Origin of the sequence: Mesorhizobium sp. J428, assembly GCF_024699925.1 — a bacterium.
GTDB lineage: Bacteria > Pseudomonadota > Alphaproteobacteria > Rhizobiales > Rhizobiaceae > Mesorhizobium_A.
On record NZ_JAJOMX010000001.1, the window covers coordinates 4,705,094 to 4,758,668 of the forward strand.

59 protein-coding genes, 2 tRNA genes and 2 pseudogenes (2 of these 63 cut by a window edge) are annotated in these 53,575 nt (G+C 65.1%); 36 read left to right on the top strand and 27 right to left on the bottom strand.

Going from position 1 to position 53,575, the window contains the following annotated elements; translation table 11 throughout:
• Window positions 1–751, top strand: partial view of a chaperonin GroEL gene (groL, locus tag LRS09_RS23630; protein WP_257809449.1) — the 3' end only. The gene continues 875 nt to the left of window position 1, outside the view; 751 of the gene's 1,626 nt are visible here — the last part of the coding sequence; the start codon falls outside the window, past its left edge; the stop codon is at window positions 749–751.
• An 87-nt stretch (window positions 752–838) separates the two neighbouring features.
• On the opposite strand, the gene LRS09_RS23635 is transcribed toward groL, so the two are convergent.
• Entirely contained in the window at window positions 839–1,318 is a 480-nt protein-coding gene (locus LRS09_RS23635) for a phasin family protein (RefSeq protein WP_257809451.1), read from the bottom strand.
• Window positions 1,319–1,529: 211 nt separating this feature from the next.
• On the opposite strand from LRS09_RS23635, the gene LRS09_RS23640 reads away from it, so the two are divergent.
• The 4 genes from LRS09_RS23640 to LRS09_RS23655 all read left to right on the top strand — a co-directional run bounded on the left by LRS09_RS23640 (window position 1,530) and on the right by LRS09_RS23655 (window position 5,172).
• Window positions 1,530–2,816, top strand: a complete 1,287-nt coding sequence (locus tag LRS09_RS23640) for a DUF445 domain-containing protein (protein ID WP_257809452.1) — start codon at window positions 1,530–1,532, stop codon at window positions 2,814–2,816.
• Between the two features lie 70 nt (window positions 2,817–2,886).
• Window positions 2,887–3,318, top strand: coding sequence for a phasin family protein (locus tag LRS09_RS23645; RefSeq protein WP_257809453.1), 432 nt, complete (start codon window positions 2,887–2,889; stop codon window positions 3,316–3,318).
• Between the two features lie 24 nt (window positions 3,319–3,342).
• Window positions 3,343–4,590 carry an alpha-hydroxy-acid oxidizing protein gene (locus tag LRS09_RS23650; RefSeq protein ID WP_257809454.1) on the top strand — a complete coding sequence of 416 codons (1,248 nt, stop codon included), beginning with the start codon at window positions 3,343–3,345 and terminating at the stop codon, window positions 4,588–4,590.
• A 102-nt stretch (window positions 4,591–4,692) separates the two neighbouring features.
• The gene (locus LRS09_RS23655) at window positions 4,693–5,172 is read left to right on the top strand and encodes a MaoC family dehydratase (RefSeq protein ID WP_257809455.1); all 480 of its coding nucleotides are present in this window, start codon (window positions 4,693–4,695) and stop codon (window positions 5,170–5,172) included.
• A 117-nt stretch (window positions 5,173–5,289) separates the two neighbouring features.
• Here LRS09_RS23655 and recQ read toward each other — a convergent pair whose 3' ends face one another.
• Window positions 5,290–7,149 (bottom strand): DNA helicase RecQ, encoded by a 1,860-nt coding sequence (gene recQ / locus LRS09_RS23660; RefSeq protein WP_257809456.1) that lies wholly within the window; start codon window positions 7,147–7,149, stop codon window positions 5,290–5,292.
• A 183-nt stretch (window positions 7,150–7,332) separates the two neighbouring features.
• On the opposite strand from recQ, the gene dusA reads away from it, so the two are divergent.
• Entirely contained in the window at window positions 7,333–8,316 is a 984-nt protein-coding gene (gene dusA / locus LRS09_RS23665; protein WP_257809457.1) for a tRNA dihydrouridine(20/20a) synthase DusA, read from the top strand.
• An 8-nt stretch (window positions 8,317–8,324) separates the two neighbouring features.
• On the opposite strand, the gene LRS09_RS23670 is transcribed toward dusA, so the two are convergent.
• Window positions 8,325–9,026 (bottom strand): TIGR02281 family clan AA aspartic protease, encoded by a 702-nt coding sequence (locus tag LRS09_RS23670; RefSeq protein WP_257809458.1) that lies wholly within the window; start codon window positions 9,024–9,026, stop codon window positions 8,325–8,327.
• Between the two features lies 1 nt (window position 9,027).
• Complete coding sequence (locus tag LRS09_RS23675; protein WP_257809460.1) at window positions 9,028–9,261, bottom strand: DUF1289 domain-containing protein; 234 nt, start codon at window positions 9,259–9,261, stop codon at window positions 9,028–9,030.
• A 141-nt stretch (window positions 9,262–9,402) separates the two neighbouring features.
• Here LRS09_RS23675 and LRS09_RS23680 point away from each other — a divergent pair, with 141 nt between their 5' ends.
• Window positions 9,403–10,392: a nicotinate-nucleotide--dimethylbenzimidazole phosphoribosyltransferase gene (locus tag LRS09_RS23680; RefSeq protein ID WP_257809465.1), complete on the top strand. Its 990-nt coding sequence runs from the start codon at window positions 9,403–9,405 to the stop codon at window positions 10,390–10,392.
• Window positions 10,393–10,399: 7 nt separating this feature from the next.
• Here LRS09_RS23680 and LRS09_RS23685 read toward each other — a convergent pair whose 3' ends face one another.
• Window positions 10,400–11,929, bottom strand: a complete 1,530-nt coding sequence (locus tag LRS09_RS23685; RefSeq protein WP_257809466.1) for a HAMP domain-containing sensor histidine kinase — start codon at window positions 11,927–11,929, stop codon at window positions 10,400–10,402.
• A 73-nt stretch (window positions 11,930–12,002) separates the two neighbouring features.
• Between LRS09_RS23685 and LRS09_RS23690 the strand changes: the two genes are divergently transcribed.
• From LRS09_RS23690 to LRS09_RS23705, 4 genes are all read left to right on the top strand, one after another.
• Entirely contained in the window at window positions 12,003–12,620 is a 618-nt protein-coding gene (locus LRS09_RS23690) for a thermonuclease family protein (RefSeq protein WP_257809468.1), read from the top strand.
• Between the two features lie 33 nt (window positions 12,621–12,653).
• The gene (locus LRS09_RS23695; RefSeq protein WP_257809470.1) at window positions 12,654–13,265 is read left to right on the top strand and encodes a glutathione S-transferase; all 612 of its coding nucleotides are present in this window, start codon (window positions 12,654–12,656) and stop codon (window positions 13,263–13,265) included.
• 1 nt (window position 13,266) lies between these two features.
• Complete coding sequence (locus LRS09_RS23700) at window positions 13,267–13,881, top strand: uracil-DNA glycosylase family protein (protein ID WP_257809471.1); 615 nt, start codon at window positions 13,267–13,269, stop codon at window positions 13,879–13,881.
• A gap of 107 nt (window positions 13,882–13,988) precedes the next feature.
• Window positions 13,989–14,474: an Lrp/AsnC family transcriptional regulator gene (locus LRS09_RS23705; RefSeq protein ID WP_257809473.1), complete on the top strand. Its 486-nt coding sequence runs from the start codon at window positions 13,989–13,991 to the stop codon at window positions 14,472–14,474.
• Window positions 14,475–14,486: 12 nt separating this feature from the next.
• On the opposite strand, the gene LRS09_RS23710 is transcribed toward LRS09_RS23705, so the two are convergent.
• The 11 genes from LRS09_RS23710 to moaA form a co-directional block, all read right to left on the bottom strand.
• Window positions 14,487–15,212, bottom strand: a complete 726-nt coding sequence (locus tag LRS09_RS23710; RefSeq protein ID WP_257809475.1) for a DNA alkylation repair protein — start codon at window positions 15,210–15,212, stop codon at window positions 14,487–14,489.
• Window positions 15,212–16,210, bottom strand: a complete 999-nt coding sequence (locus tag LRS09_RS23715) for an NAD(P)-dependent oxidoreductase (protein ID WP_257810304.1) — start codon at window positions 16,208–16,210, stop codon at window positions 15,212–15,214. The genes LRS09_RS23710 and LRS09_RS23715 overlap by 1 nt, the downstream gene beginning before the upstream one ends.
• A complete protein-coding gene (locus LRS09_RS23720; protein WP_257809477.1) occupies window positions 16,117–16,944 on the bottom strand; it encodes an ABC transporter permease in 828 nt (275 codons plus the stop codon). Before LRS09_RS23720 ends, LRS09_RS23715 begins: the two co-directional genes overlap by 94 nt.
• Window positions 16,941–17,654 carry an ABC transporter permease gene (locus LRS09_RS23725; protein WP_257809478.1) on the bottom strand — a complete coding sequence of 238 codons (714 nt, stop codon included), beginning with the start codon at window positions 17,652–17,654 and terminating at the stop codon, window positions 16,941–16,943. The genes LRS09_RS23720 and LRS09_RS23725 overlap by 4 nt, the downstream gene beginning before the upstream one ends.
• 87 nt (window positions 17,655–17,741) lie before the next feature.
• Window positions 17,742–18,521 (bottom strand): ABC transporter substrate-binding protein, encoded by a 780-nt coding sequence (locus LRS09_RS23730; RefSeq protein ID WP_257809479.1) that lies wholly within the window; start codon window positions 18,519–18,521, stop codon window positions 17,742–17,744.
• Between the two features lie 147 nt (window positions 18,522–18,668).
• A complete protein-coding gene (mobB, locus tag LRS09_RS23735; RefSeq protein WP_257809481.1) occupies window positions 18,669–19,190 on the bottom strand; it encodes a molybdopterin-guanine dinucleotide biosynthesis protein B in 522 nt (173 codons plus the stop codon).
• Window positions 19,187–19,777 carry a molybdenum cofactor guanylyltransferase MobA gene (mobA, locus tag LRS09_RS23740; protein ID WP_257809482.1) on the bottom strand — a complete coding sequence of 197 codons (591 nt, stop codon included), beginning with the start codon at window positions 19,775–19,777 and terminating at the stop codon, window positions 19,187–19,189. Before mobA ends, mobB begins: the two co-directional genes overlap by 4 nt.
• Entirely contained in the window at window positions 19,774–20,985 is a 1,212-nt protein-coding gene (locus LRS09_RS23745; RefSeq protein ID WP_257809484.1) for a multidrug effflux MFS transporter, read from the bottom strand. Before LRS09_RS23745 ends, mobA begins: the two co-directional genes overlap by 4 nt.
• Window positions 20,985–21,902 carry a DMT family transporter gene (locus tag LRS09_RS23750; protein ID WP_257809486.1) on the bottom strand — a complete coding sequence of 306 codons (918 nt, stop codon included), beginning with the start codon at window positions 21,900–21,902 and terminating at the stop codon, window positions 20,985–20,987. The genes LRS09_RS23745 and LRS09_RS23750 overlap by 1 nt, the downstream gene beginning before the upstream one ends.
• 144 nt (window positions 21,903–22,046) lie before the next feature.
• Complete coding sequence (locus LRS09_RS23755; protein ID WP_257809487.1) at window positions 22,047–22,406, bottom strand: hypothetical protein; 360 nt, start codon at window positions 22,404–22,406, stop codon at window positions 22,047–22,049.
• A gap of 106 nt (window positions 22,407–22,512) precedes the next feature.
• Window positions 22,513–23,529, bottom strand: a complete 1,017-nt coding sequence (gene moaA / locus LRS09_RS23760; RefSeq protein WP_257809488.1) for a GTP 3',8-cyclase MoaA — start codon at window positions 23,527–23,529, stop codon at window positions 22,513–22,515.
• A 159-nt stretch (window positions 23,530–23,688) separates the two neighbouring features.
• Between moaA and LRS09_RS23765 the strand changes: the two genes are divergently transcribed.
• The 3 genes from LRS09_RS23765 to LRS09_RS23775 all read left to right on the top strand — a co-directional run bounded on the left by LRS09_RS23765 (window position 23,689) and on the right by LRS09_RS23775 (window position 25,087).
• Entirely contained in the window at window positions 23,689–24,039 is a 351-nt protein-coding gene (locus LRS09_RS23765) for a DUF971 domain-containing protein (protein WP_257809489.1), read from the top strand.
• A gap of 75 nt (window positions 24,040–24,114) precedes the next feature.
• Window positions 24,115–24,726, top strand: a complete 612-nt coding sequence (locus LRS09_RS23770) for a pyridoxamine 5'-phosphate oxidase family protein (protein WP_257809490.1) — start codon at window positions 24,115–24,117, stop codon at window positions 24,724–24,726.
• Window positions 24,727–24,766: 40 nt separating this feature from the next.
• The gene (locus LRS09_RS23775) at window positions 24,767–25,087 is read left to right on the top strand and encodes a YnfA family protein (protein WP_257809491.1); all 321 of its coding nucleotides are present in this window, start codon (window positions 24,767–24,769) and stop codon (window positions 25,085–25,087) included.
• Here the strand turns inward: LRS09_RS23775 and LRS09_RS23780 are convergent, their stop codons facing one another.
• A complete protein-coding gene (locus LRS09_RS23780; protein ID WP_257809492.1) occupies window positions 25,088–25,540 on the bottom strand; it encodes a MarR family winged helix-turn-helix transcriptional regulator in 453 nt (150 codons plus the stop codon).
• A gap of 345 nt (window positions 25,541–25,885) precedes the next feature.
• Between LRS09_RS23780 and LRS09_RS30115 the strand changes: the two are divergent.
• From LRS09_RS30115 to LRS09_RS23795, 4 genes and pseudogenes are all read left to right on the top strand, one after another.
• Window positions 25,886–26,155 (top strand): annotated as a pseudogene (locus tag LRS09_RS30115) (alpha/beta fold hydrolase); the annotation flags it as partial.
• Between the two features lie 109 nt (window positions 26,156–26,264).
• Window positions 26,265–26,525 (top strand): hypothetical protein, encoded by a 261-nt coding sequence (locus tag LRS09_RS30120; protein WP_308240376.1) that lies wholly within the window; start codon window positions 26,265–26,267, stop codon window positions 26,523–26,525.
• Window positions 26,526–26,780: 255 nt separating this feature from the next.
• Window positions 26,781–26,975 carry a hypothetical protein gene (locus LRS09_RS23790; RefSeq protein ID WP_257809493.1) on the top strand — a complete coding sequence of 65 codons (195 nt, stop codon included), beginning with the start codon at window positions 26,781–26,783 and terminating at the stop codon, window positions 26,973–26,975.
• Window positions 26,976–27,187: 212 nt separating this feature from the next.
• Complete coding sequence (locus tag LRS09_RS23795) at window positions 27,188–29,026, top strand: murein L,D-transpeptidase (RefSeq protein ID WP_257809494.1); 1,839 nt, start codon at window positions 27,188–27,190, stop codon at window positions 29,024–29,026.
• Window positions 29,027–29,029: 3 nt separating this feature from the next.
• Here the strand turns inward: LRS09_RS23795 and LRS09_RS23800 are convergent, their stop codons facing one another.
• From LRS09_RS23800 to LRS09_RS23825, 6 genes are all read right to left on the bottom strand, one after another.
• A complete protein-coding gene (locus LRS09_RS23800; protein WP_257809495.1) occupies window positions 29,030–29,959 on the bottom strand; it encodes a glycosyltransferase family 2 protein in 930 nt (309 codons plus the stop codon).
• Window positions 29,956–30,660 (bottom strand): hypothetical protein, encoded by a 705-nt coding sequence (locus tag LRS09_RS23805; RefSeq protein WP_257809496.1) that lies wholly within the window; start codon window positions 30,658–30,660, stop codon window positions 29,956–29,958. Before LRS09_RS23805 ends, LRS09_RS23800 begins: the two co-directional genes overlap by 4 nt.
• A complete protein-coding gene (locus LRS09_RS23810; protein ID WP_257809497.1) occupies window positions 30,657–31,637 on the bottom strand; it encodes a hypothetical protein in 981 nt (326 codons plus the stop codon). The genes LRS09_RS23805 and LRS09_RS23810 overlap by 4 nt, the downstream gene beginning before the upstream one ends.
• A gap of 13 nt (window positions 31,638–31,650) precedes the next feature.
• Window positions 31,651–32,583 carry a hypothetical protein gene (locus LRS09_RS23815; RefSeq protein WP_257809498.1) on the bottom strand — a complete coding sequence of 311 codons (933 nt, stop codon included), beginning with the start codon at window positions 32,581–32,583 and terminating at the stop codon, window positions 31,651–31,653.
• Between the two features lie 44 nt (window positions 32,584–32,627).
• Entirely contained in the window at window positions 32,628–33,635 is a 1,008-nt protein-coding gene (locus LRS09_RS23820) for a hypothetical protein (protein ID WP_257809499.1), read from the bottom strand.
• 103 nt (window positions 33,636–33,738) lie between these two features.
• Window positions 33,739–34,194 (bottom strand): hypothetical protein, encoded by a 456-nt coding sequence (locus LRS09_RS23825; RefSeq protein WP_257809500.1) that lies wholly within the window; start codon window positions 34,192–34,194, stop codon window positions 33,739–33,741.
• Window positions 34,195–34,438: 244 nt separating this feature from the next.
• Between LRS09_RS23825 and LRS09_RS23830 the strand changes: the two genes are divergently transcribed.
• The 4 genes from LRS09_RS23830 to LRS09_RS23845 all read left to right on the top strand — a co-directional run bounded on the left by LRS09_RS23830 (window position 34,439) and on the right by LRS09_RS23845 (window position 40,404).
• Window positions 34,439–37,519 carry an FG-GAP-like repeat-containing protein gene (locus LRS09_RS23830; RefSeq protein ID WP_257809501.1) on the top strand — a complete coding sequence of 1,027 codons (3,081 nt, stop codon included), beginning with the start codon at window positions 34,439–34,441 and terminating at the stop codon, window positions 37,517–37,519.
• A 103-nt stretch (window positions 37,520–37,622) separates the two neighbouring features.
• Complete coding sequence (locus tag LRS09_RS23835) at window positions 37,623–38,711, top strand: tetratricopeptide repeat protein (RefSeq protein ID WP_257809502.1); 1,089 nt, start codon at window positions 37,623–37,625, stop codon at window positions 38,709–38,711.
• Window positions 38,651–39,157, top strand: a complete 507-nt coding sequence (locus tag LRS09_RS23840) for a hypothetical protein (RefSeq protein ID WP_257809503.1) — start codon at window positions 38,651–38,653, stop codon at window positions 39,155–39,157. The genes LRS09_RS23835 and LRS09_RS23840 overlap by 61 nt, the downstream gene beginning before the upstream one ends.
• Entirely contained in the window at window positions 39,127–40,404 is a 1,278-nt protein-coding gene (locus LRS09_RS23845; RefSeq protein ID WP_257809504.1) for a tetratricopeptide repeat protein, read from the top strand. The genes LRS09_RS23840 and LRS09_RS23845 overlap by 31 nt, the downstream gene beginning before the upstream one ends.
• A gap of 12 nt (window positions 40,405–40,416) precedes the next feature.
• On the opposite strand, the gene LRS09_RS23850 is transcribed toward LRS09_RS23845, so the two are convergent.
• From LRS09_RS23850 to LRS09_RS23865, 4 genes are all read right to left on the bottom strand, one after another.
• On the bottom strand, window positions 40,417–40,683 hold the full coding sequence (locus LRS09_RS23850) for a YARHG domain-containing protein (protein WP_257809505.1): 267 nt from the start codon (window positions 40,681–40,683) through the stop codon (window positions 40,417–40,419).
• Window positions 40,684–40,785: 102 nt separating this feature from the next.
• On the bottom strand, window positions 40,786–40,983 hold the full coding sequence (locus LRS09_RS23855; RefSeq protein ID WP_257809506.1) for a hypothetical protein: 198 nt from the start codon (window positions 40,981–40,983) through the stop codon (window positions 40,786–40,788).
• 26 nt (window positions 40,984–41,009) lie between these two features.
• Entirely contained in the window at window positions 41,010–42,314 is a 1,305-nt protein-coding gene (locus tag LRS09_RS23860) for a TadE/TadG family type IV pilus assembly protein (RefSeq protein WP_257809507.1), read from the bottom strand.
• A gap of 135 nt (window positions 42,315–42,449) precedes the next feature.
• Window positions 42,450–42,525, bottom strand: a tRNA-Val gene (locus LRS09_RS23865).
• A 200-nt stretch (window positions 42,526–42,725) separates the two neighbouring features.
• Here LRS09_RS23865 and LRS09_RS23870 point away from each other — a divergent pair.
• From LRS09_RS23870 to LRS09_RS23935, 14 genes and pseudogenes are all read left to right on the top strand, one after another.
• A tRNA-Asp gene (locus LRS09_RS23870) sits at window positions 42,726–42,802 on the top strand.
• A 347-nt stretch (window positions 42,803–43,149) separates the two neighbouring features.
• Window positions 43,150–43,515: an NADH-quinone oxidoreductase subunit A gene (locus tag LRS09_RS23875; protein WP_085465347.1), complete on the top strand. Its 366-nt coding sequence runs from the start codon at window positions 43,150–43,152 to the stop codon at window positions 43,513–43,515.
• A complete protein-coding gene (locus tag LRS09_RS23880) occupies window positions 43,506–44,087 on the top strand; it encodes an NADH-quinone oxidoreductase subunit B family protein (RefSeq protein ID WP_257809508.1) in 582 nt (193 codons plus the stop codon). The genes LRS09_RS23875 and LRS09_RS23880 overlap by 10 nt, the downstream gene beginning before the upstream one ends.
• A 79-nt stretch (window positions 44,088–44,166) precedes the next feature.
• A pseudogene (locus tag LRS09_RS23885) lies at window positions 44,167–44,773 on the top strand (NADH-quinone oxidoreductase subunit C).
• Window positions 44,774–44,783: 10 nt separating this feature from the next.
• On the top strand, window positions 44,784–45,974 hold the full coding sequence (locus LRS09_RS23890; protein WP_257809509.1) for an NADH-quinone oxidoreductase subunit D: 1,191 nt from the start codon (window positions 44,784–44,786) through the stop codon (window positions 45,972–45,974).
• A 1-nt stretch (window position 45,975) separates the two neighbouring features.
• Entirely contained in the window at window positions 45,976–47,205 is a 1,230-nt protein-coding gene (locus tag LRS09_RS23895) for an NADH-quinone oxidoreductase subunit E (RefSeq protein WP_257809510.1), read from the top strand.
• A 10-nt stretch (window positions 47,206–47,215) separates the two neighbouring features.
• Window positions 47,216–48,517, top strand: a complete 1,302-nt coding sequence (gene nuoF / locus LRS09_RS23900; RefSeq protein ID WP_257809511.1) for an NADH-quinone oxidoreductase subunit NuoF — start codon at window positions 47,216–47,218, stop codon at window positions 48,515–48,517.
• Window positions 48,518–48,584: 67 nt separating this feature from the next.
• Window positions 48,585–49,295, top strand: a complete 711-nt coding sequence (locus LRS09_RS23905) for an NADH-ubiquinone dehydrogenase (protein ID WP_257809512.1) — start codon at window positions 48,585–48,587, stop codon at window positions 49,293–49,295.
• Window positions 49,292–49,513: a pentapeptide repeat-containing protein gene (locus tag LRS09_RS23910; protein ID WP_257809513.1), complete on the top strand. Its 222-nt coding sequence runs from the start codon at window positions 49,292–49,294 to the stop codon at window positions 49,511–49,513. The genes LRS09_RS23905 and LRS09_RS23910 overlap by 4 nt, the downstream gene beginning before the upstream one ends.
• Window positions 49,513–51,594 (top strand): NADH-quinone oxidoreductase subunit NuoG, encoded by a 2,082-nt coding sequence (nuoG, locus tag LRS09_RS23915; protein WP_257809514.1) that lies wholly within the window; start codon window positions 49,513–49,515, stop codon window positions 51,592–51,594. The genes LRS09_RS23910 and nuoG overlap by 1 nt, the downstream gene beginning before the upstream one ends.
• A 10-nt stretch (window positions 51,595–51,604) precedes the next feature.
• Window positions 51,605–52,648, top strand: a complete 1,044-nt coding sequence (gene nuoH, locus LRS09_RS23920) for an NADH-quinone oxidoreductase subunit NuoH (RefSeq protein ID WP_257809515.1) — start codon at window positions 51,605–51,607, stop codon at window positions 52,646–52,648.
• Window positions 52,648–52,839, top strand: a complete 192-nt coding sequence (locus tag LRS09_RS23925; RefSeq protein WP_257809516.1) for a hypothetical protein — start codon at window positions 52,648–52,650, stop codon at window positions 52,837–52,839. Before nuoH ends, LRS09_RS23925 begins: the two co-directional genes overlap by 1 nt.
• A 2-nt stretch (window positions 52,840–52,841) precedes the next feature.
• Entirely contained in the window at window positions 52,842–53,333 is a 492-nt protein-coding gene (gene nuoI / locus LRS09_RS23930; protein ID WP_257809517.1) for an NADH-quinone oxidoreductase subunit NuoI, read from the top strand.
• 127 nt (window positions 53,334–53,460) lie between these two features.
• On the top strand, window positions 53,461–53,575 hold the beginning of the coding sequence (locus tag LRS09_RS23935; RefSeq protein ID WP_257809518.1) for an NADH-quinone oxidoreductase subunit J. 506 nt of this gene lie beyond the right edge of the window; 115 of the gene's 621 nt are visible here — the first part of the coding sequence; the start codon lies at window positions 53,461–53,463; its stop codon lies off the right edge, out of view.

Here is a 53,575-nt window from a genome sequence, read left to right on the forward strand (position 1 = left end):
CGCGATCCTGACCGGCGGCACCGCCATCAGCGAGGATCTCGGCATCAAGCTCGAGAACGTCACGCTGCAGATGCTCGGCCGCGCCAAGAAGGTCGTGATCGAGAAGGAGAACACCACCATCGTCGACGGCGTCGGACGCAGGGAAGAAATCCAGGGCCGCATCGCCCAGATCAAGGCCCAGATCGAGGAGACGACGTCGGACTATGACCGAGAGAAGCTGCAGGAGCGCCTTGCCAAGCTCGCGGGCGGCGTCGCGGTGATCCGTGTCGGCGGCTCGACCGAGGTCGAGGTCAAGGAGAAGAAGGACCGCGTGGACGACGCGCTGCATGCGACCCGTGCGGCCGTCGAGGAAGGCATCCTGCCCGGCGGCGGTGTTGCTCTGCTGCGTGCCGCAACTGTGCTGGACGCCGTCGACGTCGACAACACCGACCAGAAATACGGTGTCGAGATCGTGCGGCGCGCCATCGAGGCGCCGGTGCGCCAGATCGCCGAGAACGCCGGGGCCGAAGGGTCTATCGTGGTCGGCAAACTGCGGGAGAAGGCAGAGTTCGGCTGGGGCTGGAATGCGCAGACCAACGAATTCGGCGATCTCTACAGCCAAGGTGTGATCGACCCGGCCAAGGTGGTGCGCACTGCGCTTCAGGACGCCGCCTCGGTCGCCGGCCTGCTGGTTACCACCGAAGCGATGGTCGCTGAGAAGCCCAAGAAGGAAGCTGCGCCGGCCATGCCCGCCGGCGGCATGGACTTCTGATCAGCCGACACTGACATGGAAAAACCCCGCCGGATCGCTCCGGCGGGGCTTTTGTTATGCGGACGCTACTTACGCGGGACGCTACGCTTACGCAGCCTTCTTGGTGTAGAGGGCCGAAATCTCGGACTGGATGGTCTTGGCGCCGTCAACGGCAGCCACGCGGGCGGCCTCGGCGGCTTCGCGGGCGCGCTCGAAGTTCGAGCGGGCGCTGTCGCGGACATATTCGACCTGGATCTGCGCCGCTTCGTTGAGCGACTTGGCGGAGGCGACCTTCTCGACCGTGGCGAGCGCATGGCGGACATTGGCGAGCGAGGCTTCGACCAGGCCGCGCGTGAAATCGGCATAGCCGCTGACGAGCGAGGTCGCGAAGGTCTCGGCGCGATGCGTGGCGCTCTTGACGTCTTCGTGCAGGTTTTCCGCGCGCTCCTGCGCGTCGGTTGCCATGCGCTTGACGAAGTCGCGCGCGGCGGCGGGAACTTCCATTTTCGACTGAACGGTTTCGACGGCTTCGGAAAGCGCGGACATGGCGTCCTGGGCGACGGAAGCGGTGTTGGTGGCCTTGGCCATGATTTTCTCCATCCTCATAACGGGAGCAACGGTTCGCCTCGTTCACCATGACCCGAGGCTTAGCCGGCATATAGGTCGGCCATTGTGCATTGCAACATAAGATTTGTGTGCACTGCAAAAAATACCGTGATTGCAGCGCATGCCGCAGGGCAGGGGTGGCGCGCATGGCCGCGGACGCCTAGATCACGGCGGACGAGCCGGATCGCATTCCATGCAGGACATCGCCAGCACCCCTCCGCTCTCCGCGCCCGACGCGGCGAAACTGGCCGCGCTGCGGCGGATGAAGGCGCTCGCGACGGGCATGCTCGTGCTGTGCCTGATCGTGTTCCTCTTGGCGCGCAGCTTCGAGGCGTCGGTTCCGGCACTCGCCTTCGTGGCGGCCTTCACGGAGGCGGCGATGATCGGCGGGCTGGCCGACTGGTATGCGGTCGTGGCGTTGTTCCGGCGGCCGCTCGGCCTGCCGATCCCGCACACGGCCATCATCCCGTCGAACCAAGAGCGCATCGCCGACAATCTCGGCCATTTCATCGAGCAGAACTTCCTCGCGCCCGAACCGGTGAGCCGCAAGCTGCGCGAGGTGGACTTCGCCGCCCTGGTGGCGGACTGGCTGGCGGAGCCGGAGCGCGCGGCAAGCCTGTCGCGCTTCGTGGCGCGGCTCGTGCCGCAGGCGGTGACGGCAATCGAGGGCTCTGGCCTGAGGGAGTTCGTGGCGCAGCGCGTCACCGAGCAGATCGAGAAGGTGCAGGTGGCGCCGCTGGCGGCGGAGCTGTTGACCGCCTTCACCGACGAGCGGCGGCACCAGCGGCTGCTCGACGAGATCGTCAAGGTGCTGGCGCGCTTCCTCAACGACCAGGAGGCGCTCGACGCGCTGCGCGACAGGATCCGAGACGAGCTTCCCTCGCTGGCGAAGCTGTTCCGGGCGGACGCCTATCTCCTGAAGAAGATCGTGGCTTCGGCCGGCGCGCTGCTGGACGAGGTGAAGACCGATCCGGACCATCCGATGCGGGCCGAATTCGACCGCTTCGTCGAAGGGTTCGTCGAGAAGCTCAGGACGTCGAAGGCCTATGCGAAGCGGGCCGAGACGCTGAAGCGCGACTTCCTCGCCCGGCCGGAACTCCGCGACCTTGCGGGGGACATGTGGCAGGGATTTCTGCCGTTCATCGAACAGGATGCCCGCTCCGAAACCTCGATGATCCGCCGCCACATGGCGTCGCTCTTCGTCGATGTCGGCCGCCAGCTTGCGGCCGACCCCGCGATCCGCGCCGACATGAACGCCGGCTTCGTCGTGGCGCTGTCCTCCTTCGTGGAGAGCCAGAAGAGCGGCGTGTCGCGCTTCATCGCCGACCAGGTGAAAGGCTGGGACCTCGGCCAGCTCACCCGGCTGATCGAGATCAATGTCGGGCGCGACCTGCAGTTCATCCGCTTCAACGGCATGCTGGTGGGCGGACTGGCGGGGTTGGCGCTGCATGTCGGCGAGCTGCTGATCTTCGGCAATTGACCTTCCCCGGCCATGGCCTAATCTGGCCCGGCGCGGCACGGCATGCGAGGCCGCGAGACGGGAGGACGAGATGGCGAAAAAGACCGAGAACGGGTCGTTCATCGACATGTTCAAGAGCTTCGGCGAGGAGCTGAAGATGCCGAGCGTCGATGTCGACAAGATCATAGAGCACCACCGCAAGAACCTGGAGACGCTGGAGAAGACCGCCAGGGCCGCGACCGCGGGTGCGTCGAGCCTGATGGAGAAGCAGCGCCGCATCCTCGAGGAGACGCTGCGCGAGGTGAGCGACATGGCGCAGGATTTCCGCGCCTCCGGCGGCCCGCAGGAGCTGATGAGCAAGCAGGCGGATTTCGCCAGGCGCTCGTTCGAGACCGCGGTCAAGAACGCCAGCGAGATGGCCGATGTGGTGCGTAAATCTTCCACCGAGACGATCGAGATCCTGCGCGACCGCATCAAGGAGGCGATGGAGGAGATCCGCGAGGGGATGGAGCGGAAGAAGTAGGCCGGTCCTGATCAGAGGGAAGCCATGACTTCGCCGTCGCCCGGCCGCTTGCGGCAGATGCAGATTTACGTGCCCGGCGTGGGCGGGGCGAGGCCGTTGGTGCCGGTGGCGCCCGATGCTCTGGAGGCGAAGGCCGCGGCGGCCATGAGCCCGGACGCGGCCGCCTACATCATTGGCGGCGCGGGTATGGAATCCACGATGCGCGCCAACCGCGCCGCCTTCGAGCGCCACCGCTTCGTGCCGCGGGTGCTGAACGACGTCTCGACGCGCGATCTGTCGGTCGAGCTGTTCGGGCGCAGGCATGCCGCGCCCGTTCTGCTCGCGCCGATCGGCGTTCTCGAAATGGTGCATCCGCAGGCCGATCTTGCGGTGGCGCGAGCGGCGGCAGCCGAAGGGATCGGCTACGTCTTTTCCAATCAGGCCTCGGTTGCGATGGAGAAGACGGCGGCCGCGATGGGGGCGGCACCTCGCTGGTTCCAGCTCTACTGGTCGAGCGACGACGCCTTCGTGCAGTCGCTCGTCGGCCGCGCCGAAGCCTGCGGCTGCGAGGCGATCGTGGTGACGCTCGACACGACGCTGCTCGGCTGGAGCCCGCGCGACCTCGACAAGGCCTCGCTGCCGTTCCTGAAGGGGCAGGGCCTGGCGCAGTATCTCTCCGACCCGGTGTTCCGCGCCGCGATCCCCGCGAAGCCGCCCGAGACCGGTGTAAAGCCCAAGGGACTGGGGGTGATCGAGGCGCTGCTGAGCCTGCGCCGCAAGGGCAAGGCGTTCGACCTGTCGATCGGCCAGGTGCGCGCGGCGGTCGGGCATTTCGTGGCGACCTATTCGCGGCCCGACCTGACCTGGGCTGACCTCGCGCGGCTCAGACAGATGACGAAGCTGCCGATCCTGCTCAAGGGTGTGCGCCATGCCGACGACGCCAAGCTGGCGAAGGAGCATGGCTTAGACGGCCTTGTAGTCTCGAACCATGGCGGGCGGCAGGTGGACGGCGAGATCGCGACGCTCGACGCCCTGCCTGGCATAGTGGCCGCGGCGGGCGGAATGCCGGTGCTGTTGGATTCGGGCATCCGCTCGGGCGGGGACGTCGCTAAGGCATTGGCGCTGGGCGCCCGCGCAGTCCTGCTCGGCCGGCCCTATGTCTACGGCCTCGCGCTGGCCGGGGAGGCGGGCGTGGGCGAGGTGATTCGCAACGTCGTCGCCGAGCTCGACTTGACGCTCGCGCTGATCGGCAGGACGCACGCGGCGGAGCTCGGCCCGGACTGCCTCGAATAGGCCGCGTCTCATTCACTGACATGAAAGAACGCCGGCCGCTTTGCAGAACGGCCTGAGGGGTCTAGATGCCTGCGGGCTGATGAAGCTTACAGGAGAGTCTGCATGGCGAAGGTGACATTCGACGGCCTCAAGGGCATGGTCGGGCAGGAACTCGGCGTGTCGTCCTGGGTGACGGTCGACCAGAAGATGATCGACGCCTTCGCCGATACGACCAACGACCACCAGTGGATCCATGTCGATGTCGAGCGGGCCCGGCGCGAGGCGCCGACGAAGTCGACCATCGCGCATGGCTACCTGACGCTGTCGCTGATTGCCGCGCTGTCCTACGAGATCGACGCCACCCCCGAAGGAACGACGGCCGCCTTCAACTACGGTCTCGACAAGGTGCGCTTCATCAATCCGGTCAAGGCAGGGTCCCGCGTGCGCCTGCGCTCGACGCTCGTCTCCTTCGAGGAGAAATCGCCGGGCCAGTTCCTGATGAAGACGAACAGCACGGTGGAGATCGAGAGCGAACAGAAACCGGCCCTGATCGCCGAGACGCTGGTTTTGTTCGTGAGGGAAAGCGTGGCCGCGCAGGGCTGACAGCGCGTCCGCGGACGAGGGCGACGGAAGCAATAGCTGATCGTGCACGCCGGCCGTGGTCGATGCGACCGGCATGGCTTGCTCACGAGTCAGGAAAGTCCCGTGCATGCGGCGCGCCTATCCATCGTGCTGCCGGATCACCTTCAGGAACGCGTCGCCATAGCGCTCGAGCTTGGACTGGCCGACGCCGGAAATGCCGAGCAGTGCGTCGCGGCTCGTCGGACGCTCGGTGGCGAAGGCGACCAGCGTCGTGTCCGGAAAGACGACATAGGGCGGCACCGCTAGCTCCTTCGCGATCGCAAGGCGCGCGGCGCGGAGCGCCTCGAAGAGCTCCATGTCTGCCCCTTCCAGCGTCGATCTGGCGTTGGTCGAGCGCGGCGAGGCGCCTCTCGACGCCTTTGCCGTGGTCGGGCGATCCTTGCGGAAGCGCACCTCGCGTTCGCGCCGGAACACGGGCCGTGCTTCCGGCTCCAGCTTCAGCGCGCCGAAGGCGCCATGATCGACGCTGACGAGGCCGGCGGCGAGGAGCTGGCGGTAGACCGACTGCCAGGTCTTGGCGGGAATCTCCTTGCCGGCGCCGAAGACCGGCATGTCGGCATGGCCGAAGCGGACGGTCTTCTCGTTGCGGTTGCCCATGAGCACGTCGATCAGGTGTCCGGCGCCGAAGCGCTCGCCGGTGCGGTAGATCGCAGCCATTGCCTTGATGGCGGCCTCCGTCCCGTCCCAGGTCTCGACCGGCCTGAGGCACGTGTCGCAATTGCCGCAGCCGCCCCTGTGCGCTTCGCCGAAATGGGCGAGGATCGCCTGCCGGCGGCAGCCGGGCGTCTCGCAGATGGCGAGCAGGGCATCGAGCTTGGCGCGCTCGACGCGCTTGATGTCGTCTCCGGCGGTTCCCTCGTCGATCATCCGGCGGCGCTGGATGACATCCGCCATGCCGTAGGTCATCCAGGCGTCGGACGGCAGCCCGTCGCGGCCGGCGCGGCCCGTCTCCTGGTAATAGGCCTCGACGGAGCCCGGAATATCGAGATGGGCGACGTAGCGCACGTTCGGCTTGTCGATGCCCATGCCGAAGGCGACGGTGGCGACCAGGCACAGGTCCTCCTGGCGGAGAAAGGCGTCCTGGTTGGCGTCGCGGACGGCGCGGTCCATGCCCGCATGATAGGGCAGGGCGCGGATGCCCTGTCCGCTCAGCCATTCGGCTGTGTCCTCGACCTTGGCGCGCGACAGGCAGTAGACGATGCCGCTCGAGCCCTTATGGCGGGACAGGAAGCGCAGGAGCTGCTGGCGCGGCTGGTCGCGCTCGACAATCTCATAGGCGATGTTCGGTCGGTCGAACGAGGTGGTGAACACCTCGGCGGAGCGCAGCTCCAGCCTGTCGATGATGTCCTCGCGGGTGTGCGGATCGGCCGTCGCCGTCAGCGCCATGCGCGGCACGCCGGGATACTGCGCGGCGAGTTGGCCAAGCTCGCGATATTCCGGCCGGAAATCGTGACCCCACTGCGACACGCAATGCGCCTCGTCGATGGCGAAGAGCGCAATCCGGGCGTTGCCGATCAGCTCCTTGAAAGCCGGCGTGACGATGCGCTCCGGCGTAACGTAGAGAAGGTCGAGCTCGTCCCTGGCGATCGAGCGGCGCACCTCGATATATTCGTCGCGCGTCAGCGAGGAATTGAGGGCTGCGGCGCGCACGCCGAGCTGCTTCAGCGCCTCGACCTGGTCGCGCATCAGCGCAATCAGCGGCGACACGACGATGCCGACGCCCGACCGGCACAGTGCCGGGATCTGGAAGCACAGCGATTTTCCCGCACCCGTGGGGAACAGCACGACCGCATCGCCGCCCGCCACGACCCGCTCGACGACGGCCGCCTGCTTGCCGCGGAACGAGGCATAGCCATAGACCCGCTTCAGCACGCCGAGCGGATTTTCCGTCCCTTCGCTGCCAAACAACGGATCGATACGGCCTTGGACCTGCGGCATGGAATCGCTTTCGTAAGGACCCGCTTATTGCACAGGCCCACCACGGTCGCGAGCTTTGGGGCGATGGTCTTGCCTACGGCAAGCGCAACGACAACATTCTCACCATATGGGCTATGGCCTTGTGGGCTGCGTCGATCGCTGCGAAGACGTGACAAAACCTGAAACGGATCATATTTGCCTTCCATGCAAGCGAAATTCGCCATCGCCCCGATGATGGATTGGACGGATCGGCATTGCCGGTTCCTCCATCGTCAACTGACGCGCCATGCGCTGCTCTACACGGAGATGGTGGTGGCAGACGCGGTGATCCATGGCGAAAGGCAGCGGCTGCTCGGGTTTGATGCGGCCGAGCATCCGGTGGCGCTGCAGCTCGGTGGGTCGGACCCGCAGAAGCTGGCGGAGGCGGCGCGGATCGGGGCGGGGTTCGGCTACGACGAGATCAACCTCAACTGCGGCTGTCCGTCGGACCGGGTCCAGTCGGGCAGGTTCGGCGCCTGCCTGATGCGGACGCCGGGGCTGGTCGCCGAGGGAGTGGCCGCGATGAAGCAGGCGGTCGACGTGCCGGTGACGGTGAAATGCCGCATCGGCGTCGACGAGCAGGACACGGAGGTCGCGCTCGACGCGATGGCCGACGCGGTGTTCGCCGCCGGCGCCGACGCGCTGTGGGTGCATGCACGCAAGGCCTGGCTGGAGGGTCTGAGTCCAAAGGAGAACCGCGACATCCCGCCGCTCGACTATGGCCGCGTCTATCGGCTCAAGCAGAAATATCCGAACCGGTTCATCGGCATAAACGGTGGAATTCACTCGCTGGATGAGGCTGAAGCGCATCTTGCCCATGTCGACGGCGTGATGCTCGGCCGCGCGGCCTATCATACGCCGGACATCCTTGCGGAGGTGGATGCGCGCTTCTACGGCGAGCCGGCGCGCATGTTCGATCCGGAGGCAGTGATCGAGGCGGTGGCGGAATATGCCGCGCGGCACATCGAGGCCGGCGGCAAGCTCGGCCAGGTGACGCGCCACATGGTGGGGCTGTTCCATGGCCGGAAGGGCGCGCGCCGCTTCCGCCAGATCCTGTCGACCGAGGCGACGCGGCCGGGCGCGGGGCCGGACGTGATCCGCCGCGCCTATGCGGCCATCGAGGGCGAGGCGGGCCGCGAGGCCGCCTGACACTGGCGTCAGTCGATCAGCACCATGCGGTCGCCGCGCACGTCGTAGCCCGACAGCGAGTTGAGGAAGCTCATGCCGAGCAGGCTGGTGTCCAGCACGCCGGGCTGCGCCACGAGCATGACCTGCCTTTGCCTGACGATGTTGCCGACGCGGATCTCGTCGGCGGTGACGCGGGCGGCGCGCGTCATGCCGTTGGCCGTCGAGATCGGGATATCGAAGGACAGCGCGCCGACGTCGAAGCCGGCACTGGCCGCGTCGGCGCTGGTGAGCACCGTGGTCGTGGCCCCGGTGTCGACGAGGAAGCGCACGCTCCTGCCGTCGACCTCGGCGCGCGCCTGGAAATGGCCGTCGCCCTGTTTGTCGAGGAGCACGGTGCGGCTGCCGTCCGATGCCGTCATCGAGATCGGGCTGCCGGGAATGAGGCCAGCGGTCAGCCGGCTGCCGATGTCCTGCAGCTCGTAGCGGAACTGGTAGACGGCGATGAAGGCGACGATGATGACCAGCCACATGGCGAGGCTGCGCCCCACCGTGCCGATCGGGATGCCCGACCCGAGGATGCCGGACGCCACCACTGCGCCGAAGATGCCGAGATAGAGCAGGCGGCCGAAATCCTGGTCGGCCATGTCGAAGGCTTGTCCGGACCCGCCGAAGACGAGGAAGATCAGGCCGGCCGCCATGACGGCTGCGATGAACCACCAGAAGCGGTCCATGTCAGAGGCCTTCCGCCCGCTCGCGCGCCATGCGGCCGCGCCGGGTTTCGCGCCGGGGACGCCGCTCGACCGTCTCGAGCCGTGCGGGAAGCTCGGCCATCACGGCGCGGCGCGTTTGCGGCGTCATGGTGAGCCACGCGCTGATCTCTTCGCGCGTGCGACCGCATCCGAAGCAATAGCCGGTCTTCATGTCGATCGAGCAGACCAGGATGCAGGGGGATTCGATGGCGTCCAAGGCGTCGTCCTGTGCGGTTGACAAGGATGTGGGCCAATCGACCGGTCGATGCAAGGCCTCGAAGGGCTTATGCCTTCGGCCTCATTGTGCTGCGGCGGTCGACGCGTTAGAGCGCGCCATTCGAACAATTTGGGCCCGCTCATGTCCACCGAACATCCGCTCGACGATTTCCGCGCGCTGCTGCAGCGCATGCCTACGCTGGACACGCAGGCGGGGGCCGCAGCACGCCAATTGTTCGAGACGCAAGGGGCGGGCGCGAGCCGCCTCGCCGACGTCGCGGCGTTGATCGCCAGCGTCACGGGTGCCCGGCCGTCGGTGAGCCGGCCGTCGCTGGCTCTGTTCGCTGGCGCGCACGGGATTGCCCGCCACGCTATTTCGTCGCGGCGGATGGATGCAACGCTTGCGACCGTCGCCGCCTGCGGCTCGGGCGACGCGCCGGTCAGCCATCTCTGCGCGGCGAACATGATCGGGCTCAAGGTCTACGACCTGGCGCTGCATCTGCCGACTGGGGATATTTCGACGGCGCCGGCGATGGACGAGCGCAACGCGGCGGCTACCATGGCCTTCGGCATGGAGGCGATCGCCGGCGGGGCCGACTGCGTGCTGGTCGGTTCGATCGCCTCGACCGGCGACGAGACGGTCGCGGCGGCGCTGTTCTGCGCCTTCCACGGCGGCGATCCGGGCGAATGGCTGCCGGACGACGACCATGCGCAACGCCGCGCCGAACTGGTGGCGGCAGCGCTCGGGACCGATCATGCGGCGCTCGGCGATCCGCTGGCGGCGCTGGCGGCGCTCGGCGGGCGCGAATTCGCTGCCATGGCCGGCGCGATCCTGGCCGCTCGCGTCGAAAAGGTGCCGGTGATCCTGGACGGGGTGACGGCGCTCGCGGCGGCCTCGGCGCTGTGGGCCGCCGATCCCGCCGCCATCGCGCATTGCCTGCTGGCGGATGCGCCTGCGGGTGTGGGGCAGCGTGCGGCGGGACGGCTGAGGCTCGTGCCGCTGCTCGGCGAAGGACTGGCGGCGGGCGAGGGGACGGCGGCGGCGCTGGCGACGGCCACCGTCCGTGATGCGCTCGCGCTGCATGCTGGGTTTGCGGCGCAGGCGCGCGCGGCGCATCATCACCATCACTGAACGGGAATCAGGCGGCGCGGGAATCCCGGCGTCCGCCCTGCGCCGTCGGCACGGCCGGCAGGTTTTCCATCACGCGTGACCGCGGGAAGATGGCGATCGCCTCGGTGCCTTCGCGGATCTTCGAGCGCAGGTCGAACTCGCCGCCATGCATGGCGACGAGACCCTGGACGATCGGCAGGCCGAGCCCGGTTCCCTGCTCGGCGCTCTTGATGGCGATCGCGCCCTGGCCAAAGGCCGCGAGCACGACCGGGATCTCCTCGGGCGGAATGCCGGGACCGTTGTCCCTGACCGAGAGATACTGGCCGCCACCGGCGGTCCAGCCCACCTTGACCTGGATCTCGCCGCCGGTCGGCGTGAACTTGACCGCGTTGGAGAGCAGGTTCAGGGCGACCTGGCGCACCGCCCGTTCGTCCGCGAATAGCCGCGGCAGGCCCTGCTCGAACTGCTGGACGATGCGGATGTTCTTGGCGCGGGCCCTCAGTTCCATCATGTGGCAGCACTCTTCGGCCGTCTCGGCGAGATAGAGCGGCTCTTCATGCAGCCGGTAGCGCCCGGCCTCGATGCGCGAGAGGTCGAGGATCTCGTTGATCAGATTGAGCAGATGCTGGCCCGACGCATGGATGTCGTTGGCGTAGTCGCGGTAGGTGGCATTGCCGATGGGGCCGAGCACTTCGCTCCCCATCACCTCGGAGAAGCCGAGGATGGCGTTGAGCGGGGTGCGCAGCTCGTGGCTCATCGACGCAAGGAAGCGCGACTTGGCGAGGTTGGCGTCCTCGGCGCGCCGGCGCGCCTCGTCGGACATGGATTTCGCCGTCTCCAGCTCGGCGATCAGGTAGTCCTTCTCGGTGCGGAAGGACAGGAATGCCAGCGCCGACTGGTTGAGATGGGTGGAGACGTACATGAAGAAGGGCAGTGCCGCGAAGACGAGGCCGGCCATCAGCACCTCCACCGGCTCGCGGTAATCGATGGCAAAGGCGGCGAAGGCGAGCACCGGAAACGTGAAGGTGGCGACGAGGGCGCCGCGCAGCGCATAGGCGAGTATCGCCGTCGCCGACAGAGCGAGCAGCAGCACCACCGCCTTGACCACCGGCAGCGGCTGGATCTGGCAGGCGTCGCAGTGCAGCGTGGCGAAATAGGCCCAGCCTAGGCCGGAGACGACATGCGCGGCGAGAAAGAGGCGGCGGGTCTTCTCGGCGTCGATCGCCTGCGCCTCGCTGCGATCCGTCCGGCGGGCGACGACGGCGAGCGCGGCGTAGCAGGAAACCGTAATCAGCGCCCAGACGAGGATGTCGACGCCGAGCCCGATGAAGATACCGGCGAGCGCGATCGCCATGACGAGCAGCGGGATAGCGGTGGCGCCGTTCAGCGTTGCCCGGGCATGGTGCTTAAGCAACTCACGGTCGAAAACGGGATTGCCGGACTTCTGCGCCAGCTGGTCGCGCGTCTTGCGCACCGCGCGCGCGACCTCGCTGTTGCGGTGCGCCTTCGTGCGGTCCACAATATTCTTGTCTGCCGTCGTCGAACGGGTAAGCGCCATAAGGTGCCGGAATTTCAGGTCTCTGATGCCAAAGGGAAAATTACTTCCGAATGATTAAGAGACCCTTCCCGAAATGAGACGCATGCAGGGCGGTGGGCGATATCGGCCGCGCAGGGCAACCTACAGGCGAAGCACAGGCCGCCGCTATGCCGAATATGCGCTGACATTCGCGCTGTTCATGGCGCTCGCGGTGGTCGCGGCGCGCATTGACCGGACGCAGACCGTGCGCCCGGAGGGCAGGGCGCTCGTCAACGACGGCGACACGATCACGCTGGCCGGCGAGAGGATCAGGCTGCGCGGCATCGATGCGCCGGAATACGACCAGACCTGCACGCGGGCAGGCACCCCCTACCCGTGCGGGCGCCAATCGCGGCGCGAGCTCGAACGACTGGTCGCCGGGCGCGCGGTCACCTGCGAGGGCTGGGAACGGGACAAATACGACCGGCTGCTCGCGGTCTGCCGCGCCGGTGACGTCGATCTCAACCGGCGGCTCGTGGAGGAAGGCTGGGCGGTCGCCTATGGCGACTATGCCGATGCCGAACGAACCGCGCGCGCCGCCGCCAGGGGCATCTGGGCCGGTGAATTCGACCGGCCGCGCGCCTGGCGCGAGCTGAAGGGCGGTGTCGCCGAGGCGGAGCACAGCGCCGTCCAGACGATTTTCAACTGGATGAGGCAGGTGCTCGGCTGGTAAGTCGAGCGGGTATCGATGCTCGGGAGGAATGAAATGAAGCTCTACGACGGCGGGCGCGCGCCCAATCCGCGCCGCGTGCGCATCTATCTGGCGGAAAAGGGGCTTTCCGTGCCGCTCGAGTCGATCGACATGGGCGCGCTGGGCCACAAGTCCGAGCCCGTCGCCTCGCGCAACCCATTGAGACGCCTGCCGGTGCTGGAGCTGGACGACGGAACGATCCTGACCGAATCGATCGCGATCTGCCGCTATTTCGAGGAACTGCATCCCGAGCCGCCGCTGTTCGGCATCGGCGCGCTCGGCAAGGCGCGCGTCGAGATGTGGCAGCGACGGATGGAACTGAACTTCCTCTCGGTGGTTGCGAATGCCTTCCGCCACATCCATCCGGCGATGAAGGAGTGGGAGATCCCGCAGATCCCGGAATGGGGCGAGGCGAACAAGCCGAAAGCGCTGGAATTCATGCAGCTTCTGGACCGGGAACTCGCATCGCGCGAATTCGCCGCGGGCGACGAGTATACGGTCGCGGACATCACCGGGCTGGTGTCGATGGACTTCCTGAAGCCCGCGCGCATTACAGTGCCGGACGAGTTCACCCATGTGAAGCGCTGGTATGCGGCGATCTCGGCGCGACCGAGCGCTGGTGCGTGACATGGACCAGAGGCTGCAGGCGCTGGCGCTCGACGCCCGCGCATGCCGCATCTGCCGCGACACGCCGCTCGGCAGGCCGCTGCCGCACGAGCCGCGCCCGGTGCTCTGGCCGTCCTCGACGGCGCACATCCTGATCGCGGGCCAGGCGCCGGGCACGAAGGTCCATGCCAGCGGCATTCCCTTCGACGACCGCTCCGGCGACAGGCTGCGCGACTGGCTCGGCGTGACGCGGGACGAGTTCTATGACAGTGACCGGTTTGCGATCCTGCCGATGGGCTTCTGCTTTCCGGGGCAAGACGCCAAGGGCGGTGACCTGCCGCCGCGCCGCGAATGCGCGCCCGCATGGCGCCGGCCGCTGATGGACCTGATGCCGCAGATCGATCTCGTGCTGGCGATCGGCATCTATGCACAAGCCTGGCATATGGGAGAACAGCGCAGCGCCAGCCTGACCGAAACCGTGGCGCGCTGGCGCGAGATTTTCGAGGCGAATGTCGCGCCGCGCGTCCTGCCGCTGCCGCATCCGTCATGGCGCAACACCGGGTGGCTGAAGCGCAACCCTTGGTTCGAAACCGGTCTCCTGCCGCGTCTCAAAGAGGAAGTGGCGGCAAGAGTCTGACCGTTGGAATTCCATTCTCACATTCGCGGCTGGTCGGGTATGGTTTTGCCTTGAAAAGACATTCCTGAATCTGGCATTTGAAAGAAAAAACTTGCCGGAGAATCCCGATGGACCGCCTCGACCGGAAAATACTTCGCCTCCTCCAGGAGGATTCAACTCTCGCCGTCGCCGACGTCGCGAAGAAGGTCGGTCTGTCCACCACGCCCTGCTGGCGCCGCATCCAGAAGCTGGAGGAGGAAGGCGTGATCCGCCGCCGGGTTGCGATCCTTGACCCGGTCAAGGTGAATGCGCGGGTGACGGTGTTCATCTCCATCCGCACCTCCTCGCACAGCCTCGAATGGCTGAAGCGCTTCTCGGAAGTGGTGCAGGAGTTTCCGGAAGTGGTCGAGTTCTACCGCATGAGCGGCGACGTCGACTACCTGATCCGGGTCGTGGTGCCCGACATCGCCGCCTATGACGCCTTTTACAAGCGGCTGATCGCCAAGATCGAAATCCGCGACGTGTCGTCGTCCTTCGCAATGGAACAGATCAAGTATACGACCGAGCTTCCGCTCGACTATATGGTGCTCGACAAGGAATCGGCAAACAGCTGATCTGCCAGGGGCTTAGCCGGATTTCTTCCTGCGGCTTTTTTCGCGTCTGGCGATGCCGGTCAGCGTCTTTTCAGCGGTCAGCTCGCGGATCGTATCCTTGCCGTTCCAGCGCGCCGTCTTGTCGGGCGATTCCGCCAGTCGGCGAGCGGTTTCGAGCGCGGCTGCGTTGAGCACCATCGAGTCCTTGCCGATCGAGCGCAGCGCCCAGTTGACCGCCTTACGGACGAAATTGCGCGGGTCGGTGGCGTAGCGCTCGATGAGCGGGAGATAGGAGAGGAAGGTCTCGTCCGGCTCCTTCTTCCGGTGTACCACCGACCAGGCCATCATCGCGAAGGCCGTGCGGCGGACGAATTCGCGCTCGTCCGCGGCGAATTCGTCGATGAGCGCGCGCCACGCGTCGCTGTCGACGAACAGGTCAGAGACGCCGTCGACGATGTCCCAGGAATCGAACTCCGCCGCCCAGGCCCGCGCGTCATCGGCGGTGAAGCGCTTCGGGTCGGCGGTGATCGAGGCGATGAAACGCGCCTCGACGATGCCGCTCGCCCAGAGTTCGAAGGCGCGTTCGTGGTTCCTGCCGATCAGCTTGCCGATGCGACGCTGCTCGCCATGCGAAATGCCAAGCGCCCGGTCGATCCTGATGCCGTAGCGCTTCATGCCCTGCCGGTTCTCTTCCGATCCGAGGGTCCTGAGATGCGCGATGACCTCCTGCGCGGTCGAGCCTTTCGACAGGTCGGCCATCAACGCTCCAGTCGCGCGAGCAGCGAGGACGTGTCCCAGCGACGTCCGCCCATCTGCTGCACGTCCTTGTAGAACTGGTCGACGAGGGCGGTGACGGGCAGTTTCGCGCCGTTGCGGTCGGCCTCGTCCAGCACGATGCCGAGATCCTTGCGCATCCAGTCGACCGCGAAGCCAAAATCGTATTTGCCGGCATTCATGGTCTTGTGGCGGTTCTCCATCTGCCACGAGCCCGCCGCGCCCTTGGAGATGACGTCGACGACCTTCTCGATGTCGAGCCCGGCCTTGCGGCCGAAATGGATGCCTTCCGCCAGGCCCTGCACGAGGCCCGCGATACAGATCTGGTTGATCATCTTGGTGAGCTGTCCGGCGCCTGCCGGCCCCATCAGGCCGACCATCTTGGCGAAAGCCGAGATCACCGGCTTCGCCGTCTCGAAGACCTTTGCATCGCCGCCGACCATGACGGTGAGCTGGCCGTTTTCCGCGCCTGCCTGACCGCCCGAGACCGGGGCATCAAGGGCGGCGAAGCCCCGCGCCGCCGCCGCCTCGGCCAGTTCCCGCGCGATCTCCGCGGAAGCGGTCGTGTTGTCGACGAAGATCGCGCCCTTCTTCATGGTGCCGAACGCGCCGTCCGCGCCGAGCGTCACCTGCCTGAGGTCGTCGTCGTTGCCGACGCAGGCGAAGACGAAGTCCTTGCCCTCGGCGGCGGCCGCCGGGGTCGGCGCGAAGGCTCCGCCATGTTCGGTCACCCATTTCTCGGCCTTGGCCGTGGTGCGATTGTAGACGGTGACGTCATGACCGCCGCGGTTTTTCAGATGCGCCGCCATGGGATAGCCCATGACGCCAAGTCCCAGAAACGCGATGCTGGCCATGTCAAATTCTCCTGCAGTCTTCTTAATGTCGCGCGTCAGCGCCTGAGGTGGCGCGTGATGCGCCTTTCGATCAGCTCGACGACATTGCGCAGCAGCTCGACGATCGCAAGATAGATGATCGCCGCCCAGATGTAGGTCTGGAAATCGAAGCTGCGCGAATAGGCGAGCCGGGTGACGCCCATCAGGTCGTAGACGGTGATGATGGCGACGATCGCCGAACCCTTGATCATCAGGATCAGCTCGTTGCCGTAAGGGCGCAACGCGACGATGAGCGCCTGCGGCAGGATCACCATTCTCAGCGTCTGCCATTTCGACAGGCCGAGCGAGGCCGCACCTTCCCATTGCCCCTTTCCGACGCTCTCAATCGCGCCACGCAGGATTTCCGCCTGGTACGCGGCGGTGTTGAGCGTGAAGGCGAACACGGCACAGTACCAGGCCTCGCGGAAAAAGCTCCAGAGACCAACCATCTCGAGCTGGGGCCGGAACGTGCCGAGGCCGTAATAGATCAGGAATGTCTGCGCGAGCAGCGGCGTGCCGCGGAAGAAATAGACATAAGCATAGGCGATTGCCGACAGAACGCGGTTCTTCGACATCCGCATCGCCGTCACCGGGATCGACAGCAGCACGCCGAGCACCGTGGAGACGCCCACGAGAAGCAGCGTGACGCCGAGGCCGGAGATGTAGTTGGGGGCGTAGCGCTGGAACAGCGCCGGATCCCAGGCGGTCACCAGATAGGCGACGAGGGCGAGCCCCAGAAGGATCCAGCCTGACACAAGCGCATAGCCTACGATGCGCGTGCCCGGCCAGCCGCGCTCGACGGGCGGCGGCAGATTCAGCGTGTCGGCCTTCGACAGGGCGCTCATCGGCGCGTTCCCGACTGGCTGACCGAGCGTTCGACCGCGTTGATGCCGAAGGAGGAGATGATCGCGAGCACCAGGTAAATCAGACAGGCGACGCCGAAGAACAGGAAGGGCTCGCGGGTGACGCGGGCGGCGACGCCGCTCTGGCGCAGGATGTCTGACAGGCCGATCGCCGATACGAGCGCGGTGTCCTTGAGCAGGATGAGCCAGAGATTGGCGAGGCCTGGCAGGGCGATCCGCACCAGCTGCGGCAGGATCACCAGCCGCATGGTCTGGTAGCCGGTGAGCCCGATGGCGAAGCCGCCCTCGTATTGGCCGCGCGGGATGGCGCGGAAGGCGGACAGGAAGACCTCGCTGGCATAGGAGGAGAAGACGACGCCGAGCGCCACCATGCCGGAGACGAAGCTGTTGACCTCGATCGTCGCCGCCGGGTCGATGATGCGGACGAGGCTCTGCAGCAGCGTCTGCACGCCGTAATAGACGAGGAAGAGCGTCAGGAGCTCGGGCAAACCGCGGAAGATCGTGGTGTAGACGTTGCCGGCGAGCCTGAGCGAGGGTTCGTCCGACTGCTTGGCGAGCGCCACCACGAAACCGATGGCGAGCCCGACCGGAAGCGTCGCGAGCGCGAGCGAGACGGTGATGAAGACGCCATAGGCGATGTCGTCGAGCCAGCCCTGCGGCCCCCAGCTCAGCAGCGTCCAGACACTCTGCATCAGCGTGTGCGCTTCATCCGTTGACGGGAAAGCAGGAGGGGATGCGACGGCGGAAAGCCTCCGCCGCCGCGCCCGGCATCAGGCAGCTCAGCCGCCGTAGACGTCGAAGGTGAAGTACTTGTCGTTGATTTCCTTGTACTTCCCGTTCTTGCGGATCGCGTCGATGGCAGCGTTGAACTTTTCGGCCAGCGCCGTCTCGCCCTTGCGGACGGCGATGCCCGCGCCCTCGCCATGAATTTCGGGCACGGGGGTGATCATGCCGACAATCTTGCAGCAGGCGCCGTCAGTTGTCTTCAGCCATTCCTCGAGCACGGAGACGTCATCGGTAACTGCGTCGAGACGGCCGTTGGCGATGTCGAGCAGGAATTCCTGGCTGGTCGGATAACCCTTCAGCGTGGTGTCCGTATAGGTCTTCTCGGCATAGTTGTAATGCGTGGTCGACGTCGCCGCGCCGAGGGTCTTGCCGGCCAGATCTTCCTTGGTCACGCCCTTGATGTCCGTGTCCTTCGGCGCGACGATCGCGGAGGGGGTGTTGTAGTATTTGTGGGTGAAGTCGACCTTCTGCTTGCGCTCGTCGGTGATCGACATCGAGGCGATGATCGCGTCGAACTTGCCGGCCTGCAGCGCCGGGATGATGCCGTCCCAGTCCTGCGTGACGAATTCGCACTTGACCTTCATCTCCTCGCAGAGCGCGTTGGCGATGTCGATGTCGAAGCCCTCGAGCTTGCCGTCTGAGGTCAGGTTGTTGAAGGGCGGGTAGGCACCCTCGGTCCCGATCCGCAGGGTCTCCTGCGCGTTGGCCGCTCCCAGGCCGAACGCAAACGCGGCGACGGTCAGACCGAGCGCCAGACGCTTCGTGATACGCATGTTCATCCTCTTTCTTTGTCGTTGCCGCCCCGCACGCGAGGCGGTGTCGTGCGGGTCGCTTTGCCCGCAAACTGGTCGATATTCCCACTATTCTCGCGCGGATTGCAATCGCAAAACCGCCCTGCAGCATGCCATGCGCGGCACGGATCAGGCCGTGGGGGGAGGGCGCAGTGCCATGCGGGCGATGACGAAATCGGCGATGGCCGGGACGTCATCGATGTCGAAGACCGGAAGCTGTTCGCCCGGCTGGGGCACGTCGGCGGCGACGGCGACGATCGCGGGATCGTCGGGCGAGAGAGGGGACGTGTCCTTTGCGCCCAGCCGGCGCGTCTCGATCTTCAGGTGCGCTTCGCGCTTGTAGCCTTCGACCAGAACGAGGTCGCAAGGGGCAAGCCGTGCCAGGATCTGCGCGAGCGGCGGCTCGTCCTCACCGCGCAACTCGTGCATCAGCGCCCAGCGCCCGTGCGAGACGATCGCCACCTCGTGCGCGCCGGCCGCCCGATGGCGAAAGGAATCTGTGCCTTCCTTGTCGATGTCGAAGGAATGGTGGGCGTGCTTCACCGTCGAGATGCGATAGCCGCGCTCCGTGAGCTCGGCGACGAGCCGCTCGGTGAGCGTGGTCTTGCCGGAGTTCTTCCAGCCGGTGATGCCGAACACCTTCGCGTTCATTCCGCCGATTCCAGCAGGCTTTCCGCCCTTGCGAGCTCTTCCGGCGTGTTGACGTTGAAGAACGGGTCGAACGGGACGGCCGGAAAGTCGATCGCGACATAGCCGGCCGCCTCGGCGAAATCCAGCACCCTGCGCGAGGTTCCCGCCTCAAGAAACGCCCCCAGCGTGTTCCGCAAGGATAACGGCCACAGCGCGCAGGTGGGGTGAAGCCGTCCCTCCGAGCGTGCAACGGCAACGCCCGCGCCGACTTCGCTCAGCCTGCTCACGAAATCGGCCGGCAGGAAGGGCGTGTCGACGGAGGCGGTGGCGACGTGGGTGATGCCCACGACGCCGTCGGCCCAGCACAGGCCGGCGTGAAGGCCGGCGAGGGGACCGGGAAAGCCGGCGAACCGATCGGGAAGTATCGGGTTTGCACCCGCGACTTCGTCCAACCCGACATTCGAATTGACCGCTAGCGCATGCACCTGCGGCGCGAGCCGCGCCATCAGCCGGGCGAGCAGCGTCTGTCCGCCGAGCTCGACCAGAGCCTTGTTGCGCCCGCCCATGCGAGACGACCGTCCTCCGGCGAGGATGACGCCCGCGATCATGGCCGTGAGGCGCCGCCGGCGCGCGATACCAGCATGATGAACGAGCTCGCCGCGATCGAGGCGATCGCCGAGAAGAGCATGATCGCGAGCAGCGGATAGACGCCCGTCTCCGGCGACAGGAACAGGCCGGGCAGAGCGGAGAGCGCCGCGCCGCCGCCGATCTGCATGGCGCCACCGAGGCCCGAGGCCGATCCGGCAAGGCTCGGCTTGACGCTGACGACACCCGAATTCGCGCTCGGAAGCGTGAAGCCGTTCCCGGCGGTCGCAAAGGCAGCCGGGACGAAGAGTGCGAGCGGATCGGCCACGCCGGACGCGAACAGCACGATGGCGATGAGCACCGCGACGCCCGAGATGATGTTTCCGGCGAGCATCATCCTGTTGATCCCGACGCGGGCGGTGTAGCGGCCCGCGATGAAATTGCCGACCATGTATCCGAGGCCGAGGCAAGCGAAATAGAAACCGTATGTGGACGGCGACATTCCGAAAAGAACCGAAGAGACGTAGGGCGCGCCGCCGAGGAAGGTGAAGAACGAGCCCGACGTGAAGGCGGCCGTGAGTGCGTAGCCCCAGAACAGCCGCGAGCGCAGCAGTTCGGGATAGGCGCGGAACTGCGCGCCGAGACTCGCCGAGGGATTTCTGTTGGTCTCGCCGAGATCGAAAAAGATGATCGCGAAGGACAGGATCCCGAAAGCGAGCGTCAGCCCGAAGGTAGCCTGCCAGCCGTAGAGTTCGTCAAGCACGCCGCCGATGGCAGGCCCGATCATCGGCACGAGCGTCATGCCCATGGTGATGTAGCCGATTCGACTCGCGGCAAGGTTGGCGCTGACCGTGTCCCGCACGATCGCGCGCGACAGCACCATGCCCGCCGCCGCAAAGGCCTGGAAAACCCTGCACGCCAAGAGGAACTCGATCGACGGAGCGAATATCGCTGCAAGCGTGGCCATGATGAAGATCGCGAAGGAGGCGAGCATCACCGGCCGCCGGCCGAACCGGTCGGAAGCCGGCCCGACCAGAAGCTGCAGCACCGCGGTGGAGGCAAGGTGCAGCGAGACGGTGAGCTGGACCAGTCCGTAATCCGCTTCGAAATAACGCGCCATGGCCGGCAGGGACGGCAGGAAGACGTTGAGCGCCAGTGCGCCCGCCGACGTCGCGACGACGAGAGTCGTGACGTGCGGCGCGGTCCGGCGGTTGAGATAGGCTCGCGACACTAGAGGCCGTCCGGTCCCATGGCGGGCGAAGTGCTCTCCGCGCCCGGGCGACGTCCCACGACACGTTCGCGGTAGAGCATATAGAGGCCGGAGCCGACGATGACGGTGGAGCCGACGATCATGGCGAGGTCCGGGACGTCCGCGAACACCAGATAGCCGAGGAGAATTGCCCAGAGGAGAGCCGTGTAGCGGAATGGCGCAACGAAGGAGATGTCGCCGACCCGCAGGGACAGGATGATGAACTGGTAGCCGACGACCAGGAGCGCCGCGGCAAGCGCGAGCATCGCAAAGGTGCCGTACGACACCGGCGCCCAGCCGCCCATCGGAACGACGAGCAGGCCGCCTGTCACAGTGACCACCACCGCCGTCGCGGTGGAGACGAGGAAGGACGATATTTCCTGCGGGATGCGTTTGGTGGCTATATCGCGGATGGCGCAGAAGAATACGCAGGCCAGCGCCCACAGCGAATAGACGCTGAACCCTTCTAGGCCAGGCCGGACAATGATCAGCACGCCGCCGAAGCCGGCCGCGATCGAAAGCCAGCGCCGCCAGCCGACCGGCTCGCCGAGAACCATCGCCGCCCCCATCGTCACGGCAAGCGGCAGAGCCTGGAGGACGGCCGAGACATTGGCGATCGGCAGGTGGCTCAGCGCCACCAGGAAGCAGGAGGTGGCCAGGGCTTCGCCCATGACGCGGACGGCGACCATCGGATGGAACGCCTGTCCGATCCGCCGCAGCGCGCCGCGATGCCAAGCGATCAGGCCGATCAGACAGCAGGCGAAGAGGCCTCGGATCAGCATGATCTGACCCGGGTTGATCGTCTCGGAGGACAGCTTGGTCAGTGTATCGTTCAGCGCAAAGCCGACCATCGAAATCGCCATGAACACGGCGCCGCGCAGATTGGGCGAGAGGGGCAAGGAGCGTTTCCGAATTCTGGCCAGCGAAGCAGCCTGTTTTCGGATCGGTGTAGCAGCCAGTCCGCAAATCGCAACCGATATGCGATGGTCCAGACGAAGGCCCCGGAACATCGCCCCGGGGCCACGGGGCGGGTGGTCCGGCCGTCAGTTGGCCGGCGTCAGCCTCTCGGTGCCCGTTCCGCCTTCGCCCTGGATGGTCCAAAGTCCTTCCATCGAGCCGTCGGCGTTGACCCTGTAGATGACGAGGCCGATGGAATCCCCGAGCACATAGGCAGCGGCGAAAGCGTTGTTATTGCGGCTGCAAATGCCGTGCGATTCCGTCGAGCCGGTAACCCAGTGGATCTCGCAGGTCGTGTCGCTGGTCAAAGTGATCTCGGCGATGCCCTCATAGGTGCTGCCGTTATGGTTGGTGCCTTCGACGGTGTACGAACCGCCGATGTCCTGCGCGTGCGCCAAGCCTGCCAGTCCGGCGAAGGCCAGGCCGAGTGCCAATGTCCTGAACATGTCGGAAAACTCCCCACGGACGACATTGTCCGCGGGCAAAGACAGTACGTAAGCGCGAAATCTCTGTAAATGCCGCAACGGAAATTTCGAGCAGATCGGCGGGGTGTCAGCCGCCGGTGACGCTCATGTGGCGCGATACCGCCGGGCGACGGGTGGCGCGGTCGATGACGAAGTCGTGGCCCTTGGGCTTGCGGCCGATCGCCTCGTCGATGGCGTTGGAGAGAAGCTCGTTGCCTTCCGAGGCGCGCAACGGCGCACGAAGGTCGGCCGCATCCTCCTGGCCGAGACACATGTAGAGCGTGCCGGTGCAGGTGATGCGGACGCGGTTGCAGCTCTCGCAGAAATTATGCGTCATCGGCGTGATGAAGCCGAGCTTTCCGCCGGTCTCGGCCACCTGGACATAGCGCGCCGGCCCGCCCGTCTTGAACGGGATGTCGGTCAGCGTGAACTCGCGCTCGAGATTGGCGCGCAGCAGCGACAGCGGCAGGTACTGGTCCGTGCGGTCGGCGTCGATCTCGCCCATTGGCATGGTCTCGATGACGGTCAGGTCCATGCCGCGGCCATGCGCCCAGTGCATCAGCTCCGGCAGTTCGCGGTCGTTGAAGTCCTTCAGCGCCACGGCATTGAGCTTGACATGGATGCCGGCGGCCTGCGCGGCGTCGATGCCTTCGAGCACTCGGTCGAGATTGCCCCAGCGGGTCACGGTGCGGAACTTGACCGGGTCGAGCGTGTCGACCGAGACGTTGATGCGCCTGACGCCGCAGTCCGCGAGTTCGGCGGCATGTTTCGCAAGCTGCGAGCCGTTCGTCGTCAGCGTCAGTTCCTCCAGTGCGCCGGAGGCGAGGTGGCGCGACAGCTGGCGCACGAGATGCATGATGTTCTTGCGCACCAGCGGCTCGCCGCCGGTCAGCCTTAGCTTCCGCACGCCCTTGTCGATGAAGACAGTGCACAGCCGGTCGAGTTCCTCGAGGCTCAGGAGATCCTTCTTGGGCAGAAAGGTCATGTCCTCGGCCATGCAATAGGTGCAGCGGAAATCGCAGCGATCCGTCACGGAGACGCGCAGATAGGTGATCGAACGCCCGAACGGGTCGATCATCGGCGAGGTGTGATGCTGCAAGTCCATACGGCGCTCATCTGGCTGCGGTACACGTCCGCCAGCATCATATAGCTATTCGACGTCTTCAAGGCCACAGTCAGTGACCTTTGGTCGAAGCCGCCATACCCTGCCACTTTCATTGGAGCGCGATGCGCTTTATTGCGGGGCGACATCGGAGGACCACCCATGACCGCCCCGACCGAACTGCGCGTGTCGAAGGACCGTCGGCTGATGACGGTGAGCTTTCCCGGGCACCAGGCCTTCGAGCTTCCGGCCGAGATGCTGCGGGTGCTGTCGCCTTCGGCCGAGGTGCAGGGCCATTCGCCGGAACAGCGCGTGACCGTGCCGTCCAAGCGCAACGTCGCCATCTCGAAGATCGAGCCGACGGGCAATTATGCCGTCAGGATCACCTTCGACGACGGCCATGATACCGGCATCTTCACCTGGGACTACCTGCATACGCTGGGCCATGAGAAGGCGGAGCGCTGGCAGGCCTATCTGGACGAGCTTGCCGCCAAGGGATTGACGCGCGACTGAGGCGCGGAGCGGTCATACGCCTGTCATGCAGCTGGCGAAGGAAGCCGGCCGGATGCAGGCGAAGGAGGCAGGGACATGCGCAGGATCGAGACCGTCGCGGAACTGGAGGCTCTTTACGGCTTTCCGGGCGAGACGTCGCTGGTCAAGGAACTCGACCACATCATCCCCGAATACGCCGCCTTCATCGAGGCCTCGCCCTTCGTGGCGCTCGCGAGTGCGGGGCCGGAGGGGCTGGACTGCTCGCCGCGCGGCGATCTCGCAGGTTTTGTCCGCATCCGCGATCCGCGGACGCTGATGATGCCGGACCGGCGCGGCAACAACCGCGCGGATTCGCTTAAGAACATCATCAGAGACGGCCGCGTCGGGCTTCTGTTCCTCGTTCCCGGCTCGGGCACGACGCTCAGGGTCAATGGCGATGCCTATGTCACCGACGATGCCGAGCTCTGCGAGAGCTTCACCATAGAAGGCAAGGCGGCCCGCACCGTCACCGTGATCCAGGTCCGCTCGGTCTATTTCCAGTGTGCGCGGGCGATCCATCGCTCGGAGCTGTGGAATCCGGCGCGGCATGTCGATCCGAAATCGCTGCCGACGCCCGGAAAGATCCTCGAGGTGACGAGCCGCGCGGCAATCGACGGCGCAGCCTATGACGCCGAGTGGCCCGAGCGGGCGAAGAAATCGATGTGGTGAGGCGGTTTCGCGCGTGCATGCACTGCGCTAACCAGTTCTCATGAAGACACCGATCGTCTACGCGTTTGCCGCCTTTGCCGAGATCGCCGGCTGCTATGCCTTCTGGGCGTGGCTGAGGCTGGACAGGTCTCCGCTGTGGCTGGCGCCGGGGCTGGTGTCGCTCGCCGCCTTCGCCTGGCTCTTGACCTTCGTCCCGTCCGAAGCGGCGGGGAGGGCGTTCGCGGCCTATGGCGGCGTCTACATCGCCGCATCGCTCGCCTGGCTGTGGGCAGTGGAGAAGACGGCGCCGGACCGCTACGACCTCGCAGGCGCCGCGCTGTGCATTGCGGGCGCTGCCGTGATCATCGGCGGACCGCGCTGATCATTCGTCCTTCAGCATTTCGGAGATCTTGCGCATCGTATCGCCCATCGCGTCGCATTGCGCCGGTGTCGAGCTCGCCATGACGCGGTCGATCAGCGCCGTATAGGCCTTCAACGCCTTGAGCAGGACGTCCTCGCCCTTCTCGGTCAGGTAGAGCCGCAGCACACGCTTGTCCTTGGCGTCGCCCTCGCGGCGGATGAGGCCCTGTCTCTCCATCTGCGGCATCAGCATCGTCACGTTTGAACGACCGACGAGCAGCTTGCGCGCAATGTCGTGCTGGGACGTGCCCGGATGACGGTAGAGATTCATCAGCAGGTCGAGCTGGGCGATCTTCAGGTCGAAGGGCTGCAGCGCCTTGGTGAGCGCGCGCACGATCGCCTTCTCGGCCTGCACCACGGCGATCCAGTTGCGGAATCGCGGATTGTCCCAGGGGAGGTCTTGCATTTTGTTCATGCTTGAACGATAATGTTCATGTTTGAACGAATCCAATGGAGAGCCATTGTGGCATCATTCGGGTTGAGAATCATCCGTACCCTGTTTGGCATGGTCGATCCGATCGCGCCACGTCTTGCGGGCCGCGTCGCCTTCGAGGTGTTCTGCCGCACCGCCGATCCTCGCAGACCTTCGGCCGCGGAAGAGCGGGTCCTGGAGCGCAGCCGCGATTTCATGCAGGAGGCACGCCTGCATCGGCTGACCGTCGATGGCGGTCGCGTGGCTGCGCACGAATTCCGGCCGGCTTCCGGCCGCTGGTCCGCGACGGTCCTCGTCATCCACGGCTGGAAATCGCGCACCGAACACATGCGGGCGGTAATCGACGGCTTCAGAAACGCCGGGGTGCGGGCGATCGCCCTCGACCTTCCCGGCCACGGCGCCTCGTCCGGGCGCCGCCTCAACATGGCGATCGCAGTGTCGGCGGTGCGGGCGGCCGATCTGTGGTTCGGGCCGTTCGACGCGATGGTCGGCCATTCCTTCGGCGGCGCGGTCGCGGTCAACGCGGCCGTGGGCTCCATCACCGGTGTGGAGAAAGTCAGCACCGACCGCTTGGTTCTGATCGCGGCGCCGAGCTCGCTGCCGATGATCTTTGCCGACTTCGGACGTTTCCTCAATCTCGGGCCACGCACGCAGACGGCGATCGCGGACATCGTCGAGAGGATCGCCGGGCAGCCGCTGGAGGCCTATGCCGGGCAATGCCCAGCTCGCCGAGCACCCGATCGAGGCGCTGGTGATGCACGCCGCCGACGACAAGGAGGTGTCTCCGCTCCATGCGGAAGGATATGCCAAGGCAGGTCCGCATGTCCGGCTCAGCTGGGTCAACGGGCTCGGCCACAGGCGCATCGTATCCGATCCGTCGGTCGTGGTGCAGGCGGTCGATTTCGCTCTCGGCGAGGCCGTCGATCTACCGGCGCCGAGGAGAGCCGCGACCCGCCACAAGGGCTGACTCAGGCTTTCTTCTCACCCCTCGCGACGGGCATGCCCGCGGCCATCTCTCCACCGTTCCGACCGTAGATGCCGTCACTCTTGTGATTGAGCGTCGGGCGGGTTGCCGTATCGAGGTGCGTAGGTCGGCTTCGGCCGTGAAAGTCATGGTACGTCAACGATTTGATGCGAAAAGGCCGGCCGGCGGGCAGCAACGTTTCGCCGCATTCCGCGTTCATTGTGGGTAACGGTCGTGAACATGATGGGAGTTGAGGACATGGCTCACGAGATCCAGCCCGACAATGCAAAGCCGGCGAAAGAGTGGAAGCCTCAGTGCTCCGAACTCAGCGCCGCCATGACGCGGCGTTTCCTGGCACGCCCGGCCCGGCAGGACCAGCTCTACCAGCTCATTCCGATCTGGAAGCAATGTTCGGAACGCACGACAGAGACAGCGCCGCGGAGCGACGTCTAGGACGCCCACGTAGACGCGCCTGACTGTGTGTGATCCGCATCACGTTTCATTGAGATCGTCACGGAGTAGGTTTTTTGCCGTCGTGTCGGCGGCGGTTACGGTTATACTGGCAGGGTGATTGCTTCGGCGGGCGGACGAGGACCCCGCAGACCGGAGCGTTCCTAATGCATGGCGGAGCAGGGAGAGGGATTTTGAGGGGACGAAACGGATCGATGCGCGTCCTGGCGGCGGGCGCCGCCATCGGCGTGTTCGTCGTGGCGCATGTGCAGCCGGCCGCGGCGCAGAACTTTTTCGACCGTCTGTTCGGCGGCGGCGTCCAGCGCCGCAGCGACTTCCCGCCACCGCCGCCGCCCCCCGAAAAGCGTCCCGCGAAGGCGATCGCGAAGATCTCGGCGCCTTCCTACTACACCTATAAGGTCGACTCGCTGGCCAAGGTGAAGGTTCCGCTGGCCGCAGCGCCTGCTGCTCTTCCTGAGCTGACTCTGGTGGTCGCTTCCGGCGTCCGCTTCTCGGAAGCCATGCCGCTGCTGGGCGACATGGATCTCGTCGCCGAGAAGGAGGTGGCCGACGCGATCGCGGCGCACTATGCGGCGCATCCAGATTTCGTCTGGATCTCCGGTTACGGCCTCAACAGCCGCGCCCAACAGGCGCTGCGCGTGCTTGCGGAAGCGTCCAGCCACGGTCTCGACCCGGCCGACTATTCGGTGGAGGTGCCGCGCGCCTCGTTCTCGATGGACGACATGGCGTCGCGCCAGCGCGAACTCGCCCGTTTCGAGCTTACGCTCTCGGCCAAGGTGCTCCGCTATGTCCGCGACGCCGCGCGCGGCCGCATCGATCCGAACCGGCTGTCGGGCTACCACGACTTCGCGCCCAAGCAGCTCGACCTTGCAGGTACCCTCGATAAGCTTTCGCGCACCTTCGACACGGCGGTGCTGCTGGAATCCTACCATCCCCAGAACGAGGAATACCGCCAGCTGCGCGCTGAGCTGGAATCGCTCTCCGCGCAGGAGGAGAACGACATCGTCGTCGATCCGAACCTGCTTTTGAAGCCGGGCGGCAAGAGCGCCGAACTGCCGAAGCTGATCGCCCTCATCGAGCGCAAGGCGACGCCGGACTTCGCCACGCGACACTCGGTGCTGCTGGCGCTCTCGCGCGAGAAGGAAGACTACACGCCCGACCTCGTGCCGCTGATCAAGGACGCGCAGGAGGAGCACGGGCTCAAGGGCGACGGCGTCATCGGCCCGCGCACCGTCCAGGCGCTTGCCGGCGTCTCGCGGTCGGACCGGATCGCCAAGGTCAAGGTCGCGCTCGAGCAGTTGCGCTGGTTGCCCTCCGACCTCGGCGCGCGCCGGGTCTTCATCAACCAGCCGGCATTCACGGCGACCTATTTCGAGAACAATGCCGAGAAGCTGTCGATGCGCGTCGTCATCGGCCGGCCGTCGAACCAGACCAGCTTCTTTCAGGACGTGATCGAGCAGATCGACTACAATCCCTATTGGGGCGTGCCGCAGTCGATCATCGTCAACGAGATGCTGCCGCGCCTGCGCGGCGATCCTGGTTATCTCGACCGGGCGGGCTACGAGGTCACCGACGCCAAGGGCAAGCGCATTCCATCCTCCGCGATCAACTGGGGCCAGTTCGGCGGCAAGGTGCCGTACAGCGTGCGACAGAGCCCGAGCGAGGCGAACGCGCTCGGCGAGCTCAAGATCCTCTTCCCGAACAAACACGCGATCTACATGCACGACACGCCGCAGAAGGCGTTGTTCGACCGTGAATCGCGCGCCTTCAGCCATGGCTGCGTCAGGCTGCACCAGCCGCGCGAGATGGCCGCCGCGCTGCTTGGCAAGGATATCGACTACGTCAAGACGAAGCTGGCCGCCGGGCATTCCTCGGAGAAGATCCCGGGCAACATTCCGGTCTACGTCGCCTATTTCACCGCGTGGCCGAACAAGGACGGCGTGGTCGAATACTTCCCCGATGTCTACAGCCGCGACGAGAAGGTTCTGACCGCGATCGAGAAGACCGAGGCGGTGCGGGTGCCGGCGAGCTGAGGATCAGGTTTCCGACAGGATCTTGTCGGCCGCGGCCTTCAGGATCTGCAGGGCTTCCGGGCGCGGCTCGCCGTAGACGAGATGCGGCCGGGTCGCGCGCCGGAACTCCTTGCCGCGAACGGTGCGATATTCGGCAAGATAGTCGCGCATCTCGTCAGGCATCTGCTCTTCGGGTCGATTTGTCATGATACCACCGTGGAACTGGTGGAACGTCGCCTCACCGAACAGGCAGACGATGCGCAGATCCGTCAGTTCGCAGACGCGGTTGTAGAAATCGAGATTGGCGAGGCCGCCGCCGCGGATGACGAAGCCCGCATCCATGCCGCCCAGCCTGTCCCAGGTCTCGCGCGGCATTGAGATGAGGTTGCTTTCGGCCAGCGGCTCCAGCCAGCCGCCGCCGCTCGACGGCGCGAGCGCCCCGATCTCGAACAGCCGATAGCCGTCCTGCGGCCAAGCGATCGACGCAAGCAGGCCGTCCTCGACGGTGCGGTCGTAGCCCCGCGTCATGGTGCGGAACTGCACGTCCGGGCCGAGATGCAGCGCGATAGTGGTCACCGCGGCCGGCCGGAATGCTTCGAGCGCCTCCAGCGTGCGTGCAACGATGCCAGGCGTCGCCATGCGAGCGCCGTCGATCATGGCGCCTATGTTCGGCGCGATCGCCAGCGAGGCGCCGTGGTTCACGGCGCCGACGGGCGAGGGCGCCGCATTGGCGATGTAGGTGTAGCGAAAGTTCGGGCCGATGGCCGCCACGGCTGCCGGGTCCAGCGGCTCCGTCGATCCGTTCTCGACCACGATCACCTCGTAGTCGCCGGCAGAGACGCCCTGCTGGTAGGCAGCGGACAGCGAATGAAGCGTGCGCGGCGCCTCGCGCCGCATGTTGTAGACGACCACGACTATCGACAGGCGGGGCGAAGCGGATGGAGGCGTCGTCATCGGGCCAACTCCTGCAGCCGCGCATAGGTGTCGGCGAGATGAGAGGGGAGGGCGCGGGCTTCCTCAACGGTCTGATGCCGCAGATTGTTGTCGTAGAAGCGGGCGGCGGCCTCGGGATCGGGCAGTCCGAGCGCGGCGGCGATCCGCGTCACCGCACTCAGATATGCGTCGCCATGCCGGTCATAGCTGATGAGGCGGACCGGGAAGCGGGCCGCCACCCGCACCAGCCGCTCGTTGTAGGCGCGCCACAATTCGAGGCCCTCGTCGATGGACAGGCTTGGATCGCGGCTGTTGAGCGACTGCGCCACGGCCAGCGGATGGCGGAAGCTCGCGGCGATTTCGACTGGCCCGAGCACGTTGAGCCATCCGTCGAGCGTGAGCAGCGTGCGCGGGTCCTTGAAGCCCCAGGCGCCTTGGCCGGCGATCGCGGCGGCGACTTCCGCGCCTTTCCGCATCTGCTCCGCGGACCAGACGACGTCCTGCGGCGGCTCGCGCCACGATCCGCCGTTCGATGCCAACACCTCGTCGTTCATATGCATCACGGCGAGGTTCTCGCGATTTCCCTTGGCGTTATACATCGCCTGGGTGTTGACCTCGCCCGAAATGAGCCCGGCGGCCTGCAGGCAGCCGGCCAGACAACTGGTGCCGGATCGATGCATGCCGAGGATCAGCATCGGCCTGCCGGGCAAGGGTTCGGTCATGGTTGGCTTCTCAATTCGGATTGCGGCGGAAGGTCGCCATCTTCGAGAACCATGAACGGTCCGGCTGCTGACATAGCAAAGCTCATAGTGCCCGCCGGTCTGTCAGCCAAGTTAGGATCTGCGCAAGAATGGCCTCCTGCCGATCGTTGAGGGGGCATGATGCCCTGCGCAACAGCCAGGTTCGCCTTGTTCCTGAGCAAAGCAGCATCGTGCTGTCTTGCGTAAAGAAGAAGACCGTTATGATCGGTATGGAGCACGTTTTGGACCACGGCGAGGAACTGCGAACGCTGCTGTTCCGTGAGGCCCTTGCCGTTCACCTGCCTCACGATTTCAACAACATCGTCCGAAACCGAGACATGAACTTTCTGAAGCGGCGCGAACGTCGGCAAAGTGGTAATTCCGGCCACTTTGATGAGGTCGCTCAGCCAGTCGCCCTCGTATTTCGAAACGACGACATCCGCAGCGCCGTATTTGACCGACAGATCGCTGGCCAGCCTGTCATAGTCTGCAAGCCGTCGTGTCCTCTCAAGCGCCGAAAACTCGTTCAAATTCAATGACGTTGCGTAGTTGAACCGAAGGATCGGCGGATTTAGTACAGCCTGCTTGTAGTATGATTTGAGAAAGAACTCCTTGTCGCGCACGACCAGGAAAATCCGAACGGCGAAGCCGTGAAGAGCTGTCCTGAATTCCTCGAGAGCCCCGTCCGAGAAATCGTAGAGATGGTTCGTAAGACCTTCCGTCGTGAGTACGACAGTCTGCTCCGTCGTGTTCTGGAGAGCTTCCCGCATCCGGTTCGCATGGCCCGAGAACAGATCCTCGACGATATACTGATGTTTTGGAGATATCGAACGCGAATCGGGAGGCGGGTAGGCGATGCCGTCAGCAAGGAAGTTCTCCCTGTTGCGATAGCACCAGTCCTGAAGTGCTGACGTGCCGGTCTTTGGAAGACCGACGTGAATCACGGCTTTTCGTGTCATTTGCCGTTCGATCTCATCTAAGCCAGTGCGGATTGAGGAACTTGTCGTAGTGCGGCGCCACAGAGTCCAGCCGTCTGATGACCGCCTTGGCCTCCTCTATCGAGGCGTTGAGATTTCTGACCGCGTCCGTCATCGAAGGATGCAGGCCGTTTGTCGTCAAATTCCTGTTCTCGTCGAAAGATTCGGGGAAGGACGGTATGTGCCCGGTCGTCAGGTGAAACGCACTCGGGCTCTGGAACTCCTTCATCGAATAAAGCGTCATGTTCAACTGTGGGGGAAAGAACTCAACGTCCTCGCCAAGCTGTTCCATGGCAAGCGCAAAGCCCACCTGATCCACATGAACATGCCAGCGTTCGAGGAGATCACGGTTCTCGATCAGCCATTTGGCCCACCGCCTCCAAGTCAAGGCAAGGCTCAAAGATCTGCCGGATGGCGCGGCGACGATACCGGCCGAGATGTTGTTGATGTGCGTCTCGCGCTCGTTCTCCGCGCCCGGGAAAAGGGATGATCCCGGCCGGTATTCCCCAACGCCGGCTCTGCTCAGTATCGACTTGAAGATGCGCGAAGGCGGGTTGCAGTGATTGTTAGGTCCTGCGCGGTATCGTAAGGCTTTCAGGTATACCGATACATCCGACACAAAATACAGATCGCAATCGGACACGATCACCCAGTCGGATTCGTGCTGATCGAAGAACGGCCCGATCTTGTTGCAATGCGGAGAGCCGTCAACGATTGGGGTACTGACTATGGTCGCGACGCCTTGCGTCCGAATCCATTCGATCAGATCAGCCGGCAAATCGCCGAACGTATATACCTTGATCTGATCCCCGGCTTTCGCCGCGTATCTCGTTGCACAGATGACCCAGAGAATGACCTCGACATACAGGCGCGGCTGCTGGTCAAGGGCGCAACAAAACGTGATGCTCTTCGAGTGCGACGTCCTCATGATACCAGCTGTCTACGACCGACCAATACGGTCGACGTAGACAGTTACTGCGGCTTTCTCAACCGTTCTATCTCGGCCGTCAGCTGGTCCTGGGTCGATTTAAGCTGCGAAATGTAGATGTGAGCTTTCTCGAGCTCGTGCAGAATCCCCTCGACCTTGCGCGTCAAATCCATGGGTTCTCCCTCCGGCGTCGATCCGACGGCGGGGAGATACTTCTGCGAGAACATGAACTCCTTCTGTTCCTCGATCGACGGAATCTCGAAATCCGGCTCGAAGACACGATCGCAGCCGACACTACAGCTTCCGCTGGTGGTGATCGAACCCGGAATAATCAGGTTGCCCGCGCTCGTCAGGCGGAATTGATTGATCCCGAGCCCGTCATAGGTAATTCGAAACTCGTTGGTATTCGTGTTGAAGTTCAGTCGGACTGGATTGGGTTGCGAACCTGAGTCGAGGCGAATTGCGACGGGGCCCGTAGTTCGCCTGATGTGGAGCGTATCTGCCGGGCTGCCCGTGCCTAAGCCCACGTTTCCGGTCGCAGCGATGTCGATCGAACTCGTCGGCGCACCGGGACGGATGCGGAACGGCAGCCTGCTGCCCGTGGTCACGTCGCGAACGAAGAAATTCGCCTCGTTGCCGGCGACGTCCCAGGTCTGCGCCGTGAAGCCGCCGGCGTTGGTCTGCTCCAGGCGCATTGCGGGCGTATTGCTCGTCGTCACATGAAGGTCAAGCACGGGTGTAGCCGTCCGGAAGCCGACGCGGCCCGTCGAGTCGACGAACACGGAGTTCGCCGGTGCCCCGGCAGTGAATGTTGCAATTCGCTGGCCGGAAGTGAAGTCCAGAATGCCGAGGAAATTGGCGCCGCCGCTTGCGCTGTCGTTCGCAACGATCTGCCAGTCATTCGCCGGAAATGCACCTACCGAGGTGTCGTCGAATTCGATCCGGGTATTGTTCTCTTTCAGCCGTATTGTAGCGAAGCCGAAGCTTTCGTTGTTCACGCAGTCGAAACCGGCGCAGATGCTGCCCTGAACGATCAGGTCGTCCGGGATCACTTGGTCCGCGCGCGCGGCGGAACTTGTTGCGAGTGCGATGGCCAGAGCGGCGGTGCCGGCTGCAAGATCATATCTCTTCATGATGGTTCTTCCCCGGCCCGGTTTACCGCGCCGTCCCTTCCGTCATGTTGGACGTGTCAACGATCCGGCCGCCCTTGACCAGGAATGATCCGGACATCGCCGCCGGGACATGCACCGACATTTCGCCGCGCATGTTCACCTGGCTCGCCGGAATGTCGCGCCCGTCCGCGCCATCGGCCTTGACGGCCTTGGTCTTCGGCGAAGCCGCCGTGATCTGGTAGGTGTAGACGCCGTCGCCCATCGCATTCTGGCCGGAGATGTCGATCACCGGCGAGCCCTGCTTGGCGGATGCGGTGAGAACCCTGCCATCAGGACCCGCGACCGACAGAGTCGCATTGAAATAACCTGCGGGCAGGACGAAGCTGACCTTGGTTCCGGCCGAGGCACTGCGCGCGCTCATGACCTCGTCCGCAAGCGCCGGTATGGCAAGACACGCCGCCACCGCCGCCAAGGCTGCAACGCGAATGGAATGTCTCATGACCTCCCCCATCTTCGCCGACATGACGCACAAGCAGCGTCGAATCCCGATCCGAACCTAACCCCACGTAAAATTAGCACTGCACGGGCATGCCGTTCAAGCGCGAGATGCACGATTTCTCGGTATCCGGACACACGTCCGGAGAGCGCAATTAAACGCGCGCGACAGCCCGCGCGACCGTTGTGTCGTTGCGTAAGCTTGGATAGCATTTGCGCGCAGGAAGACCAAGCCGTTGGGGGGCAGGATGGGCTCGTTCGTTATCCGGCCGTATGAGAAGCGCTTCGTCCTGAGCCTGATACTGGTCGCGCTGCTCGCGATCCAGTTCTGGACCCAGTCGCGCTACCCCTCGCTGAACGAGAAAGCGATGATGAGCGGTGCGATCCAGCTCGAGGATCCGCTGAGCTTTGAGGCAAAATATCCGCTGAAGCCTGAATACACCACCATGCAGCGGATCGGCTATTCGACGCTGAACTGGATCGAGACCAATCGCAAGGGAATGACCTTCGGCATCCTGTTCGGCGCCGCCTTCCTCACCCTGATGGGCTATGTGCGCCAACATTCTTTCAAGGGCCGCTTCGCTAACTCTCTGCTCGGCATGGGAGTGGGCGCGCCGCTCGGCGTGTGCGTCAACTGCGCGGCGCCCATCGCCAAGGCGCTCTATTCCGGAGGGGCGCGCGCCGAGGCGACGCTGTCTGCCATGATCGCCTCGCCGACGCTCAACGTCGTCGTGCTGACGATGATCTTTTCGCTGATGCCCTTCTATGTCGGCGTGCTGAAGGTGGCTCTGAGCATCTTCGTGATCCTCGTGGCGGTGCCCGTCATCTGCCGCTTCCTGCCGGAGAACCAGCTCAAGGTGTCGTCTGCGCCGGAGAAATTCCTGCGCATGCCCAAGCCTGCTCAAGCGGGAACGACCGAGAACCTCTTCCAGTCGATATGGCGTTTCGCCTGGGATTTCGCGAAGAGCCTGTGGTTCATCGTCTCCCGCACGCTGCCGCTGATGCTGCTGGCCGGCTTCCTCGGCGCGGTGGTGGCGACTCTCGTGCCGCCGGAAACCTTCTCCGGCCTCAGCTTCGGCTTCGTCACCGTCTTCCTCGCCGCGCTGCTCGGCACCTTCCTGCCGGTGCCGATCGGCTTCGACGTCGTCGTGTCGGGCGCGTTGCTCGGCGGCGGCATGGATGTCGGCCTGGTGATGACGCTGCTGTTCACGCTGGGTATCTTTTCGGTCTACTCCTTCTTCATCGTCGCCGGCGCGATCTCGCTCCGCGCCGCCTCGCTGCTCGCGGGCACCATCGTCGCCATCGGCACGCTGGCCGGAATAGGGGTTCACTACTACCATCACTATCTCCAGAGCCGGGCACTGGAGATCCTCACCTCCTTCGAGATCCGTCTCGTCTCCTCGGCACAGGCCGCGGAGCCCGAAGAGGTGCGCAGCCTCGCAGACGGCGCCAACACGATCACCGTCTCGCGCCGCGCCTTCGAGCCGCGCTCGGCCCCGAGCGAAAAGCGTTTCGCCAAGACGGAAGCGTGGAAGCTCGGCATCGACCAGCCGGTCGAGTTCTCCTTCGGCGACATGTGGCCGCCCTTCTGGGAGGGGCGGGGCATTACTGCCGGCGACTGGGACAATGACGGCTGGCAGGACATCGCCATCGCGTCCACTCTCGCGGGAGTCCATTTCTACCGGAATGCCGGCGGAACATTCGAAAAGGCCGCCTTCGACATCGGCGAGATCGCCAAGATGCCGGTCTTCAACGTCGCCTTCGTTGACATGGACAATGACGGCTGGCTCGACCTGTTCTTCACCACGTTCCGGCAAGGCAACTATGTGCTGCGCAACACGGGTGGATCGTTCGCGGCGGCAAACCTGTCGCAGGTCGCAAACCGCGACGACGCCGTCCTGACGCTCGCGGCCAGCTTCGGCGACGTCGACCGAGACGGCTATCTTGACGTCGCCCTGGGCAATTGGGCGGCGGGCTGGTATCGACGCATCCCCGGTACCGAGGCGACGAACCGCGTCGTCTTCAACAAGGGCGGTGTGCTGGACGGTTCCGCCTTCTCGGAGCTTGCCGGCCCGCCGGGCGAGACGCTTTCGATCCTGCTCACCGACTTGAACCTCGACGGCAAACTTGATCTTCTCGAGGGCAACGACTTCGAGATGCCCGATATCTTTTCTCTCGGCGACGGCACCGGCGCGTTCAGGCCGATCCGCCGCCAGGATAATGTCATCCCGATGACGACGCAGACGACCATGGCGTTCAAGACCGCCGACCTCGCCAATACCGGCCGGCAGGACATTTATGTCGGCCAGATCGCCGGGCGCTCGTCGGGCATTGCTACCAAGCTCAGGACCCAGCCGCTTGAACTCTACTGCGCCGGCATCGGGCGCGAGAGCGACAAGGCGATCTGCCGGAAGAACATGGCGATCAAGGAGTGGTACAAGTCCGGCCACAGTTTCGACCCGTCCAATGCCTCGCGCTGTGCCCAATTGGACGAACCGGACCGCTCGGAATGCCGGGCGATGCTGGTGAAGGACCTTGCCATCCAGAGCAAGGATCCCTCGATATGCGACCTTATTGCCATGGCGCAGGTGAGGGCGCGCCAGCTTTGCGAAATCCATTTCCGGCCGATCCGGCAGCCGGTGCAGGCCGAGTTCGACGAAGCGATCCCGCAGATCCAGCGCCGCAACGTGCTCCTGTCGCCAAAGGCCGACGGCACGTACGAGGAGCACGCCGTGCCGGCCGGCGTCGAGATCGGGGGGTGGACCTGGGACGTGAAGGTCGAGGATGTGGACAATGACGGCTGGAAGGACATCTATGTGCTGAACGGCACGTGGATCCCGAACGAGATCAGTCCGTCGAAGATCCTCTTCGTCAACGACGGCACCGGGAAGTTCAAGGAGGAGACGGTCGCCGCCGGCATGGAGGATTACCTGATCACCGCCGCCGCAGTGGCGATCGATCTCGACAATGATGGCGACCAGGACTTCATCACCGTGCCGGTGAACGGCCCGCCGATGGCCTATATCAACGGTTCGGCCGAGGGCAATTCGATCGCCTTCGAATTCCGCGACAGCGTCGGCAATCGCTACGGCATCGGCAACCGCATCGAGATCGGCACGGCCGACGGCCTGACCCAGATGCGCGAATTGCAGAGCGGCGGCGGCTTCATGTCGTTCGACGCGCCGGTGCTGCATTTCGGCGCCGGCGAGGCCCGGCGCATCGAAAGCGCGAAAGTCCACTGGTCCACGGGCGAGACGACGGTGCTCGACGGCGGTCTCCACACCGGCGCGCTCTATCGCATCGCCCGCGAGGGGACGGCGACGCGCTGAGACCTCCTGGCGGTGAAACAGTTTGCGATGCCGGCATGGATCGTCTGGCCGTGAGCGGATATAGCCGGTGTGGTGAGCCGCAACCCGGCTCGAGAGGAACCGAATGAAGTCCATCCGAAGCGCCGTCGGCGTCGCATTGCTCGTCCTGACCGCCGTCGCGCTGCCGTTCCCGGTGCTGGCGCAGCAGGCTGCCGTGTCTCAGGCTGCGCCGACTATGGCGGACTCGGAAGCCGCTTACGCGGCTGGCGACTACGACAAGGCGATCCAGATCGTGCGCGTGCTCGCGGAAGCCGGCGATGCGCTTGCCCAGTATCGGCTGGGCTACATGACCGCGCTTGGGCAGGGCACCGAAAAGGACCTGAACGCGGCGGCCGGCTGGTTCCGCAAGGCGGCCGATCAGGGCGAGCCGGCCGCGCTGCTGCAACTCGGTGTCTTCCATATTCAGGGATCGGGCGTCGAGCGAAGCGAGACCGAGGCGGCGCGCCTGTTCAAACTCGCCGCGGAGAAGGGGAACACCTTGGCGCAGCTCTATGTCGGCCAGATGTATCTCGTCGGCGCGGGCATCGAGAAGAACGAGGTCGCAGGGCTGACATGGATCATGTCGGCCGCCCGTGCGGGCAATGCGGAGGCCCAGTTCAAGCTCGGCACGATCTACGCCACTGGCGAGGGCGCCACGAAGGACGCGAAGGAAGCGCGCAAATGGTTCGAGCTCGCCGCCGAGAGCGGGCTCGCCAGCGCCCAGTACACGCTGGCGGGCAATCTGATGGCGGGCACCGGCATCGAGAAGGACAAGGCGAAGGCGCGCGAATGGTATCGCAAGGCCGCCGAACAGGGCATGCCGGCAGCGCAGCGCGACCTCGGCGCGATCTATCTCGCCGGCATCGACGGCAAGCCCGACTACGCGCTTGCCTATGAATGGACCAGGAAGGCCGCGGATGCCGGCGACGCGGGCGCGCTGAGCAATCTCGGCTACATGTATTATTCCGGCAAGGGCGTTCCGCAGGACGACCAGCGCGCGGCGGAGGCCTACGGCAAGGCGGCCGAAAAGGGGCTGGCTCGATCCGCCACGGCACTCGGCGCGCTCTACGAGGCGGGCAGAGGCGTGGAGAAGAGCGATGAGAAGGCGGCGGAGTGGTACGCAAGGGTGCGCTCGGCGGGGACCGCAACGCGCTCGCCAGGCTCGTCGCGCTGATCGTCGGCGAACGGGCCAGACTCCAGGAGGCAGACGCCGCGCTGTGGGTCGCGCTCGCGGCAAAGGGCGGCGACGCGGCGGCGCGCTCATGGCTGGAAGCCAAGGCCGGCGGCTCGGCCGCGGCAAAATCGAGGCTGGCGGAACTCGTCGACTCGGAGACCAAGGACGCCGCCGGCGATGCGCGGGCGGTCGCGCTCTATCTCGAGGCGGCCGGAGCTGGAGACGGTCTGGCGCAACTGGCGCTCGCCAGGAAGTATGCGGCCGGCGAAGGGGTGGACCAGGATTATGTCGCCGCGCACCAGTGGGCCAACATCGCCGCGACCGACGGCAACGAGGATGCCGTCAAGCTGCGCGATAATCTGTCGAAGCTGATGACGCGCGAGCAGATCGCGGACGCGCAGAAAAAGGCACGGGAATGGACCGCCAAGGCGCGCGACGGCGGCTGAGGCGGGCAGGGCCGTTCGCGGCGGCCGTGCTCCTGCTTGCCTTGGTCACAGCATTTCCCGCCCGCGCGGAAACGGTCGAGCGCGCGGCGGCCCTCCTCGACGCCGGCGAGGTGATGGCGGCGATACGGATCATCGAGCCGCTCGCGAAAGCGGGCGATGCCTCCGCCGAATATCTGCTCGGCAGGACCCATCTCGACGGGATCGGCGTGCCGCAGGATTTTACCACGGCGGCCCGGTGGATCGCGAGAGCCGCCGAGAAGGACGACGCCCGCGCCCAGAACCTGCTCGGCCGCCTCCATGCGCAGGGCCTGGGGGTGGAACGGGATACTGCGGCCGCCGCGCGCTGGATGAGGCGCGCGGCGGAAAAGGGCGATCCAGTCCACCAATACGATCTCGGCATCCTTCTCGACGATGCGGGCATGGGCGCGCAGGACAGGCAGGAGGCCGTACGCTGGTTCGAAGCCGCGGCTGCGCAAGGTCATGCGCCCGCGAAGACCAGCCTCGGCCTCGCCTATCAGCAGGGCGCAGGCGTCCCGAAGGACTTGGCCCAGGCGGCACGGCTCTTCGGCGAAGCGGCCGATGCTGGCGATGCGCGCGCCCGCAACAATCTCGGCCTGATGCTTGCCCGTGGCGAGGGCGTGCCGCAGGATTATGAGGAGGCCGTCGAACTCTTCCGCAAGGCGGCTGCGCAGGGCCAGTCCCAGGCGATGTACAATCTTGGCGTCATGTACGAAAACGGTTTCGGCATCGACCGCGACGAGGCGAAAGCCAGGGAGCTTTACGCGCAGGCCGGACGCACCGGTGGCGACAGCGCCACCGACGCCGTATCGGAGAGCGGATTGCTTTATGACGCGCGGCTCCAGCCGCTCGACATGACGAAAGCACGCGCCGAAGATTTCGCCGCGGCGGCCGGAAGCGGCGACCCGATCGCGATGTTCCTGGTGGGCTATGTCGAGGCAATGGACGAGACACAGGGGGGCGGCGCGGGTCGGGCAGCTGGATGGTTCGAAAAGGCCGCCGGACTGGGTCTGCCGGCGGCGATGGCCAATCTCGGCCTTCTCCACATCCGCGGCCGCGGCGTGCCGCAGGATTACGTGGTCGGATATATGTGGCTCAACCTCGCCGCCGCCGCCGGGCTTGCCGAGGCAGCCATGCTGCGCGACCGCGTCGGCGCCACCATGACACCGGCACAGCTCGCCGAAGCGCGCGAACTCGTCGAGAGCAGATGGCAGGCGATCCGCAAGTAGCGGTCGCGGACCTCAGTTCACCTTGCAGCCCAGACGCTTTTCCTGCCGCCGGATCTGGTCGATCCGCCGCTGCTCGGCCTTCGTGAAGCTCGGATCGTTGGTGTAGCAGTCGCTGTTGTCGAACACCCGTTTGCCGAGCGCCGTCCTGAAGCAATAGCCGTTGTCGTCATAGATCGCGTTGCGCTCGTACCAGAGATCGTAGCAGCTGTCCGCGAAGGCGCTCTGCGCGGTGAAGACAAGCAGCGATGTTGCCAGCAGATGAAGTGAAAGTCTGCGCATGGATGAATCCCCAAGCCGAAATCGATGGCGCCCCGGGGGCAACATCTGCGCCGTCCGGGCGGTCCTCGTCAATCGTGATCGGAGGCCGTGCTCCTCACCGGTTCACTGCGTCAGCGACAGCTGGGCGATGGCGTTGCCGATCTTCTGGAATGCGACCTTGAGCTGGCTGACATTGCTGGTCGGGTAGTAGTTCGACGGGCTCGACGCGCAGGCGGAGTAGAGCGTTCGGTTGGCGGCGGTGTCGGCGCCCAGAAGCACGGTGAAGATTTGCACGTCCTGGTTCTTCAGCGCGGTGCACATCGACGAGGTCCAGGTGTTGACGTTTGTTAGCGCCGTCGAGCGGTTGGTGGTGCCGAAGCGGCCGGAATCGAGGAAGCTGTAGGCACCGTAGTCCGACGTGTTGAAGCTCTGGCTGCTTGCCCCGAACACCGTGTTCTCGCCATCGGTGAACACCACGACGACCTTCGACACGCTTTCCTGCTTGAACGGTTTCCCCTGCGTGTAGGGCTCGCTGGGAGAGAGCACGCGCATGCCCCAGGCCAAACCCTCCGAGACGTTCGTATGCCGCCGCCTTCCCAGTAGGTCATTGCGCTGATGGAAGCCTTGAGCTTGGTGAAATCGTCGGTCAACGGGGTGATCGGCGTAGCGCAGGCATAGTTGGGGCCGGTGCTGCGCGGCGGCTTGTCCTCGATATAGCGTGCGGTCGCAGCCGAGAGGTAGCGCGCCACGTCCTTCACCTTCGACTTGTCGGACGAGGTGAAGCTGTCCGCGAGGTAGGAGTTGTTCCAGGCGCTCGAAGAGTTCGGCGACTTGGCGGCGGCACCCGGATTGTCCGGCGCGAAGGACGGCACGAAGAGCGTCGCTGGCGTTTTGGGGTCGGGTGCGGTGTCGTCGAGATTGTAGGGCGCCGGCCTCGCCTCGACGCAGCCCTTCCAGTCCACCTTCAGGTGCTTGAACAGGTCGAGATGGTTGTAGTTCTTGTTGCCGTTCTTGTCGAAATTGGCGCCGTTGTAGGGAGCCTTGCCATTCACGTCGATCCAGCTCTCGCTGTATCCTTCGCCTTTCACGTTGACCTGCGCGACGAAGGGGACGAGGGCAGCCCGCACCTTGCGATTCGAGGAGCTCGCATTCTCCAGGATATTGACGAGATCGGTGGCGGCGGAGCGCAGGGCGGCCATGTTCGTGGCGCCCATCGAGCCGGTGTTGTCGAGGACCAGCGCCACTTCGAGCTCGTTGGTCGACTCATATGCGGAGGCGTTGACGGACAGGCGCTGGACGGGGCCGCGCAGCAGCATGAGCTTGACATCGGCCGTCAGCGTCGCATCCGTGCGGATGTAATTGAGGCCCTTGTCGACGCTCAGATCTCCGTCGGCGTTCTCGATGCTGTTCATATTGGCGAGGTTGGCCGCGAGGAAGGCCTGAAACAGGTCGTCCCGTGCTTCGCTCGTATCGTCCAGCCGGGATGCGGCGAGCACGGCTGCGTCAAGCGCCGACTGCATGTGCGAGCGCGCGCTGGCCAGCGTGGTGATGTCGATGGCGAGCCCGATGGCGCCAAGGAACACCGGCGCGGCAAGCGCGAACATCATGCCGAAATTGCCACGCTCGGATGCGAGAAAGCGATAGAAGATCATGAGTGCCCCAACCCATTGGTCGGGCGAAAATCGCAGAGAAACCTCAATAACGGGTTCACGGCCGCGCACTGCGCTCGACTCGCCCGCGTAGCGTGCCAAAAATGCTGCTGCGCCTTCAAACGACGATAGGGGGAGTGGTGGGCGATGACGGGCTCGAACCGCCGACATCTTCGGTGTAAACGAAGCGCTCTACCAACTGAGCTAATCGCCCCTGACGCGCGGATTTAGGCGGTCGGCCTTTCAGGTGCAAGGAAAAAGCAGCCGGATGACGGCGCAATCGCCCTTTTCCGCGGCCTTTCGCACGGGCATGCGAAAGAGCCGGCAAAACCGGCGCAGGGCAGCTTGACAGCCCGGAACGAACCCCTTAATTCCGCGCCATCGACACGGGGCCCACGGCTCCATGTCGCAAGCGCGGGTGTAGCTCAGTCGGTTAGAGTGCCGGCCTGTCACGCCGGAGGTCGCGGGTTCGAGCCCCGTCACTCGCGCCATTTTTTCTTTACGTGATTCCAATTCCCGACAGGGTGGCGAGACACCTCTAGGTATCTGTTCGCACCTGCGAAATGCGGGGTTGTGTCCGGGTAGTCGTCTCCGTCGACGGAAGCGCCAGCACGATCACGAGACAGTGACAAAATCGCGCACAATCCGTTGAAGCCGAAAGCGGGAATCCGGCCGATTGAGGCCAATGTTTGGCTTGCACCGCATCCGCCGCTGGGATAACCCTCGCCGCATTGCAGCAAGCGTTGGAGCTGGTCGCGCGGGCGGCCAATCTGTCGCGTACGAACGACCTGAAACCATGCTAGGGTCGACCGTATCAGAAAGACCCACAAGGCACGTCATGGATGCACTCCTGAGTTCCTATCTGCCGATCGTCATCTTCATGGGCGTCGCGCTCCTGATCGGCGTCGCGCTGATCGTTGCGCCGTTCCTGGTGGCCTACCGCAACCCGGACCCCGAGAAGCTCTCGGCGTATGAGTGCGGCTTCAACGCTTTCGACGACGCGCGCATGAAGTTCGACGTGCGCTTCTATCTGGTGTCGATCCTGTTCATCATCTTCGACCTCGAAGTGGCGTTCCTGTTCCCCTGGGCCGTGTCGTTCGGCGAGATCGGCATGCTCGGCTTCTGGTCGATGATGGTCTTCCTGGGCGTGCTGACGATCGGCTTCATCTATGAATGGAAGAAGGGAGCGCTCGAATGGGATTGAACGATTCGACCGGAACGCTCGTCGCGCCGAAGCCAAAGGGGATCCTTGATCCTGCCACCGGCAAGCCGATCGGGCATGACGACCGCTTCTTCACCGAGATCAATGCCGAGCTGGCCGACAAGGGCTTCCTCGTCACGTCGTCCGAGGCGCTGATCACCTGGGCCCGCACCGGCTCGCTGATGTTCATGACCTTCGGCCTGGCCTGCTGCGCGGTGGAGATGATCCACACCTCCATGCCGCGCTACGACAGTGAGCGCTTCGGCGTGGCGCCGCGCGCTTCCCCGCGCCAGTCCGACATCATGATCGTGGCCGGCACGCTCACCAACAAGATGGCGCCGGCGCTGCGCAAGGTCTACGACCAGATGCCAGAGCCGCGCTACGTCATCTCGATGGGCTCCTGCGCCAATGGCGGCGGCTACTATCACTATTCCTATTCCGTGGTGCGCGGCTGCGATCGCGTGGTGCCGGTGGACATCTACATTCCGGGCTGCCCGCCGACCGCGGAAGCGCTGCTCTACGGCATCCTTCTCCTGCAGAAGAAGATCCGCCGCACGGGCACGATCGAAAGATGAGGAACGATGCCGGCCGATTCCCGGCCGGCGTCGACAACGGCCGGGCACGCGCGGTGTCCGGTGAACTGGAAACGGACAGATGAGCGAAGCGCTGAACGACCTCGCGGCCTATCTGAAGGAAAAGCTCGGCGACGACATCGAAAAGGCTGTCGTCGCGTACGGCGAGCTGACGGTCACCGTCGCTCCGGACGACATCATCGACGTGCTCAATTTCCTCAAGCGCGACGTGCAGTGCCAGTTCATCTCGATCATCGATATCTGCGGCGCCGACTATCCTTCGCGACAGCGTCGTTTCGACGTCGTCTACCATCTGCTGTCGCCGCGTCAGAACCAGCGCATCCGCGTCAAGGTCGAGGCCGACGAGGAGACGCTGGTGCCGTCCGCGACCGCCGTCTACCCCGGCGCCGACTGGGTACGAACGCGAGACCTACGATCTCTACGGCGTCCTGTTCACCGGACATCCGGACCTGCGCCGTCTGCTCACCGACTACGGTTTCGAGGGGCACCCGCTGCGCAAGGATTTCCCGCTCACCGGCTTCGTCGAGGTTCGCTACGACGACGAGGTGAAGCGCGTCGTCTACGAGCCGGTCGAGCTCAAGCAGGAATTCCGCAATTTCGATTTCCTCTCGCCTTGGGAAGGGACGGATTACGTCCTGCCCGGGGACGAGAAGGCGAAGCCGAACTGAGGTTGGCAAAATGGCCGAAACCGCCGTCCGCAACTTCAACATCAACTTCGGTCCGCAGCATCCGGCCGCGCACGGCGTGCTGCGCCTCGTGCTCGAACTCGATGGCGAGGTGGTCGACCGCGTCGATCCGCATATCGGCCTGCTGCACCGCGGCACCGAGAAACTGATCGAGGCGAAGACCTACCTGCAGGCGGTGCCCTATCTCGACCGGCTCGACTATTGCGCGCCGATGAACCAGGAACACGCCTTCGCGCTCGCCACCGAGCGTCTGCTCGGCATCGAGGTGCCGAAGCGCGGCCAGATCATCCGCGTTCTCTATTCCGAGATCGGCCGGATCATGTCGCACATCCTCAACGTGACGACGCAGGCCATGGACGTCGGCGCGCTGACACCGCCGCTGTGGGGCTTCGTCGAGCGCGAGAAGCTGATGGTGTTCTACGAGCGCGCCTCCGGCTCGCGCATGCACGCAGCCTATTTCCGGCCGGGCGGCGTGCATCAGGACTTGCCCGAGAAGCTGATCGAGGACATCGGCAAGTGGATCGATCCGTTCCTCAAGTCGATCGACGATCTCGACGCTCTGCTCACCGAAAACCGCATCTTCAAGCAGCGCAATGTCGACATCGGTGTGGTGTCGCTGGAAGACGCCTGGGCCTGGGGTTTCTCCGGCGTGATGGTGCGCGGCTCGGGCGCCGCGTGGGACCTGCGCAAGTCGCAGCCCTACGAGTGCTACTCCGAAATGGAGTTCGACATCCCGATCGGCAAGAACGGCGACTGCTACGACCGCTATCTCATCCGTATGGAGGAGATGCGCCAGTCGGCCAAGATCATGCGCCAGTGCGTCGACCTGCTGCTCGGCAAGGAGAAGGTCGGGCCGGTGTCGAACACCGACGGCAAGATCGTGCCGCCGAAGCGCCAGGCGATGAAGCGCTCGATGGAGGCGCTCATCCACCACTTCAAGCTCTATACCGAGGGCTATCGCGTGCCGGCCGGCGAGGTCTACGCCGCCGTCGAGGCGCCGAAGGGCGAGTTCGGCGTCTATCTCGTCTCCGACGGCACCAACAAGCCGTATCGCTGCAAACTGCGCGCGCCCGGCTTCGCGCATCTGCAGGCGATGGATTTCCTGTGCCGTGGTCACCTGCTCGCCGACGTCACGGCGGTGCTGGGTTCGCTCGATATCGTGTTTGGTGAGGTCGATCGCTGAAATGTCCGTCCGCCGTCTCGCCGAGCCAGCCCTCCAGCCAGCCGCGTTCGCCTTCTCCAAGGCGAAGGCCGCGGAGGTAAAGACCTGGATCGCTAAATACCCCGAGGGCCGCGAGCAGTCGGCCGTCATCCCGCTGCTGATGCTTGCGCAGGAGCAGGAAGGCTGGGTCACGCGTGCCGCGATCGAGCATGTCGCCGACAAGTTGGGCATGCCCTACATCCGCGTGCTCGAGGTTGCGACCTTCTATACCCAGTTCCAGTTGAAGCCGGTTGGCACTCGCGCCCACGTGCAGGTCTGTGGCACGACGCCCTGCATGCTGCGCGGCTCCGAGGAACTGATGGACGTCTGCCGTTCCAAGATCCATCACGAGCAGTTTCACACCAATGCCGACGGCACGCTGTCGTGGGAGGAGGTGGAGTGCCTCGGCGCCTGCGTGAACGCGCCGATGGTGATGATCTTCAAGGACACCTACGAGGACCTGACGCCGGAACGGCTGGCCGAGATCATCGATGCCTTCGAGGCCGGCAAGGGCGACACCGTCACGCCGGGCCCGCAGATCGACCGCTTCTATTCCGCGCCCCAGGGCGGTTTCACCACGCTGAAGGACGAGAAGGCTGTCCTGAAGTCGACTCGCGACCGCGAGGCGAAGGCGGCTGCGACAACCGCGCCTGGTGCTGAGACCGTCGCACCGTCGAATGCGGCCAAGCCGAAGACGGACGCGCCCGAAACCAACCCGGCAATCAAGTCGCCGTCCAAGGTGAAGGTGGCTCCGGCCGCCGAACAGACCAAGAGCGTCGCGCCGGCGGTTTCCGCCACGGCCGCGAACCTCGCGGAGCCGGCGGTCGAGAAGACCGTCAAGCAGCGCAACGGCAAGGCCGCGAAGGCCGAACCCGTCTCCGCCTACAAGGCGCCCGAAGCGTCCGTCAAATCGTCGGCCAAGCCCTCGCTGACGGACAAGAACCGGCCGGCCGGCATCGAGAAGCCGTCCACGCTCGACGACCTCAAGCTGATCTCCGGAGTCGGACCCAGGATCGAGGGCATCCTGCACTCGCTCGGCATCTACACCTTCGCGCAGGTCGCCTCGTGGAAGAAGGCGGAGCGCGAATGGGTCGACGGCTACCTGAACTTCAAGGGGCGGATCGAGCGCGACGACTGGGTCAAGCAGGCCAAAGCGCTCGCCAAGGGCGGTGTCGCCGAATACATCCGCGTCTTCGGCAAGAAGCCGGTCTGAGGGATAGAGCATGCTTCAGGACAAAGACCGCATCTTCACCAACATCTACGGCCGCTTCGACAAGTCGCTGAAGGGGGCGATGTCGCGCGGTGCCTGGGACGGCACCAAGGGCATCATCGACAAGGGCCGCGACTGGATCATCAACGAGATGAAGGCGTCCGGCCTGCGCGGCCGCGGCGGCGCCGGCTTCCCGACCGGCCTCAAATGGTCGTTCATGCCGAAGGTGAGCGATGGTCGCCCGTCCTATCTGGTCGTCAACGCCGACGAATCCGAGCCCGGCACCTGCAAGGACCGCGAAATCCTGCGCAACGACCCGCACACGCTGGTCGAGGGTTGCCTGATCGCCGGTTTCGCCATGGGCGCGATCGCGGCTTACATCTATGTGCGCGGCGAGTTCATCCGCGAGCGCGAGGCGCTGCAGCGGGCGATCGACGAGGCCTATGAGGCCGGCCTGATCGGCAAGGGCAACAAGAACGGCTACGATTTCGACGTCTACGTCCATCACGGCGCCGGCGCCTATATCTGCGGCGAGGAGACGGCGCTGCTGGAGAGCCTCGAAGGCAAGAAGGGCCAGCCGCGCCTCAAGCCGCCATTCCCGGCGAACATGGGGCTCTACGGCTGCCCGACGACGGTGAACAATGTCGAGTCGATCGCGGTCGCGCCGACCATCCTGCGCCGTGGCGCGGCTTGGTTCTCGTCCATCGGCCGTCCGAACAATGTCGGCACGAAGCTTTTCATGCTCGTCGGCCACGTCAACACGCCCTGCACGGTCGAGGAGGAGATGGGCATCTCCTTCCGCGAGCTGGTGGAAAAGCATGGCGGCGGTATCCGCGGCGGCTGGGACAATCTGCTGGCGGTCATCCCCGGCGGGGCGTCGTGCCCGGTGGTCAAGGCCGAGGACATCATTGACTGCCCGATGGATTTCGACGGCCTGCGCGAGCGCAAGTCCTCGTTCGGCACGGCGGCCGTTATCGTGATGGACAAGTCGACCGACATCGTGAAGGCGATCGCGCGGCTGTCCTACTTCTTCAAGCACGAGAGCTGCGGCCAGTGCACGCCGTGCCGCGAGGGCACCGGCTGGATGTGGCGCGTGATGGAGCGTCTGGTCGTCGGCCAGGCGCAGAAGCGCGAGATCGACATGCTGCTCGACGTCACCAAGCAGGTGGAAGGCCACACGATCTGCGCGCTGGGCGACGCGGCGGCCTGGCCGATCCAGGGCCTTATCCGCAACTTCCGCCCGGAGATCGAGCGGCGCATCGACGAGTTCACGCGCAATGCGCATCAGGCGCAGCCGCTGATGGCGGCCGAGTAAGAACAAGAGCTTCCGGCCGCGTGCCGGGTGAAAGGGGCAAGCGATGACAGAAGGAAAGGAGCGATCGATGACGAATGACGCCCTCCCTGGCGGTCGTCTGCCCGATGCGGACGACGTCGTGAAGCTGAAGCAGCAGGTTTCCGACATGATGCCGAGAGAGTTCGAGAATGCGGCCCGCCTGATGGCGCAGCCGATCGCGGGCGCGGCGGCGCTCTCCGCGCTCGGCTTTGGTATGGCGACGCAGGCCTTCGGCTTCTGGCTGACCGCCGTTTCGACTGCGATGCGGGCGGGCCATGAGATTGCCCACGCCGGCGAGCGCGAAGCGGCCGCGAACCCGTCCGACGAAGCCAAGCCCGCCAGCCTGCGCGCCAAGGCGACCGCGGAAGCCGTCATCGCAGATGCAAAGGCGGCTGCGACGGATGCCGGCGACAAGGTGGTGAAGTTCGTCTCGAAGGCCGAACGTGCTGCAAAGGTAGCGAAGGCGCCGAAGCATCGGGCAGCGCCGCCGGCCAAAGCCGTTGCGCCGGCTCCGACGGCGGTGAAGCCGGTTGCAAGGGCCCGCGCCAAGGCGGCGGACGACCTGAAGGCGATCGGCGGCATCGGTCCCAAGCTTGAAACCGTGCTCAACGGGCTTGGCATCCGCACCTATGCGCAGGTCGCGGCGCTGACCGCCTCGGAGATCGAGTCGATCGAGGACAAGCTCGGCTTCAAAGGCCGGATCGGCCGCGACGACTGGGTCGGGCAGGCGAGGGCGCTGGTCAAGGGAGGCAAGGCATGAGGCTTGCCGCCGGACGTGACCGCCTGGACGCGGTCGATTTCGACATGACGGGGTCGGTCTTCGACGATGTGAACCTGACGGGCGCGCGGTTTCACAATGTCAAGTTGCAGGACGCCGCGATTGAGGAGTCCTGCATCGCGGGGCTTCGGATCAACGGCATCCTCGTGACCGAACTCCTCGAAACATACGAAGCGGCGAAGGCTGCCGGGGGCAAGTGATGGCAAAGCTCAAGGTCGACGGGAAAGAGATCGAGTGCCCCGACCACTATACGCTGCTGCAGGCGGCGGAGGCGGCCGGCGCGGAAGTGCCGCGCTTCTGCTTCCATGAGCGTCTGTCGATCGCGGGCAACTGTCGCATGTGCCTGGTCGAGGTGAAGGGTGGTCCGCCGAAGCCGACGGCGTCCTGCGCCATGGGCGTACGCGACCTGCGTCCGGGCCCGAACGGCGAAGCGCCGGAGATGTTCACCAACACGCCGATGGTCAAGAAGGCCCGCGAAGGCGTGATGGAGTTCCTGCTGATCAACCATCCGCTCGATTGCCCGATCTGCGACCAGGGCGGCGAATGTGACCTGCAGGACCAGGCGATGGCTTTTGGCGTCGATTCCTCGCGCTATCACGAGAACAAGCGCGCGGTTGAGGACAAGTATATCGGCCCGCTGGTCAAGACGATCATGAACCGCTGCATCCACTGCACGCGGTGCGTGAGGTTCACGACGGAAGTGGCTGGAATCTCGGAGCTCGGCCTGATCGGCCGCGGCGAGGACGCCGAGATAACCACCTATCTCGAACAGGCGATGACCTCCGAGCTGCAGGGCAATGTCATCGACCTCTGCCCCGTCGGCGCGCTGACGTCTAGGCCCTATGCCTTCCAGGCCCGTCCGTGGGAGCTGTCGAAGACGGAATCGATCGACGTCATGGACGCGGTCGGCTCGGCGATCCGCGTCGATACACGGGGCCGCGAGGTGATGCGCATCATGCCGCGCATCAACGAAGAGGTGAACGAGGAGTGGATCTCCGACAAGACCCGCTTCATCTGGGACGGCCTGCGCACCCAGCGCCTCGACCGGCCCTATGTCCGCAAGGGCGGCCGGCTGACGCCGGCAAGCTGGCCGGAAGCCTTCGCGGCGATCAAGGACGCGGTGTCGAAGACCTCGGGCGAGAAGATCGGCGCGATTGCCGGTGACCTCGCCGCCGTCGAGGAAATGTATGCGCTGAAGCTCCTGATGGCCTCGCTCGGCTCGCCGAACGTCGATTGCCGCCAGGACGGCGCCGCACTCGACCCGGCCTTTGGCCGCGCGAGCTATGTGTTCAATCCGACCATCGAGGGCATCGAGCAGGCCGACGCGCTGCTGATCATCGGCGCCAATCCGCGCTACGAGGCCTCCGTCCTCAACGCCCGCATCCGCAAGCGCTGGCGGATGGGCAACTTCCCGATCGGCGTCGTCGGCGACATCGGTGACACGCGCTATGACTATGAGCGCCTCGGCGCAGGTGCGGAGACGCTGAAGGATCTCGCTACGGGCCGCGGCAAGTTCATGACCGCGTTCCGGCAGGCGAAGAACCCGATCATACTGCTCGGCCAGGGTGCGATTTCGGGCGAGGGCGGGGCTGCCGTCCTGTCGCTGGCAGCGAAGCTCGCCGCGTCGGTCAATGCCGTGCGCGAGGACTGGAACGGCTTCGGCGTGCTGCACACGGCGGCTTCCCGCGTCGGCGGCCTCGATCTCGGCCTAGTGCCGGGCGCGGGCGGCAAGGACGTCGCCGGCATGATGGGCGCGATGGACGTGTTGTTCCTGCTCGGCGCGGACGAGATCGACATGAACCGCATCGGCACCGCCTTCACGGTCTATATCGGCACGCATGGCGACGCGGGCGCACACCGCGCCGACGTCATCCTGCCGGGTGCGGCCTACACCGAGAAGTCGGGCACCTACGTCAACACCGAGGGCCGCGTGCAGGTCGCGAATCGCGCCGGCTTCGCACCGGGCGAGGCGAAGGAAGACTGGGCCATCCTGCGCGCGCTGTCGGACGTGCTTGGCAAGCGGCTGCCGTTCGACTCGCTGCCGCAGCTGCGCGCGAAGCTCCATGCGGACTTCCCGCATTTCGCAGAGATCGACGAGATCGCAGCGACGGACACAGAGGGCCTGTCGCGGCTGGCGCAGGCGGGTGGGGAAGCCGGCCGCGCGCCATTTGCCTCGACGGTCAAGGACTTCTATCTGACGAACCCGATCGCGCGGGCCTCGGCCGTGATGGCTGAATGCTCGGCCCTCGCGCAGAACGGTTTCCGCCAGGCGGCCGAATAGGGCAGGGACGATGGACAGCTTCTTCTCAATCTACGTCGTCCCGGCGCTCTGGATCCTTCTCCAGTCGGTCGTGCTGATCGTCGTCCTGCTGGTCGCGATCGCCTTCATCCTCTATGCCGACCGCAAGATCTGGGCCGCCGTGATGCTGCGTCGCGGTCCGAACGTCGTCGGTCCGTGGGGACTGCTGCAGTCCTTCGCGGACCTGCTGAAATTCGTCTTCAAGGAGCCGGTCATTCCGGACGGCGCCAACAAGGCGATCTTCCTTCTGGCCCCGCTCGTCTCGACCGTGCTGGCGCTCGCGACCTATGCCGTGATCCCGTTCGACGAGGGCTGGGTGATCGCCAACATCAATGTCGGCATCCTCTTCATCTTCGCGATCTCGTCGCTCGAGGTCTACGGCGTCATCATGGCCGGCTGGGCGTCGAACTCGAAATATCCGTTCATGGGCGCGCTGCGCTCTGCGGCGCAGATGGTGTCTTACGAAGTCTCGATCGGCTTCGTCATCGTCGCGGTGCTGCTCTGCGTCGGCTCGCTCAACCTGTCCGATGTCGTCCTGTCGCAGAAGGACGGTCTCGGCACGCATCTCGGCCTGCCCAACAGCTTCCTCGACTGGCATTGGCTCGGCCTGTTCCCGATGTTCGTGATCTTCTACATTTCGGCGCTGGCAGAGACGAACCGTCCGCCCTTCGACCTGGTCGAGGCGGAATCCGAGCTCGTGGCCGGCCACATGGTCGAATATTCGTCGACGCCGTACCTGCTGTTCATGCTGTCGGAATATGTCGCGATCGTGCTGCTGTGCTGCCTCGGCGCGATCATGTTCCTCGGCGGATGGCTGCCTCCGTTCGACTTCGCACCCTTCACCTGGGTGCCGGGCATCGTCTGGTTCGTGCTGAAGGTCCTGCTCGGCTTCTTCTTCTTCTCGATCGTGAAGACCATCGTGCCGCGCTACCGCTACGACCAGCTGATGCGGCTGGGCTGGAAGGTGTTCCTGCCGATCTCGCTGTTCATGGTCATCGCCACGGCGGCGTTTCTGAAGTTCACGGGGCTGGCGTGATGTCAGGCTCGCTCATCGGCGCCCTGGCTGGACTTGTGATCGCAGCGGCGGATTTCGTCGTCCTGCGGATGCTGGCCGGTCGCGTCGATCTGGATGAAACCAAGCGGGTGCTCAACGTCACGGCTGCCAGCCAGTTCGTGTTGCTGCCGCTCGTGGGCTGGTTCGTCGGCCCCTACGTGTTTGGAGAATAGAGATGTCAGCGCTAGCCCAAGCCGCCAAGTCGCTGTTGCTGCAGGATTTCGTCAGCGCGTTCTTCCTTGCCATGCGCCAGTTCTTCCGCGCCAAGGAAACGATCAACTATCCGCACGAGAAGGGACCGCTATCGCCGCGCTTCCGCGGCGAGCACGCGCTGCGCCGTTATCCGAACGGCGAGGAGCGCTGCATCGCCTGCAAGCTGTGCGAGGCGATATGCCCGGCGCAGGCGATCACCATCGAGGCCGGCCCGCGCCGCAACGACGGCACGCGCCGCACGGTGCGCTACGACATCGACATGGTGAAGTGCATCTATTGCGGCCTCTGCCAGGAAGCCTGTCCGGTGGACGCGATCGTCGAGGGGCCGAACTTCGAATTCGCGACCGAGACGCGCGAGGAGCTCTACTACGACAAGGAGCGGCTGCTCGCCAACGGCGACCGATGGGAGCGCGAGATCGCGCGCAACATCGAGTTGGATTCGCCTTACCGCTGAGGGCGATGGACGGGGCGAAGCGCCTCGTCTAAGGAACGCGCGAATTCCGGGTCGGGGGTATCCGGGAGTCGCCAGAGAACGGAATGAGCGTCCGCGTGGACGCCGCAGTACGAACCGGGGGCAACCCATGCTGTCAGGACTTGAAGCGGTATTTTTCTACCTCTTCGCCTTCGTCGCGGTCGCGGCGGGGTTCATGGTCATATCGGCCCGCAACCCCGTTCATTCGGTGCTCTACCTGATCC

What these genes read in the sequence shown, in the direction of transcription:
- LRS09_RS23845 (WP_257809504.1), top strand. Translation starts at nt 39,127, where the DNA reads ATGGACCGCCAAGGCGCGCGACGGCGGCTGAGGCGGGCAGGGCCGTTC.
- LRS09_RS23680 (WP_257809465.1), top strand. Translation starts at nt 9,403, where the DNA reads ATGTCCACCGAACATCCGCTCGACGATTTCCGCGCGCTGCTGCAGCGC.
- LRS09_RS23775 (WP_257809491.1), top strand. Translation starts at nt 24,767, where the DNA reads ATGAAGACACCGATCGTCTACGCGTTTGCCGCCTTTGCCGAGATCGCC.
- moaA (WP_257809488.1), bottom strand. Translation starts at nt 23,529, where the DNA reads ATGGACTTGCAGCATCACACCTCGCCGATGATCGACCCGTTCGGGCGT.
- LRS09_RS23800 (WP_257809495.1), bottom strand. Translation starts at nt 29,959, where the DNA reads ATGACGACGCCTCCATCCGCTTCGCCCCGCCTGTCGATAGTCGTGGTC.
- recQ (WP_257809456.1), bottom strand. Translation starts at nt 7,149, where the DNA reads ATGCCGCAGGTCCAAGGCCGTATCGATCCGTTGTTTGGCAGCGAAGGG.
- nuoI (WP_257809517.1), top strand. Translation starts at nt 52,842, where the DNA reads ATGTCAGCGCTAGCCCAAGCCGCCAAGTCGCTGTTGCTGCAGGATTTC.
- LRS09_RS30120 (WP_308240376.1), top strand. Translation starts at nt 26,265, where the DNA reads ATGCCGGGCAATGCCCAGCTCGCCGAGCACCCGATCGAGGCGCTGGTG.
- LRS09_RS23810 (WP_257809497.1), bottom strand. Translation starts at nt 31,637, where the DNA reads ATGACACGAAAAGCCGTGATTCACGTCGGTCTTCCAAAGACCGGCACG.
- LRS09_RS23825 (WP_257809500.1), bottom strand. Translation starts at nt 34,194, where the DNA reads ATGAGACATTCCATTCGCGTTGCAGCCTTGGCGGCGGTGGCGGCGTGT.
- mobB (WP_257809481.1), bottom strand. Translation starts at nt 19,190, where the DNA reads ATGAACGCGAAGGTGTTCGGCATCACCGGCTGGAAGAACTCCGGCAAG.
- LRS09_RS23700 (WP_257809471.1), top strand. Translation starts at nt 13,267, where the DNA reads ATGGACCAGAGGCTGCAGGCGCTGGCGCTCGACGCCCGCGCATGCCGC.
- LRS09_RS23770 (WP_257809490.1), top strand. Translation starts at nt 24,115, where the DNA reads ATGCGCAGGATCGAGACCGTCGCGGAACTGGAGGCTCTTTACGGCTTT.
- dusA (WP_257809457.1), top strand. Translation starts at nt 7,333, where the DNA reads ATGCAAGCGAAATTCGCCATCGCCCCGATGATGGATTGGACGGATCGG.
- LRS09_RS23655 (WP_257809455.1), top strand. Translation starts at nt 4,693, where the DNA reads ATGGCGAAGGTGACATTCGACGGCCTCAAGGGCATGGTCGGGCAGGAA.
- nuoH (WP_257809515.1), top strand. Translation starts at nt 51,605, where the DNA reads ATGGACAGCTTCTTCTCAATCTACGTCGTCCCGGCGCTCTGGATCCTT.
- LRS09_RS23780 (WP_257809492.1), bottom strand. Translation starts at nt 25,540, where the DNA reads ATGAACAAAATGCAAGACCTCCCCTGGGACAATCCGCGATTCCGCAAC.
- LRS09_RS23910 (WP_257809513.1), top strand. Translation starts at nt 49,292, where the DNA reads ATGAGGCTTGCCGCCGGACGTGACCGCCTGGACGCGGTCGATTTCGAC.
- mobA (WP_257809482.1), bottom strand. Translation starts at nt 19,777, where the DNA reads ATGATCGCGGGCGTCATCCTCGCCGGAGGACGGTCGTCTCGCATGGGC.
- LRS09_RS23730 (WP_257809479.1), bottom strand. Translation starts at nt 18,521, where the DNA reads ATGCGTATCACGAAGCGTCTGGCGCTCGGTCTGACCGTCGCCGCGTTT.
- LRS09_RS23670 (WP_257809458.1), bottom strand. Translation starts at nt 9,026, where the DNA reads ATGGACCGCTTCTGGTGGTTCATCGCAGCCGTCATGGCGGCCGGCCTG.
- LRS09_RS23720 (WP_257809477.1), bottom strand. Translation starts at nt 16,944, where the DNA reads ATGAGCGCCCTGTCGAAGGCCGACACGCTGAATCTGCCGCCGCCCGTC.
- LRS09_RS23765 (WP_257809489.1), top strand. Translation starts at nt 23,689, where the DNA reads ATGACCGCCCCGACCGAACTGCGCGTGTCGAAGGACCGTCGGCTGATG.
- LRS09_RS23830 (WP_257809501.1), top strand. Translation starts at nt 34,439, where the DNA reads ATGGGCTCGTTCGTTATCCGGCCGTATGAGAAGCGCTTCGTCCTGAGC.
- LRS09_RS23880 (WP_257809508.1), top strand. Translation starts at nt 43,506, where the DNA reads ATGGGATTGAACGATTCGACCGGAACGCTCGTCGCGCCGAAGCCAAAG.
- LRS09_RS23860 (WP_257809507.1), bottom strand. Translation starts at nt 42,314, where the DNA reads ATGATCTTCTATCGCTTTCTCGCATCCGAGCGTGGCAATTTCGGCATG.
- LRS09_RS23850 (WP_257809505.1), bottom strand. Translation starts at nt 40,683, where the DNA reads ATGCGCAGACTTTCACTTCATCTGCTGGCAACATCGCTGCTTGTCTTC.
- LRS09_RS23790 (WP_257809493.1), top strand. Translation starts at nt 26,781, where the DNA reads ATGGCTCACGAGATCCAGCCCGACAATGCAAAGCCGGCGAAAGAGTGG.
- LRS09_RS23705 (WP_257809473.1), top strand. Translation starts at nt 13,989, where the DNA reads ATGGACCGCCTCGACCGGAAAATACTTCGCCTCCTCCAGGAGGATTCA.
- LRS09_RS23755 (WP_257809487.1), bottom strand. Translation starts at nt 22,406, where the DNA reads ATGTTCAGGACATTGGCACTCGGCCTGGCCTTCGCCGGACTGGCAGGC.
- LRS09_RS23925 (WP_257809516.1), top strand. Translation starts at nt 52,648, where the DNA reads ATGTCAGGCTCGCTCATCGGCGCCCTGGCTGGACTTGTGATCGCAGCG.
- LRS09_RS23690 (WP_257809468.1), top strand. Translation starts at nt 12,003, where the DNA reads ATGAGACGCATGCAGGGCGGTGGGCGATATCGGCCGCGCAGGGCAACC.
- LRS09_RS23805 (WP_257809496.1), bottom strand. Translation starts at nt 30,660, where the DNA reads ATGACCGAACCCTTGCCCGGCAGGCCGATGCTGATCCTCGGCATGCAT.
- LRS09_RS23710 (WP_257809475.1), bottom strand. Translation starts at nt 15,212, where the DNA reads ATGGCCGACCTGTCGAAAGGCTCGACCGCGCAGGAGGTCATCGCGCAT.
- LRS09_RS23640 (WP_257809452.1), top strand. Translation starts at nt 1,530, where the DNA reads ATGCAGGACATCGCCAGCACCCCTCCGCTCTCCGCGCCCGACGCGGCG.
- LRS09_RS23905 (WP_257809512.1), top strand. Translation starts at nt 48,585, where the DNA reads ATGACGAATGACGCCCTCCCTGGCGGTCGTCTGCCCGATGCGGACGAC.
- LRS09_RS23875 (WP_085465347.1), top strand. Translation starts at nt 43,150, where the DNA reads ATGGATGCACTCCTGAGTTCCTATCTGCCGATCGTCATCTTCATGGGC.
- LRS09_RS23685 (WP_257809466.1), bottom strand. Translation starts at nt 11,929, where the DNA reads ATGGCGCTTACCCGTTCGACGACGGCAGACAAGAATATTGTGGACCGC.
- LRS09_RS23650 (WP_257809454.1), top strand. Translation starts at nt 3,343, where the DNA reads ATGACTTCGCCGTCGCCCGGCCGCTTGCGGCAGATGCAGATTTACGTG.
- nuoG (WP_257809514.1), top strand. Translation starts at nt 49,513, where the DNA reads ATGGCAAAGCTCAAGGTCGACGGGAAAGAGATCGAGTGCCCCGACCAC.
- LRS09_RS23855 (WP_257809506.1), bottom strand. Translation starts at nt 40,983, where the DNA reads ATGTGCACCGCGCTGAAGAACCAGGACGTGCAAATCTTCACCGTGCTT.
- LRS09_RS23895 (WP_257809510.1), top strand. Translation starts at nt 45,976, where the DNA reads ATGTCCGTCCGCCGTCTCGCCGAGCCAGCCCTCCAGCCAGCCGCGTTC.
- LRS09_RS23635 (WP_257809451.1), bottom strand. Translation starts at nt 1,318, where the DNA reads ATGGCCAAGGCCACCAACACCGCTTCCGTCGCCCAGGACGCCATGTCC.
- LRS09_RS23695 (WP_257809470.1), top strand. Translation starts at nt 12,654, where the DNA reads ATGAAGCTCTACGACGGCGGGCGCGCGCCCAATCCGCGCCGCGTGCGC.
- LRS09_RS23645 (WP_257809453.1), top strand. Translation starts at nt 2,887, where the DNA reads ATGGCGAAAAAGACCGAGAACGGGTCGTTCATCGACATGTTCAAGAGC.
- LRS09_RS23725 (WP_257809478.1), bottom strand. Translation starts at nt 17,654, where the DNA reads ATGCAGAGTGTCTGGACGCTGCTGAGCTGGGGGCCGCAGGGCTGGCTC.
- LRS09_RS23835 (WP_257809502.1), top strand. Translation starts at nt 37,623, where the DNA reads ATGAAGTCCATCCGAAGCGCCGTCGGCGTCGCATTGCTCGTCCTGACC.
- LRS09_RS23890 (WP_257809509.1), top strand. Translation starts at nt 44,784, where the DNA reads ATGGCCGAAACCGCCGTCCGCAACTTCAACATCAACTTCGGTCCGCAG.
- nuoF (WP_257809511.1), top strand. Translation starts at nt 47,216, where the DNA reads ATGCTTCAGGACAAAGACCGCATCTTCACCAACATCTACGGCCGCTTC.
- LRS09_RS23815 (WP_257809498.1), bottom strand. Translation starts at nt 32,583, where the DNA reads ATGAGGACGTCGCACTCGAAGAGCATCACGTTTTGTTGCGCCCTTGAC.
- LRS09_RS23795 (WP_257809494.1), top strand. Translation starts at nt 27,188, where the DNA reads ATGCGCGTCCTGGCGGCGGGCGCCGCCATCGGCGTGTTCGTCGTGGCG.